Annotated in this window: 59 protein-coding genes and 1 pseudogene (2 of these 60 only partly in view); 31 read left to right on the plus strand and 29 right to left on the minus strand. The window is 38.9% G+C overall.

Annotated features, from left to right (window positions below):
• Positions 1-175, minus strand: partial view of a nucleotide triphosphate diphosphatase NUDT15 gene (locus EC846_RS05415; protein WP_123774460.1) — the beginning only. 299 nt of this gene lie to the left of the window's left edge; 175 of the gene's 474 nt are visible here — the first part of the coding sequence; the start codon lies at positions 173-175; its stop codon lies off the left edge, out of view.
• Between the two features lie 215 nt (positions 176-390).
• Complete coding sequence (locus EC846_RS05420) at positions 391-1779, minus strand: amino acid permease (RefSeq protein ID WP_004771932.1); 1389 nt, start codon at positions 1777-1779, stop codon at positions 391-393.
• 353 nt (positions 1780-2132) lie between these two features.
• Here EC846_RS05420 and fahA point away from each other — a divergent pair, with 353 nt between their 5' ends.
• The 4 genes from fahA (at position 2133) to EC846_RS05440 (ending at position 5684) form a co-directional block, all read left to right on the plus strand.
• Positions 2133-3437 (plus strand): fumarylacetoacetase, encoded by a 1305-nt coding sequence (gene fahA, locus EC846_RS05425; protein WP_123774461.1) that lies wholly within the window; start codon positions 2133-2135, stop codon positions 3435-3437.
• Positions 3424-4056: a maleylacetoacetate isomerase gene (gene maiA, locus EC846_RS05430; RefSeq protein ID WP_123774462.1), complete on the plus strand. Its 633-nt coding sequence runs from the start codon at positions 3424-3426 to the stop codon at positions 4054-4056. The genes fahA and maiA overlap by 14 nt, the downstream gene beginning before the upstream one ends.
• A 19-nt stretch (positions 4057-4075) precedes the next feature.
• On the plus strand, positions 4076-4624 hold the full coding sequence (locus tag EC846_RS05435) for a VOC family protein (protein ID WP_123774463.1): 549 nt from the start codon (positions 4076-4078) through the stop codon (positions 4622-4624).
• 280 nt (positions 4625-4904) lie between these two features.
• Positions 4905-5684 (plus strand): IclR family transcriptional regulator, encoded by a 780-nt coding sequence (locus EC846_RS05440; protein ID WP_005257259.1) that lies wholly within the window; start codon positions 4905-4907, stop codon positions 5682-5684.
• A 67-nt stretch (positions 5685-5751) separates the two neighbouring features.
• Here EC846_RS05440 and hppD read toward each other — a convergent pair whose 3' ends face one another.
• From hppD to EC846_RS05455, 3 genes are all read right to left on the minus strand, one after another.
• Positions 5752-6807, minus strand: coding sequence for a 4-hydroxyphenylpyruvate dioxygenase (hppD, locus tag EC846_RS05445; protein WP_004771926.1), 1056 nt, complete (start codon positions 6805-6807; stop codon positions 5752-5754).
• A 536-nt stretch (positions 6808-7343) separates the two neighbouring features.
• Positions 7344-7988 carry a hypothetical protein gene (locus tag EC846_RS05450; protein ID WP_123774464.1) on the minus strand — a complete coding sequence of 215 codons (645 nt, stop codon included), beginning with the start codon at positions 7986-7988 and terminating at the stop codon, positions 7344-7346.
• 11 nt (positions 7989-7999) lie between these two features.
• Positions 8000-8965: a 5'/3'-nucleotidase SurE gene (locus tag EC846_RS05455; protein WP_123774465.1), complete on the minus strand. Its 966-nt coding sequence runs from the start codon at positions 8963-8965 to the stop codon at positions 8000-8002.
• 185 nt (positions 8966-9150) lie between these two features.
• Between EC846_RS05455 and EC846_RS18380 the strand changes: the two genes are divergently transcribed.
• Positions 9151-9384, plus strand: a complete 234-nt coding sequence (locus tag EC846_RS18380) for a hypothetical protein (RefSeq protein WP_047427037.1) — start codon at positions 9151-9153, stop codon at positions 9382-9384.
• Between the two features lie 46 nt (positions 9385-9430).
• Here the strand turns inward: EC846_RS18380 and EC846_RS05465 are convergent, their stop codons facing one another.
• The 5 genes from EC846_RS05465 to EC846_RS05485 form a co-directional block, all read right to left on the minus strand.
• Complete coding sequence (locus EC846_RS05465; protein WP_004771921.1) at positions 9431-9676, minus strand: hypothetical protein; 246 nt, start codon at positions 9674-9676, stop codon at positions 9431-9433.
• Positions 9677-9853: 177 nt separating this feature from the next.
• A complete protein-coding gene (ppk1, locus tag EC846_RS05470) occupies positions 9854-11929 on the minus strand; it encodes a polyphosphate kinase 1 (RefSeq protein ID WP_123774466.1) in 2076 nt (691 codons plus the stop codon).
• Between the two features lie 233 nt (positions 11930-12162).
• Complete coding sequence (locus EC846_RS05475; protein WP_123774467.1) at positions 12163-13533, minus strand: OmpP1/FadL family transporter; 1371 nt, start codon at positions 13531-13533, stop codon at positions 12163-12165.
• A gap of 72 nt (positions 13534-13605) precedes the next feature.
• Positions 13606-15558 carry an alkyl/aryl-sulfatase gene (locus EC846_RS05480; RefSeq protein WP_123774468.1) on the minus strand — a complete coding sequence of 651 codons (1953 nt, stop codon included), beginning with the start codon at positions 15556-15558 and terminating at the stop codon, positions 13606-13608.
• A gap of 170 nt (positions 15559-15728) precedes the next feature.
• Entirely contained in the window at positions 15729-17069 is a 1341-nt protein-coding gene (locus EC846_RS05485) for a sigma-54 interaction domain-containing protein (protein ID WP_416332310.1), read from the minus strand.
• 622 nt (positions 17070-17691) lie between these two features.
• Between EC846_RS05485 and EC846_RS05490 the strand changes: the two genes are divergently transcribed.
• On the plus strand, positions 17692-18906 hold the full coding sequence (locus EC846_RS05490) for an iron-containing alcohol dehydrogenase (protein ID WP_123774470.1): 1215 nt from the start codon (positions 17692-17694) through the stop codon (positions 18904-18906).
• 293 nt (positions 18907-19199) lie between these two features.
• Here EC846_RS05490 and EC846_RS05495 read toward each other — a convergent pair.
• Positions 19200-19592: pseudogene (locus tag EC846_RS05495) on the minus strand (KGG domain-containing protein); the annotation flags it as partial.
• A 380-nt stretch (positions 19593-19972) separates the two neighbouring features.
• Here EC846_RS05495 and EC846_RS05500 point away from each other — a divergent pair.
• The gene (locus EC846_RS05500) at positions 19973-20401 is read left to right on the plus strand and encodes a hypothetical protein (RefSeq protein WP_123774472.1); all 429 of its coding nucleotides are present in this window, start codon (positions 19973-19975) and stop codon (positions 20399-20401) included.
• A gap of 147 nt (positions 20402-20548) precedes the next feature.
• On the plus strand, positions 20549-21427 hold the full coding sequence (locus tag EC846_RS05505) for an SDR family oxidoreductase (protein WP_123774473.1): 879 nt from the start codon (positions 20549-20551) through the stop codon (positions 21425-21427).
• A 70-nt stretch (positions 21428-21497) separates the two neighbouring features.
• On the opposite strand, the gene katE is transcribed toward EC846_RS05505, so the two are convergent.
• Entirely contained in the window at positions 21498-23633 is a 2136-nt protein-coding gene (gene katE / locus EC846_RS05510; RefSeq protein ID WP_123774474.1) for a catalase HPII, read from the minus strand.
• A 63-nt stretch (positions 23634-23696) separates the two neighbouring features.
• Positions 23697-25106: an iron-containing redox enzyme family protein gene (locus tag EC846_RS05515; RefSeq protein WP_123774475.1), complete on the minus strand. Its 1410-nt coding sequence runs from the start codon at positions 25104-25106 to the stop codon at positions 23697-23699.
• A gap of 230 nt (positions 25107-25336) precedes the next feature.
• Here EC846_RS05515 and EC846_RS05520 point away from each other — a divergent pair, with 230 nt between their 5' ends.
• The 4 genes from EC846_RS05520 (at position 25337) to EC846_RS05535 (ending at position 27445) form a co-directional block, all read left to right on the plus strand.
• Positions 25337-25822, plus strand: a complete 486-nt coding sequence (locus tag EC846_RS05520) for a CinA family protein (RefSeq protein ID WP_123774476.1) — start codon at positions 25337-25339, stop codon at positions 25820-25822.
• Positions 25823-26054: 232 nt separating this feature from the next.
• Positions 26055-26252 carry a hypothetical protein gene (locus EC846_RS05525; RefSeq protein ID WP_123774477.1) on the plus strand — a complete coding sequence of 66 codons (198 nt, stop codon included), beginning with the start codon at positions 26055-26057 and terminating at the stop codon, positions 26250-26252.
• Positions 26253-26360: 108 nt separating this feature from the next.
• Positions 26361-26666: a hypothetical protein gene (locus EC846_RS05530; protein WP_227504685.1), complete on the plus strand. Its 306-nt coding sequence runs from the start codon at positions 26361-26363 to the stop codon at positions 26664-26666.
• A gap of 101 nt (positions 26667-26767) precedes the next feature.
• Positions 26768-27445, plus strand: a complete 678-nt coding sequence (locus tag EC846_RS05535; protein ID WP_123774478.1) for a DUF421 domain-containing protein — start codon at positions 26768-26770, stop codon at positions 27443-27445.
• Between the two features lie 70 nt (positions 27446-27515).
• Here the strand turns inward: EC846_RS05535 and EC846_RS05540 are convergent, their stop codons facing one another.
• The 5 genes from EC846_RS05540 to EC846_RS18270 all read right to left on the minus strand — a co-directional run bounded on the left by EC846_RS05540 (position 27516) and on the right by EC846_RS18270 (position 29276).
• Entirely contained in the window at positions 27516-27743 is a 228-nt protein-coding gene (locus EC846_RS05540) for a hypothetical protein (protein WP_004771901.1), read from the minus strand.
• Positions 27744-27801: 58 nt separating this feature from the next.
• Positions 27802-28230, minus strand: a complete 429-nt coding sequence (locus EC846_RS05545) for a hypothetical protein (RefSeq protein ID WP_062847923.1) — start codon at positions 28228-28230, stop codon at positions 27802-27804.
• A 273-nt stretch (positions 28231-28503) separates the two neighbouring features.
• Positions 28504-28770, minus strand: a complete 267-nt coding sequence (locus EC846_RS05550; protein WP_123774479.1) for a hypothetical protein — start codon at positions 28768-28770, stop codon at positions 28504-28506.
• Between the two features lie 57 nt (positions 28771-28827).
• The gene (locus EC846_RS05555) at positions 28828-29019 is read right to left on the minus strand and encodes a hypothetical protein (protein ID WP_123774480.1); all 192 of its coding nucleotides are present in this window, start codon (positions 29017-29019) and stop codon (positions 28828-28830) included.
• 95 nt (positions 29020-29114) lie between these two features.
• A complete protein-coding gene (locus tag EC846_RS18270; protein WP_171409979.1) occupies positions 29115-29276 on the minus strand; it encodes a hypothetical protein in 162 nt (53 codons plus the stop codon).
• Between the two features lie 323 nt (positions 29277-29599).
• Here EC846_RS18270 and EC846_RS05560 point away from each other — a divergent pair, with 323 nt between their 5' ends.
• Together EC846_RS05560 and EC846_RS05565 are read left to right on the plus strand one after the other, a co-directional pair.
• Positions 29600-29785: a sporulation protein Cse60 gene (locus EC846_RS05560; RefSeq protein WP_005257226.1), complete on the plus strand. Its 186-nt coding sequence runs from the start codon at positions 29600-29602 to the stop codon at positions 29783-29785.
• A 189-nt stretch (positions 29786-29974) separates the two neighbouring features.
• Entirely contained in the window at positions 29975-30442 is a 468-nt protein-coding gene (locus tag EC846_RS05565; RefSeq protein ID WP_123774481.1) for a hypothetical protein, read from the plus strand.
• A gap of 167 nt (positions 30443-30609) precedes the next feature.
• On the opposite strand, the gene EC846_RS05570 is transcribed toward EC846_RS05565, so the two are convergent.
• From EC846_RS05570 to EC846_RS05580, 3 genes are all read right to left on the minus strand, one after another.
• Positions 30610-31155, minus strand: a complete 546-nt coding sequence (locus EC846_RS05570; protein WP_005257222.1) for a glycine zipper domain-containing protein — start codon at positions 31153-31155, stop codon at positions 30610-30612.
• Positions 31156-31393: 238 nt separating this feature from the next.
• Positions 31394-31873: a hemerythrin domain-containing protein gene (locus EC846_RS05575; protein ID WP_123774482.1), complete on the minus strand. Its 480-nt coding sequence runs from the start codon at positions 31871-31873 to the stop codon at positions 31394-31396.
• Between the two features lie 153 nt (positions 31874-32026).
• Complete coding sequence (locus tag EC846_RS05580; RefSeq protein WP_005257220.1) at positions 32027-32479, minus strand: hypothetical protein; 453 nt, start codon at positions 32477-32479, stop codon at positions 32027-32029.
• 292 nt (positions 32480-32771) lie between these two features.
• Here EC846_RS05580 and EC846_RS05585 point away from each other — a divergent pair, with 292 nt between their 5' ends.
• The gene (locus EC846_RS05585; protein ID WP_004771888.1) at positions 32772-34442 is read left to right on the plus strand and encodes an FMN-binding glutamate synthase family protein; all 1671 of its coding nucleotides are present in this window, start codon (positions 32772-32774) and stop codon (positions 34440-34442) included.
• Positions 34443-34498: 56 nt separating this feature from the next.
• Here EC846_RS05585 and EC846_RS05590 read toward each other — a convergent pair whose 3' ends face one another.
• The 7 genes from EC846_RS05590 to EC846_RS05620 all read right to left on the minus strand — a co-directional run bounded on the left by EC846_RS05590 (position 34499) and on the right by EC846_RS05620 (position 40267).
• The gene (locus EC846_RS05590; RefSeq protein WP_228200662.1) at positions 34499-35113 is read right to left on the minus strand and encodes a hypothetical protein; all 615 of its coding nucleotides are present in this window, start codon (positions 35111-35113) and stop codon (positions 34499-34501) included.
• Positions 35114-35152: 39 nt separating this feature from the next.
• Entirely contained in the window at positions 35153-35881 is a 729-nt protein-coding gene (locus EC846_RS05595; RefSeq protein WP_123774484.1) for a hypothetical protein, read from the minus strand.
• A gap of 57 nt (positions 35882-35938) precedes the next feature.
• Positions 35939-36457: a DUF4124 domain-containing protein gene (locus tag EC846_RS05600; RefSeq protein WP_123774485.1), complete on the minus strand. Its 519-nt coding sequence runs from the start codon at positions 36455-36457 to the stop codon at positions 35939-35941.
• A gap of 82 nt (positions 36458-36539) precedes the next feature.
• Entirely contained in the window at positions 36540-37568 is a 1029-nt protein-coding gene (locus EC846_RS05605; protein WP_004771884.1) for an alpha/beta hydrolase, read from the minus strand.
• Entirely contained in the window at positions 37568-38701 is a 1134-nt protein-coding gene (locus EC846_RS05610; protein WP_123774486.1) for a YdcF family protein, read from the minus strand. The genes EC846_RS05605 and EC846_RS05610 overlap by 1 nt, the downstream gene beginning before the upstream one ends.
• Before the next feature lie 8 nt (positions 38702-38709).
• Positions 38710-39744, minus strand: coding sequence for a UDP-N-acetylmuramate dehydrogenase (gene murB / locus EC846_RS05615; RefSeq protein WP_123774487.1), 1035 nt, complete (start codon positions 39742-39744; stop codon positions 38710-38712).
• 13 nt (positions 39745-39757) lie between these two features.
• Complete coding sequence (locus tag EC846_RS05620) at positions 39758-40267, minus strand: low molecular weight protein-tyrosine-phosphatase (protein WP_123774488.1); 510 nt, start codon at positions 40265-40267, stop codon at positions 39758-39760.
• Between the two features lie 431 nt (positions 40268-40698).
• On the opposite strand from EC846_RS05620, the gene EC846_RS05625 reads away from it, so the two are divergent.
• The 6 genes from EC846_RS05625 (at position 40699) to EC846_RS05650 (ending at position 44899) form a co-directional block, all read left to right on the plus strand.
• A complete protein-coding gene (locus tag EC846_RS05625) occupies positions 40699-41247 on the plus strand; it encodes a PAAR domain-containing protein (RefSeq protein WP_123774489.1) in 549 nt (182 codons plus the stop codon).
• Between the two features lie 3 nt (positions 41248-41250).
• Positions 41251-41943, plus strand: coding sequence for a hypothetical protein (locus EC846_RS05630; RefSeq protein WP_123774490.1), 693 nt, complete (start codon positions 41251-41253; stop codon positions 41941-41943).
• A 70-nt stretch (positions 41944-42013) separates the two neighbouring features.
• The gene (locus EC846_RS05635) at positions 42014-42382 is read left to right on the plus strand and encodes a hypothetical protein (protein WP_123774491.1); all 369 of its coding nucleotides are present in this window, start codon (positions 42014-42016) and stop codon (positions 42380-42382) included.
• Positions 42383-42602: 220 nt separating this feature from the next.
• Positions 42603-42854, plus strand: coding sequence for a PAAR domain-containing protein (locus tag EC846_RS05640; RefSeq protein ID WP_004771876.1), 252 nt, complete (start codon positions 42603-42605; stop codon positions 42852-42854).
• Between the two features lie 444 nt (positions 42855-43298).
• Positions 43299-44459 carry an iron-containing alcohol dehydrogenase gene (locus EC846_RS05645; RefSeq protein WP_123774492.1) on the plus strand — a complete coding sequence of 387 codons (1161 nt, stop codon included), beginning with the start codon at positions 43299-43301 and terminating at the stop codon, positions 44457-44459.
• Positions 44456-44899, plus strand: a complete 444-nt coding sequence (locus tag EC846_RS05650; RefSeq protein WP_123774493.1) for an acyl-CoA thioesterase — start codon at positions 44456-44458, stop codon at positions 44897-44899. Before EC846_RS05645 ends, EC846_RS05650 begins: the two co-directional genes overlap by 4 nt.
• 50 nt (positions 44900-44949) lie before the next feature.
• Here EC846_RS05650 and dnaX read toward each other — a convergent pair whose 3' ends face one another.
• Complete coding sequence (gene dnaX / locus EC846_RS05655; RefSeq protein WP_123774494.1) at positions 44950-47082, minus strand: DNA polymerase III subunit gamma/tau; 2133 nt, start codon at positions 47080-47082, stop codon at positions 44950-44952.
• 202 nt (positions 47083-47284) lie between these two features.
• Here dnaX and EC846_RS05660 point away from each other — a divergent pair, with 202 nt between their 5' ends.
• The 10 genes from EC846_RS05660 to EC846_RS05705 form a co-directional block, all read left to right on the plus strand.
• Positions 47285-48445, plus strand: a complete 1161-nt coding sequence (locus EC846_RS05660; RefSeq protein ID WP_123774495.1) for a cupin domain-containing protein — start codon at positions 47285-47287, stop codon at positions 48443-48445.
• A gap of 209 nt (positions 48446-48654) precedes the next feature.
• Positions 48655-49710, plus strand: coding sequence for a linear amide C-N hydrolase (locus EC846_RS05665; protein WP_005257195.1), 1056 nt, complete (start codon positions 48655-48657; stop codon positions 49708-49710).
• A 32-nt stretch (positions 49711-49742) separates the two neighbouring features.
• Positions 49743-50258, plus strand: coding sequence for a hypothetical protein (locus tag EC846_RS05670; RefSeq protein ID WP_123774496.1), 516 nt, complete (start codon positions 49743-49745; stop codon positions 50256-50258).
• Between the two features lie 479 nt (positions 50259-50737).
• A complete protein-coding gene (locus tag EC846_RS05675; RefSeq protein WP_005257190.1) occupies positions 50738-51304 on the plus strand; it encodes a TetR/AcrR family transcriptional regulator in 567 nt (188 codons plus the stop codon).
• A 564-nt stretch (positions 51305-51868) separates the two neighbouring features.
• Positions 51869-52180: an ArsR/SmtB family transcription factor gene (locus tag EC846_RS05680; RefSeq protein WP_004771865.1), complete on the plus strand. Its 312-nt coding sequence runs from the start codon at positions 51869-51871 to the stop codon at positions 52178-52180.
• Between the two features lie 85 nt (positions 52181-52265).
• On the plus strand, positions 52266-53966 hold the full coding sequence (locus tag EC846_RS05685; protein ID WP_123774497.1) for a SulP family inorganic anion transporter: 1701 nt from the start codon (positions 52266-52268) through the stop codon (positions 53964-53966).
• Between the two features lie 196 nt (positions 53967-54162).
• Positions 54163-55365, plus strand: a complete 1203-nt coding sequence (gene sstT, locus EC846_RS05690) for a serine/threonine transporter SstT (RefSeq protein WP_123774498.1) — start codon at positions 54163-54165, stop codon at positions 55363-55365.
• A gap of 6 nt (positions 55366-55371) precedes the next feature.
• A complete protein-coding gene (locus tag EC846_RS05695) occupies positions 55372-56052 on the plus strand; it encodes a YoaK family protein (protein ID WP_047432848.1) in 681 nt (226 codons plus the stop codon).
• A gap of 3 nt (positions 56053-56055) precedes the next feature.
• Positions 56056-56595 carry a DUF2058 domain-containing protein gene (locus tag EC846_RS05700; protein ID WP_123774499.1) on the plus strand — a complete coding sequence of 180 codons (540 nt, stop codon included), beginning with the start codon at positions 56056-56058 and terminating at the stop codon, positions 56593-56595.
• A 117-nt stretch (positions 56596-56712) separates the two neighbouring features.
• Positions 56713-57671: the 5' portion of a mechanosensitive ion channel family protein gene (locus EC846_RS05705; RefSeq protein ID WP_005257183.1), read on the plus strand. 292 nt of this gene lie beyond the right edge of the window; the window shows 959 of its 1251 coding nt (coding positions 1-959); the start codon lies at positions 56713-56715; the stop codon falls past the right edge of the window.

The raw sequence follows: 57671 nt of genomic DNA on the forward strand, positions 1-57671 counted from the left end.
CCTCTCTAAAGGCTGCTTGCTCAAAAGTTTCCCCTGCCTCAATTTTCCCACCAGGAAAGCACCATGAAGGATCTTCATCTGATTTTATACGCAAGCCTAACAAAACCTGCTCAGCTTCATCTAATATCATCACTCCTACACCAAAAATAGGAGATAAATCTAAAGATTGGGTCATAATTCAGTTCCTTTCCATATTTTTATAAAAAATAAACGATTAAAGTGACTATTAAACAGTAGTCTACTCCCATAACGAGAACTTATTATTACAGTAATAATATGGCTCACATCAAATATCTCTAGATAATTACTAATCCCTAATTACCCTCCTAGTTCTAAAATAAAAAAGGGCTGAATAACTCAGCCCTTCTATTCACATCATTTATTCAAAACTTATGCATCTGTATTCAATGCCACACTATGTTGCGCATTTCTTAACTTTCGCTGTTTAAGAAAATAAGCCAGCATCAAACATAGAATCCACGCAGGAATCATCATCACGGCAATACGCATATCAGGTGTTAATGACATCACCACCAAGATTCCCAGCATAAAGATCATGCAAAGATAATTACTAAATGGATAAGCAATACTTGGGAATTTGGTTGTTACACCTTCTGCTTGCATGGCTTTACGGAACTTGAGATGTGTCCATGAAATCACCACCCAGTTAATAACAATCGCAGCAACCACCAGCATCATCAATAAGCCAAATGCTTTTTCAGGGAATGCATAATTCAACAACACACACAAAACCGTCACGAAAGCTGAAAGATATACCGCATTGGTTGGAATACCACGCTTATTGATATGCTTGAGGAATTTCGGTGCATTGCCTTGTTGAGCCAAACCTAACAACATACGGCTACTGCAATAACTTGTACCGTTATATACCGATACTGCCGCGGTCAAAATCACAAAGTTAAGTAAAGTCGCTACACCTTGACTGTCCAGTGAGGCAAATACCATCACGAACGGACTACCACCTGCTGCCATTTGATTCCAAGGGAATAATGCAAACAGAATGAAAAGTGTCGCAATATAGAAAATCAGAATACGGTAAATAATCTGGTTCACTGCTTTTGGTAGAGTTTTATCTGGCTCACGTGCTTCGGCTGCGGTAATACCAAATAACTCGATGCCACCAAATGCAAAGATGATCACCGCCATTGCCATGACTAAACCTTCAACACCAAATGGGAAAAATCCACCCAATGCCCAAAGGTTACTGATACTCGCCTGTGGCCCTGCTGTACCGGTTGCAAGTAAATAAGAACCAAAGGCAATCATGGCTAGAATAGCCAGAATCTTGACGATGGAAAACCAGAACTCCATTTCGCCAAAAAACTTTACATGTAACAGGTTGATACCGTTAATTAAAATAAAGAAAGCCAGTGCTGAAACCCATGTCGGTATTTCAGGCCACCAATACTGAATATAGAGACCAATTGCACTCAACTCTGCCATACACACCAGAACATTGAGTACCCAATAGTTCCAGCCCGACATAAAGCCTGCAAATGAGCCCCAGTATTTATAGGCAAAATGACTGAATGAACCACTCACTGGCTCTTGTACGACCATTTCACCTAACTGACGCATCATTAAAAATGCAATCAGTCCTGCAATCGCGTAACCCAATATGACCGAGGGGCCTGCCAACTTGATTGATTGGGAAATCCCGAGAAACAGACCTGTACCAATTGCACCACCTAGCGCGATAAGCTGGATGTGCCGATTGCTTAAACCATGTTTCAGGTTTCCTTGCTCCTGTTTTGACATATGATTATTCTCGTCCTTGTAGCGTAATTTTTTTGTCTAAAATTACGTATATCATAAATTAATCACCAATGCCTACCTCTAATCAAAAAATATTTGATTTACTTTTCAGATAACCGCGCATATAAACAGAAAATTCAATAAATAACAAATATTATGAATAATGTAATTAAATTATGTATTGCGTAATTAATTATTTTCAGTATGATAGAAATCATAAAGTCGATATTTCTTGCTTGAGCCAAGACAACTCAATGGATAAGACGAAAAATATGTATCGTTTTTTCAAAAGCTTGAACATAGCAAGATAAAAATTTAAACGTTTTTCACAGAATGAGAGACAAGGAAGGTACAACATGGTGCAACAATTAAACTCTTTTCTTGAGATTGATCCACAATCAGATTTCACAATTCATAATTTGCCTTACGGAATCTTTAGCGAAACAGCACAAGGTAATAAACGTGTAGGTGTTGCGATTGGCGACTGGGTACTCGATCTTGCAGCATTAGAAGCGCATGGCGTGTTACACAGCAACGTCCCAAACTGTTTTAATCAAACAACGTTAAATAAATTTATTGAAACAGGTAAGCAAAACTGGCAAGCCGTTCGTAAAACCTTACAAAGCTTACTGTCTGCTGAGAACCCTGCATTACGCGATAACGCAGACTTACGCCAGAAAGCATTATTGAAACAAGATGCCGTTACGCTACATTTACCAATACATGTACCGGGCTATACCGATTTCTACTCATCTAAAGAACATGCGACCAATGTTGGTACCATGTTCAGAGACCCGAAAAATGCCTTATTGCCAAACTGGAGTGAACTACCAGTGGGCTATAACGGCCGTGCCAGCTCTGTGATTGTCAGTGGCAAAGATATTGTCCGTCCTTCTGGTCAGATCAAATTACCAAATGAAGAACGTCCTGTTTTTTCAGCAACGCGTAAACTCGACTTTGAACTGGAAACTGCTTTTATTGTAGGTAAAGCCACTGAACTCGGTGAGCCGATTGCGATTGAAAATGCATGGGATCATATCTTTGGGATGGTGTTGCTAAATGACTGGTCTGCGCGTGATATCCAGCAATGGGAATATGTTCCGCTCGGCCCGTTCAATGCCAAAACTTTTGCCAGCGCAATTTCTCCATGGATCGTTACCATGGAAGCTTTGGAGCCATTTAAACTCAAAGGCCCAGAACAACAGCCACAACCACTCGGCTATTTACAGGAAAATGTTGCAAACAGCTATGACATTCATCTGAGTGTTGAAGTGCAAACACCTCAAGCACAACAAGCAGAAGTGATTTGCCAGACCAACTTTAAATATATGTACTGGTCGATGGCGCAACAACTCACCCACCATACCATTGCAGGCTGTAATGTTCAGGTTGGAGATCTCATGGGTTCTGGTACGATTTCTGGGCCAACTGAAAACTCTTACGGCAGTTTGCTTGAGCTGACATGGAATACCACCAAGCCACTTCACCTTTCAAACGGCGAAACACGCGGCTTCCTTGAAGACGGCGACCGTGTTGTCATGAAAGGTTATTGTGAAAAAGATGGTATTCGCGTGGGCTTTGGCGAAGTTGCCAACACCATTTTACCAGCACGTCACTTTAGTTTTAACGAACAAAAGGACGAGCGCTATGAAACTGTATAGTTATTTTCGTAGCTCGGCCGCATACCGTGTCCGTATTGCGCTGAACCTGAAAGAGATTGCCTATGAAACCCAGCCTGTTCATTTGGTCAAAAATGAACAGCAACAGGAACAATATGTTGCGCTGAATCCAAGCCAGCTTGTTCCTACACTGATTGATCAGGATCAGGCGCTTTCACAGTCACTCAGTATTCTGGAATATCTGGAAGAACAATATCCAGCAAGTCCATTGTTACCGAAAGATAGCATTGAACGCGCCAAAGTACGTGCCTTTGCTCAGGTCATCGCCTGTGATATTCACCCATTGGATAATCTGAGAGTGCTGAAATATCTCAAGAATGATCTTGCAGTCAGCGATGATCAAAAAAATCAATGGTATCAGCACTGGATTATTGAAGGTTTTAAAAGTCTAGAAAAACAGTTACAGCATTCCAACGGGCAATTCTGTTTTGGTACACAAGCCACGATTGCCGACTGTTGCCTGATTCCACAGGTTTATAACGCGAAGCGCTTCAAAATAGATTTAAGCGCTTTCCCAAAAATTGAATCGATTTATCAATATTGTTTAACCCTTCCAGCATTTTTACATGCTGCACCAGAACAACAACCAGATTGGGAATAGGGATAAAAGGAGTTTTATCATGAGCTTTGCAATTAAAAAAATTCACCACGTGGCCTATCGCTGTAAAGATGCTAAAGAGACTGTGGAATGGTATAAAAAAATGCTCAATATGGATTTCATTCTGGCATTTGCTGAAGACCATGTCCCTTCTACCAAAGCCTTTGATCCTTATATGCATCTATTTCTCGATGCTGGACAAGGCAATGTACTGGCATTTTTTGAATTACCGACTCAACCAGAAATGGGACGTGATGAGAATACCCCACAGTGGGTTCAACATATTGCCTTTGAAGTTGAAGATCAAAATGCATTATTAGCAGCAAAAGCACATCTTGAAGCCAATCATGTCAAAGTATTAGGCGTTACCAATCATGGTATTTTCCATTCAATTTACTTCTTCGATCCAAATGGTCATCGTCTGGAACTGACCTATAACGATGTTCACGCAAATGCCAAAATCTCACGCATTACAGAAGAAATGAAAATGGAAATGCTGGATGAATGGAGCCGTACCAAACGTGCTCCACACCATACTCACTTCTTGCATGAAGATGAGCTAGGAGCATAATTCAGGCTCAAACGCTCGGCATTGGGGTTCTATCGCTTCAATGCCGATTTTTATTGCCTGAATATAACGCATGTATACGCTTTTTATGGCTTATGCTTATGATACGAATATAGTGTAAGGTGATTAAAAACAATTGTATGCTTATACAATTCACCTATTTAAATCATTTAAAAAGATGATTTCTATTTTAGGTCATGCTCAGGCATTATGTGCTGCATGTAACACTAAATATTGACAGTAAACGCACACAGCTAAATGTATGCAGATTAAGGGTTATTGAATGATTGAAGAAAAGTTATCTGGTGGGGTTCAATCACTTGAGGTCGGTCTAGCCGTACTCAATGCCCTTTTGGAACACAATAAACCGATTATATTAAAAGAATTATCTAGCCGACTGGATATGCATCCTGCCAAAGTTCACCGCTATCTGGTCAGCCTGATCCGCATGAACTATGCAAAACAGCTTGAAGATGGCCAATATGCCTTAGGTGATCAGGCATGGCGTCTGGGTTTGAACTGCATTCAGCATACCGATGTATTACAACTGGTACAGCATCTTATTTACGAATTACAAAACAAGATCGGTTGCGGTATCCAGATTAGTAAATGGTCGCCTAGAGGCCCATTAGTGGTGCAATCAATTGAGTCAAATCACCCGATTTCGATTGTCACCAAAGTGGGATCGGTTATGCCGTTAATCAACTCCGCTGCGGGGCGCGTATTTGCTTCATATATGCCTGAGGCCATCATTAAGCCGCTTATGCTGGCTGAATGGGAAAAAGCGACACAAAACCACTACCCGATCAAACCGAGTAATTGGGATGAGTTCCTTGCGCTTAAACAAACTACGCTACAACACGGCATGGCGATTGCACAAGGCGACCTGCTGGTCGGAATCAATGCGGTGGGTTTACCAATTTTTAATGCCCATCACTCGATGGAGTTTTGTATTGTTGCACTGGACAGTGAAATGTTCTTCTCGGTACAGGAAGGCAGTGAAAAACTGGAACTATTTAAACGTGAAGTGGCTGCGATCAATCAGTATATTCAAACTCGTTAATTTTTATTCATTCATAAAAAAGCCAAGAAATAAACTTCTTGGCTTTTTCATTTCTTTCAGTTTTAGCTTATTTTGCTTCTAACACACCACGGCGAATCTGGTCACGTTCGATTGATTCGAATAATGCCTTAAAGTTGCCTTCACCAAAACCATCATCATCTTTGCGTTGAATAAATTCAAAGAAAACTGGCCCAAGCATGTTTTGAGAGAAAATCTGTAATAACAGTTTTTTCTGACCATCTTTGGTATTTCCATCCAGTAAGATACCGCGTTTTTGCAGTTCTTCAGTTGGCTCGCCATGATCCGGTAAACGGTCTTTCAACATTTCATAATAAGTTTCAGGTGGCGCGGTCATAAACTGCATACCCATACCTTTTAACTTATCCCATGTTGAAAGCAGATCATCGGTAATAAAGGCAATATGCTGAATGCCTTCACCATTAAAGTCCGCCAAAAACTCGGCAATTTGACCATTACCCTTGTCTGAGTCTTCATTTAATGGAATACGAATCATGCCATCGGGTGCAGTCAACGCTTTCGAAGTCAAACCTGTATATTCACCCTTAATGTCGAAGTAACGGATTTCCTGGAAATTAAAGATTTTTTCATAGAAGTTCGCCCAATATTCCATACGTCCTTTATAAACGTTGTGGGTTAAATGGTCGATTTCGTTTAAACCCGCACCTTTTGGATTACGCTCGACATCATCAAAGAAAACAAAGTCATTTTCATAAATATCACGATCTACGAGGAAAATTGGCATACCACCAATTCCTTTAATCGCAGGAATATTCAATTCCATTGGGCCAGCTTGCGAGTACATCGGCTCTGCGCCCAGTTCGATTGCATTTTTAAATGCCTTCGCTGCATCACGGGTTCTAAAGCCCATTGCACATGCGGACGGGCCATGTTCTTTAAAGAAGAATGAAGCATAAGATTCTGGCTGGTAATTCAAAATGATATTGATATTACCCTGACGCCATAAATAAACTTTTTTAGATTTATGCTTCGCCACCTTGGTAAAGCCAATTGTTTCAAAGATTTGGTCTAATCCATTTTCCGTCGAAACAAATTCAATAAAAGCAAAACCACATAGTTCTAATGGGTTATCTAAAATGTCCATCTAGTTTCCCTTATTTAGATAAATTCATCCGTTGTTAATGCAAAGTACAGTATTTTGTTTTGGCTCATCTCAGCTCACTCAACAAATCAGCACTTATATGCATTACTTTTAGAAAAGGTCACAGGTGTTTTTATAAGTATGTTAAAAGCATCCGTGTTGAAACCTTTCCTTCCATAAGTAAGCCAATGCAACCATAAAGTAGGAACTTTCTTTGCATAGGCCCTCAACCATAAATTCATGCTACAAGAAAGATTAAATTTATGCAATACATAATTAAATTATGTTATGTGTAATTTTATTGGTTTTTTCTTGTCATATATAACGTGTTTTAACTTAATTCGAAGCAGTACCTGCTAGGAGACAGAATTTAAAAAGAAAAATGCCTCGAACTAAATCAGACATTGGTCTCAAGCTCAAAAAGTCAGCACTTTAGAAGCAGAATATGATTCTGAATCAAAACAAAGGATGTATCGACATGAGGGAGATAGAAGATGAGAAGCATCCCGATAACAAGATATTATCGGGATGCTTTTATTTTAAGATGGAAATGCCCAAAGATCTTTGGAATCAACCGTATCCGATAACAATCTAAAAGCAGCAGGCTCCAGATCCTGATCGACTACGACATAACCTTTTTCATTATTTTTTAAGGCTGCACATTTATTTTCAGTGAATTGAAAACTTGCAGTATTTGCCAATGAACTCTCACTGATTTTTGCTGTGAAGCTACAGTTTTGATCAAGTGAAATCATTTGCCCTTGAGCTTTCACCTCAACAGGAATCGAACTGCCGTCAGCCAAAGATAAAGTATAGCTTCCCACCAGCTCATTCAAACTTAGCTTTTGATCAGCAATTTTTTCATAATGGGCAAATTCAAGCTTGAGATTTTTATCGCTTTGATTGCTGTGCCATGTTTTAGTTGCTACATCATAATGCATCACAATCTGAGCGCGATCTTGCTCATCATTCAAAACTACCAGCTTGGTGCCATCCGTACCTGAATAGTATTTACCCACTGTAGGCAATTCCTGATCGGTTTCGATACTAACCGAATAAGTACCCACTGCTAAAGCAGGAACTGGCTCTGACTTCTCGGCAGGCTGTTCTTGTCGATCATTGTTGTCATCATGACAAGCGCTCAAGGCTAAGCCAAGAAGTAATATCCATAAACAACGTTGCATTGGCCTTCCCCTTAATTGAACAGGTTTTTAAGACGGATCTTTAGCCATTCTTGCGCTGCAGGACGATGGTCGTAGGCCACTTGCATTGCAGTCACTGCAATTTTGCTTTGTACAACAGCACTTTCATCTGTTGCTTGTGCTGCTGTTGGTGCATTGGAATTAATGCCAAAACCTAAACCGTATTGATTGCCACCTTTATCATCTTTGCTGACTTTAAAATTAAAGTTATACAAGTCATAGCTACCAATTTTCGAGAACGCGAACGGCGTGCTGGTGCTTAAGTTCTTTGGAAAGTTGACATTCAAGGTAATGCCTTTAGGTAACAAAGCACCCTGACCTGCTTTATTTTGCAACTCTTTCAATAATACGACTGTCTGTTTTGCCACAATCACGGAATTGGCATTATTTAAAGTCTTATCATCAACCGTATTTGGATCTGCACTTAGGGCAATGGAAGGAATTCCTCGCGCTGCCGAAAACTGTACATTACCAATCGTGCCCGAATGAACTACAACCCGCCCAACATTCTGTCCTTCATTTGGCCCTGACAAGACAAGATCAGGTGCTTTGCCCCAGCGCTTATTCGCAACCACATCCAGACCATAAGCAGTTGCCATGACAGGTGTGCCATGTACATAACTCCAGTCCCCATTGGTATAACCTGCTTTGGTAAAAGCACCTGCTGCTGGTGCACCAATCGCTGCCGCCCCATTATGGCAACCATTTTCAGCCGCAATCTGCTTATCATTATCCGCAGAAATTACGCTAGCGCTGTACATCACAATCGCACCACCACGTCCGCTTTGTGGTGAACATGGTACAGATACAGCGACACTATGACCATTGGCTTTTAACTCATCATAAAGCGCTTTGACATTACTGGTTAAGCCATCATCATTGACAATTAAAATATTTAAAGCAAAAGTCTGCGTCGAACATGCAGCTAAAATTAATCCACCCCAAAAACTCTTTTTCATCGTCCTATCACTATTCAAAATATTCGCCAGAAACAATAGTGTTGAAATATGAAAAATTTATGACGTATTCACATAGAGACTTTTGCAAACTACCTGATTCAGATTCTATTCGCTGTCTTAAATTCTTAACAAAGTTCGATTAATTTAAATAAATAATTGATAAAGACCACAGCGATAATTTAACTATGAACGAGATATCAACCTTCGAAAAATTGACCCAACTTATTGATTCTTATAGCCATAAGCATGGCGCCAGACCACAAAAAATTTTAATCGGTTATAAAGCCTATTATCATCTTATGGGCAACTCGAACTTTGCCACAGAAGTGACAGATTCAGCATTAAATCCAAATAAAAGAAGGTATAAAAAGATAAAAATTAAGGTCACTAAAGATGATTATCAACTTGAGCTAGAATGATGTTCTAGCCAAAAAATACAGATCATTAGCTCTGCAATTTATACGTTTAAATCAGAATTTCATTTTCGTTATAATATTTTTCCAGTTCAGCAATCAGCTGTTCTTTGCCATCCATGCCATATAATTCAAAATTGATTTTTTCCAGATAATTGACAATAAAAATTAAGCGACTATTTTCATCATTCTGACGCTTCTTTTCTTGCAGAAACTTTTTATACGCGACAAAGAGTTGATAACTTTGACGCGTATTTCGTCTTCTATTTAAGCTTGTTGTATTGTCTTGCTCAACCATACTTTACATTTTACCCCTTATGAAATAAAAACCCACCGAAGTGGGTTCAGAAGCCATCAGAATGTTGTGTCAGAAAACATCAAAATTATTATTTTTATGCTCTAACCAACTGTTTCTTGTTCTTATAGAATTAGAATAATCTGATGTTATGACAATTCAATGACCAATAGAATTTGATTAAAATTCTCTATCCATCAGGTAACGCTGAGCGATATGCACAGCCTGATTTGGGTTAGGCTGACATTGCGTCCAGATCCCGTCCGCTTGAAGCTCCCAGGCACGACGATTGTCTTTGAGATAATTATTCAAGCCATCTTCGATAATCAATTTCTTGAGTTTCTTGTCTTCAATCGGGAAGCAGGTTTCGATGCGGGAAAACAGATTACGTCCCATCCAGTCCGCACTTGCGCAATACAGCTTAGCATCACCATCATTATAGAAATAGTAAACACGGGTATGTTCTAAATAGCGCCCCACGATCGATCGAACACGGATATTCTCCGAAAGTCCTTTCACTTGCGGTCTTAGACAGCAGATGGAACGAATGATCAGATCAACCTGCACTCCCGCCTGTGATGCTTTATAAAGTGCATGAATCAATTGTGCTTCGGTCAAGGCATTGACCTTAATCATGATATGCGCTTTCTTACCCGCTTTACTGTTTTCGATTTCTTGCTGAATCAGATCAATCAGTTGTGCATGTAAGGTAAAAGGTGCATGGAAAAGTTTCTTTAACTTGGCCATTTTCCCCATGCCCGTCAATTCCTGAAAGACTTTATGGACATCTTCGCAAATGTCATCGTCACCCGTAAGCAGCCCATAATCTGTATAAATTTTGGCATTGGTTGCGTGATAATTTCCCGTACCCAAATGCACATAACGTTTAATCTTGTCTTGCTCGCGACGCACCACCAGAATCATTTTTGCATGTGTTTTATAACCAACGATGCCATAGACAACAACCGCACCCGCCTCTTGCAATACATTCGCCACTTCAATATTTGATTCTTCGTCAAATCGCGCTCTCAGCTCAATGACAGCGGTGACTTCTTTACCATTTCTTGCAGCTTCCGCAAGGATTTTCACAATCTCGGAATCCGCTCCACTTCGGTAAAGCGTTTGCTTAATCGCAAGCACATTCGGATCATAAGCGGCATCCCGCAAAAGCTTGATCACAGGAGCAAAACTGTCAAATGGATGGTGTAACAGTACATCGCCTGCCTTGAGCACATCAAAGATTGGCTTCTTGCTATAAAGTGCTTTAGGAATTTTTTGTAGATAAGGCTTAAAGCGCAATTCCGGTAAATCGAAATTTGAGATAAAACGCGCCAGATTGACAGGGCCATCAACAAAATATAAATGTTCTTTTTCGAGTTCAAATTGCTCCAGTAAATAATCAGCAATATGATCTGGACAGTTTTTATTGACTTCAAGTCGGACAGCGCGCCCAAAACGTCTTGCAGACAGCTCACCTTTTAATGCAACCGCAAGATCTTCGACATCCTCAGATACGGTCAAATCCGCATTTCGGGTGACACGGAATTGATAACAACCTGTTGCCTTCATGCCGGGAAACAAGTCAGAGATATGTTCCTGAATAATCGCCGACAGTAAAATATAGTGTTCTGCACTGCCCGAGACATGATGAGGTAATTTTACCAGTCGAGGTAAAGATCTCGGTGCGGGTACAATCGCTAAATCAATTTCACGACCAAATGCATCCTTACCTTCCAAGGTAACAATAAAGTTCAGACTTTTATTGGCTAAGCGTGGAAATGGATGAGCCGGGTCCAGACTGATCGGTGTGACTACAGGCTGTACTTCACTGTAGAAATAATCTTTGATCCAAGCCTTATGCTTTTCCAGAATATCGGTATGTTGTATGTAATGTACGCCATGACCTTGTAGCTGAGGCAAAATGGTATAATTCAGGATCTTATATTGTTCTTCTACCGCCTCATGAACCACTTTAGAAATTTGCTGCAACACCTCTGTAAGCGGCATTCCATCTGGCCCTGTGACCTGAGTCGACATATTGATTTGTTGTAGCAGACTGGCAACGCGGATTTCAAAAAACTCGTCTAAATTGCGAGAAAAAATAATTAAAAAATTAAGTCGTTCCAGTAGCGGATGTTCAACATCTTTTGCCTGTGCAAGCACACGTTTATGAAACTCTAATAGCGACAACTCTCGATTTAGATATGTTTCTAAACTATGTTCTTGAGCATTTTTGAGTGCATGCAGTGAGGTCATTGATTACTCTTTTTTATATATAAATTACTTTACTATAAAGCAATTGGAAACGGATTTTTCAATCTCCTATTTTCTTAAAAATATATTGCAGATTAATGACATAAATAAATTGATTGCCAAAAAAAACAAACCATTTGATCTCGTTCAAGTTAAAACCATACGAGATCAAATGAAAGAGATGAATCAATCGGTTCAAAACCAAACGACGATTAAAACATCTCTATGTTTAAGCTTTAAAATTTATAGCCCAGTTTAAGCCCATATCCGATGGAGTGATTCTGACTAAACTCAGCCACGTAATAATCACTGCCAGCCTGTGCACCCAGTTGAGCTTTTGCATCACCCAGCCAGAAATATTTCACGCCGCCTGAAATAAAAGTTTGAGCTGTGGGACTATATTGTGCGCCAAGACCAACATTATAGTAGCCTTTCACAGGCCCACCACTTGACACTTTCTCCCCAGCCCCTGAATCCCACCCAACCGACATCGAGCCAAACCATTTCTGAGAAAGTTTTTGACCTAACCCAAGATTTGCTGACCATTGATCATCATAATAACGAACTAAATTAAAACCATCTGGTCGGCTTGGCGTAGACAAACTGCCCACAATCTTGGAAATTTCGCCAAAACGATAAGGCTGAAAAGAAAAGTCACTCCAGTTCACCCAGCGTACATTACCAAATAACAATGTTCCTGGGCGCAAGCCCGTTTGGAACTCAAGATTAACGGAATCCGGTGTCTTGAACTTGGTGGTTCCAGAGCTATTCGCATTGGGCAACTCAGCCACAATATGGTTGAGTGCTGCTTTTTTCTGCTCAGTCATTTGCCCAATCGAAACCATATAACTTAAATGCTGGTCGACCAGATCACGTCCTTGCTGGGTGCTTAACATATCAATCAACGGCGCATTTTCAGTTGCGTTGACTTTATGTTCTATTTCAGAACGATAGGTTAATGAGGCTTTCAGGCCTTTTTCTGGAATTTGATAGGCAAAACCAGCCAACCAGCCCCAGTCACCTACGGCTTTGCTGTGAAAATCATAGCCATTATAGAGACTGAACACCGCACCTCTAAGTTCAACCTGACTTTTAAAGTTTTCATAGGTCGGGCCGAGATAAAAATTCCAGTTTTTATTGGGCTGATAACCAAAAATGAAACTTAAATTCTGGATATCAAAGCTGGATTTGGTATTGCCTGTTGGCGCGTTATTGGAGGTTGCTTGGGCAATTCTCGTGGTCGTCATCCCTGGCAATAAAACAATATCATTTGAGGTGGCGACAAAGCTGTTATTACCTGAATACTCCGTATCTGACCCAAAAGGTTCATCATAAATAAAACCAAAAGAAAACTTTGGCGCGAGTTGTAGTTTTAATGCGGCTGAGGGCCAGTAACTTGAATTTGCAATATCAGAGATCGGCTGACGCGAAGCATTGATACCCGCTTCTTGCCCTTGTAGGGAGCTATCCGTGACTGATAAGCCTGCTTCAAAATAATTTCCTGGCTGTAAAAAGGCTGAAATGGATTGTCCATTTCGATCAAAAGCAGCGGCATTTACTTGTGTTGAAAAAACCGCTAATAGTAAACAATTGATTTTATGATTCATTTTACATTTCCTTGTAGAATGAAAGGGAGCTTTTTTATTGCTCTACTCCCTTCGATTTTCTTAAAATATTAATTAATAGTCTGGTCGAGTCAAAATTGGAAAATTAGGCGTTGGCTTTTTAAATAGCGCAAAGAATTGTCCAACTTTCATCGGATTGCCTTTTATCTCGCTGTCTTTAGATTGCAGCAGTTTGGCAGGATTGGTTTCACCACTGATCAGTCTCAAATACGAAAGCTTGGTGAGGCTTAATGTCGGACAGTCGGCTGGTAAACGATTACGCTCTATTTTTTCAAACAGCATGACTGAATTCTCGATCCGCAATGCAAAGTTTTCATTGCGATCGGTTAGGACCAGATTCAGACACTGATTTTCATTTTTTAAATTTTCGACATCTAGATTAGTGGCCATAGCCTCCAGAAATCTTTCAGTTGGCGTATGAATCAGTAAACCTAAACGACTCGAGGTATTTTTAACTGTAGGCTGACCTTGCAGTTCTTGCGCACCCATTAAATAGAAATTACGCCAGGTTGACGCTTCCGCAGTATATCCAAGTTGACGGTATGTTTTGGCGAGTAGCTGTCTCGCCTGAGCATTGTCAGGGTTATTAAAGACCAGATGTTTTAATACTTCTGCTGCCCATCGATACTCCGCTTGATCATAAGCTTTCTGGGCATTTTTTAGCGCGTTGGCCTCTCCTCCAGCAAGCTCAATATATTTCTTTGCCGCATCTCTAGGGGGCAATGGATCAAGATTGGAAGGATTCGCATCAAACCAGCCCATATAGTATTGATATACCGCTTTGGCGTTGTGCTTTAAAGTACCGTAATAACCATGTACATATAATTTCTGATCCAGCTCTGGTGGCAGTTTAATTTTTTCAGCGATTTCCGCACCATTTAGCCCTGAGTTCATATAACGAACCGTCTGATCATGGATAAATTTATAAACATCTCTTTGCGTTTTAATAAAATCCTGAATATTGGCATTGCCCCAAACTGGCCAGTGATGCTGGGCAACAAAGACTTCCGAATTTTTGGTTTGTTCTAGCGCCTGATTTAAATAACCCACCCACTTTAAGGTATCGCGGACTTTTGCCCCTCTCAAGGTATAAAGGTTATGCAAGGTATGCGACAGAATCTCCGCGCCATTGTAGAGTTTCAGCGAAGGAATGGAGAATGTTAGTTCTGATGGTGCTTCTGAGCTGGGTACATTATAAAAAACGAAATCCAGACCATCGATCTTAAGCTTCTGTTCTGGCTGTGTAATCAATTTATTCGGTTCTAAAATTCCCATTTGTCCGACAGCGACCGCCTTGCCCAGACCATTATCGACCAAGCCGTCGATACGTTTAGGCAAATATGTTCCATACATATAGCTAGCACGGCGCGTCATCGCAGGGCCCGCCATGATATTTTCACTGGTGGCCTCTTCCATAAAGCCTTCTGGTGCAACAATCGGTATCTTTCTTTGCTTCAACTCTTCAGCCGAAATCACGCCTAGCGCACCACCGAAGTGATCTACATGACTATGGGTAAAAATAATTGCCGAAATTTTTTGATCGCCTAGATATTGTCGAGCAAACTTGATCGCAGCATCAGCCGTTTCTTTTGCTGTTAAAGTATCAACAATAATCCAGCCTGTTTTCCCTTGAATAATGGTCATATTGGCCAGATCAAAACCACGAATCTGCCAGACACCATCTGTCACCTTAAATAAGCCCACATTGTTATTTAACTTGGCTTGGCGCCATAGACTTGGATTTACCGTATCAGGGGCAGCACCATTAATAAAATTAAAGGCATCGAAGTCCCAGATCACATCGCCTTGTTCATTTTTGATCTGACCGCTCGGCTTGGCAACAAGCCCTCTTTCTGCATTTTTAAACTCTTGTTCATCTTGTAAATTATATTTATTTTGATAGAGCGCATGAGATTCAATCACTGCCTTTTCTACATTGACATCCGCTGCGCCAACATAAAACGGTAAAACACATAATAATGACGCTGTAACGACTTTAATCTTCATATTACTTCCTTATAACTTCTCTTATCCCGTTCACTGTTATATTTCAATGTGTCTTAGGATGCTCAAAACCGTAGGTAAAACCAGATATATACTTAAAACTTATGTTTAAATAACAATGTATTAACCGCTTCTATTCTCCTTTTTATGATGCCAGAAAGATCTAAATCCTTTTATAAATTCTCCATATAACGTTGTCTCTTTTTGACCAAAGTAGATTGATCAATTCCTAAAGCTTGGGCTGCTTTTTGCGTGGTTTTAAACTCTGTCAGTGCTTTGGCAATAATGCCGTATTCAAATGCCTCAACCTGTCTTTTTAAATTTTTCTCTGTCGGTTGTGAGGCAGATACATCAATGAAAGATTGAGGTTCATCAAAAATATTGGTTGGAATATCGGCAGGCTGAATCTGATCGGCCTGACTCATCACCACGGTCTGTTCGATAAAGTTAGTCAATTCCCGAATATTTCCAGGCCATGAATACTGCTTCATCATCTGAATGACCGTTTTGGAATAAGTTCTATTGAGCTGATATTTATGATTAAAAAACTTAAGATAATGGTTGGTTAAAGGTTCGATTTCACTAATACGATCTTTTAAATCATCTAAATGTAACTTAGCCACACACAGTCGATAATAGAGGTCATTTCGGAATGTTCCCTTCTTCATTAGTTCCTGTAAATTATGATGTGTCGCGGAAATAATCCTTACATCGGTATAAATATAATCACTGCCGCCTACAGGAATAAACCGATTATCTTCAATCACTTTTAATATTTTTGCCTGCAAGGCCAGTGGTAAATCCCCCACTTCATCCAGAAATAAAGTGCCGCCATTCACCGCTTCAAATAAGCCTTTTTTGCCTTTCTGCAATGCGCCTGTGAATGCACCAGGCACATAGCCAAACAGTTCGGATTCTAATAAACCGTCAGGCATGGTGGCACAATTGATTTCCAGAAAAGGCTTATCTTTCCTTTTGCTACGATTATGGATATGGCGTGCTAACATGGTCTTGCCCGTGCCAGTGCTGCCTTGAATCAGCACTTTAATATCAGATGCTGCAAGCCGATCTGCCAGTTGATAGATCTGGTTGGTTGAATCACTCAAATGTTCAAACAAATCTGCAAATGGCTTGGAATGAGAGTATTTTTCCTGAGTATTTTTAATATCTTCCAGCTCACGCTGAGCATTTTGGGCACGTAATAACGCCGTAATATCACGTACAGAAGTAATCACTGCAATCAAGCTATTGGTGGTTTCATGAAAAACAGGATGACCTGTAACCAGTAATTCTTTGCCATTTTTTAGTGACTGCAAGATCGTGGTTTTTTTACAGCTTTTAATGACTTCCAGTGAAACGGAGCGCGAAAATACACCTGCATTGACCAGCTCCTGAATGGAATGATCAATCAGATCATTACGTTCCAGACCCGTCAGCATCAAATAGGCATCATTTGCAAATAAGATCTGTCCTATCCCATCTGTAATAAATACACCATCATCAATTGCGTCCATAATTGAAATGAACATTTTTTTTGAAATTCTCACGTCCCTTGAGTTTTCCTTATCAAAGAAATTTATCCAGTCCATTGTCTTATCTCTAAATACCGTTCTAAGTGATGATTTAGAACATTGCTAAGTTTTACAGCATCTCATCTGTATGCCTTCAAAAACATATTGGTATTTAATTATTTATCTTTCAACTGATAAATCTGATTAAGCAAGTATGATGCCAAAATATATTATTTATAATTATCAGATAGATATAAAAATAAGGACTTTTGAGTTAATGAAAAAAAGCATTATTTATGATTTTTTTCATCATAAAAATACTGAACAAATACAGGAGGCTTTTTTGGAAAACGATTTTTATTGTTGAGAAATAAGTTTGATTGATGATGTTCTATGAATAGCAATGAAGTTTATACATCATCGCTTCTACAGAAATACAATTTAGGCCAGAGGCTAGATGCAATCATGGCATCAGAAATAGAACGCGAGTGCATATGCTTGGTTTTGAGGAAAAGTCCACGCCCTTTTTTGTTTGACTTGCATAGGGGTAAAATATATACATAAATAATGATACAAGCTGTATCAGGATATAAAAATACAAGAATCAAGAATAGGATGAATAACAATGTCTCATCAAATTAATCTGCCAAGGATTATGGAAATTGGCAAAAATGCACGAAGCAAGCTTCCCCTGATTCTGAATAGTTTAGGTGCAAAAAAACCACTGATCATTACCGATAAAATGATGGTTTCACTGGGATACATCGCACAAATTCAAGAAATATTAAAAGCTGAACATATCGACAGTGATTACTTTGATAAAACCATTCCCGAACCTACCTCTAGCTCGATTGAAGCAGGTGTTGATCATGTCAAAAACCATGATTACGATGCCATTATCGCGATTGGTGGCGGCAGCCCGATAGATAGTGCGAAAGCGATCAGCATTTTAAGCAAGCACGGTGGTGTCATTGCGGATTATAAATTTCCCCGACAAGTCAATGAAATAGGTCTTCCGATTATTGCCATCCCGACCACAGCGGGGACAGGATCTGAATGTACACGTTTCACCATCATCACCAATGACCTGACCAGCGAAAAGATGCTCTGTGCGGGTTTAGGCTTTTTACCTGTTGCAGCAATTATCGATTATGAACTGACCATGTCACTGCCGGCCCGAACCACAGCAGATACAGGAATTGATGCACTTACCCATGCAATAGAAGCTTATGTGAGTAAAAAAGCGAGTCCATATAGTGATGCGCAGGCAATCGCGGCAATGAGATTGATCGGACCAAATTTGCAAACAGCGTATCACCAACCCAGCAACGAATCCGCTCGTGAAAAAATGATGCTTGGCTCAACTTTGGCTGGCATTGCCTTTTCCAATGCCTCCGTTGCGTTGGTGCATGGCATGAGCCGACCGATTGGTGCCTTTTTCCACGTGCCTCATGGTTTATCGAATGCAATGCTATTACCTACAATCACTGCTTTTTCAATTCAAGCCGCCCCTGAACGCTATGCAGAATGTGCCAAAGCAATCGGCTGTGCAAATCATGATGATTCGGATGACGTCGCCAATCAGAAGCTCATTGATACGCTGATTGAGATTAATCGAGATTTAGCAGTACCCAGCTTAGCTGAGTTTGGTGTCAGTAAAAGTGATTTTGATCAGGTCGTACATACGATGGCTGAACAAGCATTGGCTTCAGGTTCACCATTAAATAATCCAGTCGTACCAACGATTGAACAGATCATCACGCTTTACCAACAACTTTGGCAAGAGCAAAAACCAGCACTTATTGACGAGAATAAACTTACTGAGGAAAGCTACACATAGAACTGATCTAAAAGGTTGCTCGGGAACGCTTATCTGCCAATCAAATATGCAATCAACGATGAATACTTAATCTAGGAATACCGAGTTCAATCGAAATTTTTAGCGGGCGATCCATTTTACCGAAAGAGTATCTTTTTAGATTTACAGCAGTTGAAATAGCCATTAAAAAAGGATATTGAATAAAACATTTATTCAATATCCTTAGCTTTTATTAAACAATAGCTTAGGCAGAGAAAGCCTATACATTATTTAATGCAACAATACGGCTTAATTTAGCTGGTAAAACGTCCGTATTCATCACGTTTTTGATTACCGCGACCGCGGGTACTACGATCATCATAATCATCGTCATCATCACGGCGGCTACGACCGCGACCACCACGATCGTCATAATCGTCGTCGTCATCGCGGCTGCTAGAACGACGGCCATTTTTATGACTTAAAGAACCGGCTTCACGCGCTTCTTCTGAAGTAAATTCATGTGCATTTCCCCGTGAATGAGCCATACGTCCAGCCTCACGGGCTTCTTCGGTAGTAAATTCATGCGCATTTCCGCTTGCATGGGCTGCGCGTCCGCCCTTACTCGCTATTTCCCGTAAGCGATCTGGATCCATGCTGGCGAATCCACGGTTTGAGGTACCTGAATTATTATCTTGATCATCTTGTCTAGAATCTTGATTAGCCATGATTATCTCTTCCTCTATTAAAATTATAGATGCACCGTTATATAGCGGCTATATTCACCATAAGAGATAAAATGCTTTTGCTCTAACCCTGCTATGTTTCAATACTTTTAAATGTTGCCAATTTATTTTTTTATAAAACTGATATCATCATGTTATATGAGCAATTTTTAAGTATTATATTTTAAACTCCCTATATATTTTTTACGCTTTAAATAACACAGAGAAGAAAGCATTAATAAAGACAACAAATAAACATTCTTTTACAACCCCAATCAAAATCATTAAAGTAGATATAAAAAAATACAAAGCACACATTTAAAGAAACAATAGAATTTTAGACATTAAAAGATGCGATTTAATAAATTTTCAGGAGATTTAAAATGAGTAAAAAAATGGAAGTAAGTTCAGATTTGGAACTACAACCTAGCTTTATGACGTTACTTAGTCCTGAAATTTTGCTGGCTCATTTAGATACAGATAACCACGACTGGCTGGCATATGATTCGGACTGGTTTTACAAAGTAGAAAAAAAAGACATTACATTACCATTTCAGCGCATCCTAAATATTACTAACAATATGAAAAATATTGAAATTTATAGCAACAAGTACGAACATCCTAAGGCGCTAGAATCTCAAAGATCCTCAATCAGTGGCAAACAATTACTGGAAGCCGAGAAAATAATTAGACTAATCCTCAATCTAGAACAATCCACAGCCATTGAAAATTGGACCCAAGATACTGAAAATAGAACACTTGTCGAAGATATTATAGCCAGTCAACATATTAAGATTTTATCTCTCGTCTAGCAGTCATTTGATAATGGATAGAATTTATATTTTTTTACTAGCGTCTACGGAATAAATACAATTCCAACTAATCAAAACATTGTCCTTACCGAAAATAACATCTTTTTCAAAGATGATAAAAAATAATCGAATCAAAGGACTTTAGAGATGAGCAACAATCCGAATCAATATCCAACTTCTGCGCCTGCCCAAGAACAACCCCATCAACCAGGAAAGCAACAAGTGATGCATCCAGAACCTGAAATCATCAAGTCGACGCATCAAGGCAGCAATAAACTCAAAGATAAAGTTGCACTGATTAGTGGTGGTGATAGCGGTATAGGCCGTTCTATTGCGGTATTATTTGCTCGTGAAGGTGCAGATATCGCAATTATTTATCTTGAAGAACAAGAAGATGCTGAAAAAACCAAACAACTGGTTGAGCAAGAAGGTCGACAATGTTTACTGTTTAAAGAAGATATAACTGATCCTGACGTCTCGGAAAAGTGTGTTGAGGAGACAGTAAAGGCTTTTGGTAAAATAAATATCTTGGTTAACAATGCTGGCGTTCAGTTTCAGCAAAAAGATTTAATCAATATTAGTAATGAACAATTAGAGAGAACTTTTAAAACCAATATTTTCTCGATGTTTTATTTAACTAAAGCGGTACTGCCTCATTTAAAAGAAGGAGACAGTATTATGAATACCACCAGTATTACCAGTTATCACGGACACGATGAATTAATGGACTATGCCAGCACCAAAGGTGCGATTACAACATTTACCCGCAGTTTATCGACGAATCTCATGAAGCAGAAAAAAGGCATCCGTGTGAATGGTGTTGCCCCTGGCCCGATCTGGACTCCATTGATTCCAAGTAGTTTTGATGCAGAAACGGTAGAGAAATTTGGTCAGGATACGCCTATGGGACGAATGGGCCAACCGAGTGAGGTAGCGCCTGCATACTTATTCTTGGCTTCCGATGATGCCAGTTATATTACAGGACAGGTTATCCATGTGAACGGCGGTGAAATTATCAATGGCTAAGCCAGTAAAAAACCTCCTTTGGGAGGTTTTTTTAAGCTATAAAAAAGCTCCATGACGGAGCTTTTTAGCATTAGGCGGGTATGGCTTTTGCCACTCCTTCCCTCGCCCAAACACGATGATGACGGAGCAACTGTTTCAGCTTCTCGGCCACATGACGGAAATCATCTTGCAATAGCGTGCCTTCATCTGGCACTAAATCAAGTTGATCCAGTAATTCAGCTTTATCACCCAAGAATACAATTGGTTTTAAATGCTTATAGGCTTCAAGTAAATAATGCTTGGTCACACCATCCGCCAAAACAGCATCTAAATTATCGCCATCTGCAATCACCACAGCATCATAGATAATAGAAGGTTCCGCTTTCTGCATGCCATCCGAGGTAATCACTTCATCGCGTGACCCTTTTACTGGTGCTAGCATTGGCGTTAATAAATGCACAATCGCATTTTCCTGAATCGACCAGTTAATAATCGTGCGTAAGGTCTCCGCATGAACTTTGTCATGAATCAGTACGGCAATTTTACGTCCCTGAATATCCTCAGGAATAAACGCTTGCATAGAAAGTTTTTCAGATTTTTCAATACTGGCCTGCTTAAAGTTTTCTTTTAAGTCTGGTACCTCGATTCCAAGATTTTGTCCAACTTGTTTCGCGAGATCAGTATCAATATTGGCCAGCACTTCCTGAACTTCACGCTCACGGATATGCGGTCGCTGTACCTTGCTTAATTCAAAGGTATAGGCATCGACCACATGTTTTTGCTCATGCGGTGCCAAGCTTTGATAATACAAACGCGCTTGTGAAAAATGATCCGAGAAAGATTCACTACGCTGACGAATTTTATGTCCGTCAATGCGCTCCTGATAACTTTCAAAGCCGCCATTTTGCGCAGCAGCAGGAATCTCAATCGGCCAGTTATTATCAATCGAATTCGGCTGATATGAGGCCTGACCTTTATGAATTTGATGCTGATGAATGCCATCACGCTGATTATTGTGGAATGGACATACAGGCTTATTGATTGGGATCTGATGGAAATTCGGGCCACCCAAACGACTTAACTGAGTATCGGTATAGGAAAATAAACGAGCCTGCAATAGCGGATCATTAGTAAAATCAAGTCCTGGTACGATATGCCCTGGGCAGAATGCAATTTGTTCGGTTTCTGCAAAGAAATTATCCACATTACGATTCAACACAAACTTGCCAATTGGCGTAATTGGAACCAGTTCTTCAGGAATAATTTTGGTCGGATCGAGCAGATCAAAATCGAAGCTCATCTCATCTTCTTCTTCAACAATCTGCACACCCAGTTCCCACTCAGGATACAGACCCTGCTCAATGGCTTCATACAGGTCTCGACGATGAAAATCAGGATCTTTACCTGCCAGCTTCTGTGCTTCATCCCAAACCAGTGCACTTAAACCCTGTTTCGGTGTCCAGTGAAATTTCACAAAACGAGCTTTTTCATGCGCATCTACAAAACGGAAAGTATGCACACCAAAGCCTTGAATCGAGCGTAAATTACGTGGAATCGCACGATCAGACATCGCCCACATCACCGCATGCGCGGACTCAGGCACCAGTGAAACAAAATCCCAGAAAGTATCATGCGCAGTCGCACCAGTCGGAATTTCTCTATGGGGTTCAGGTTTTACCGCATGTACGAAATCTGGAAATTTAATCCCATCCTGAACAAAAAATACGGGAGCATTATTGCCGACCAGATCAAAATTGCCTTCTTGGGTATAGAACTTAATGGCAAAACCACGAATATCACGTACTGTATCTGCCGAACCACGTGGCCCCTGAACTGTCGAAAAACGCACAAAAATAGGCGTTTGTATGCTTGGATCAGTCAGAAAGCCCGCTTTGGTAAAACGTTCATTGCCTTCATAAGCCTGAAAATAACCATGTGCACCGACACCACGCGCATGCACAATCCGTTCTGGAATACGTTCATGGTCAAAGTGCGTAATTTTCTCACGCAAAATAAAATCTTCGAGTAAAGTTGAGCCTCGTACACCTGCTTTTAAGCTGTTCTGGTTATCTGCAATTTTTACCCCTTGATTGGTCGTTAATGCTTCGTCGGTGGCATCACTTCTTACCTGATCAAGCTGTCTGGTCTTTTCAGTCTGATTACTTTTGTCTGGTGTATTCCCAGCTAAAGCACTTTTAGTATTGTTATCTTTAAGATCGTCATTCATTGGGCTACCCTGTTTTATTGTTGGCTAAATAAAATGATTAAATGGTGTTATGGTTTTCCTGACTTAACTCGGTGAAGCGGTTAAATAAGGAAATAACAATTCTGCATACTTCTGAGTACTCCATAGACCTATGCTTTTGTGATGAGATTCGGGGGCAAGAAAAGGCGTCAATTTACAAAGCTTGAGTGCAAAATTGTCTGTCTGGCTAACTCTGGTTTGTAAGTGTTCCAGTTCGCCATCCGAGATATAACTGAATAGATAATCATGCAATGGTTGTTCTTTACTTAGGCTATTCTTATAAGGCAAGACATGGGTTGAATATTGATCGCCAGCAATCCAGTCATGAATAATCTGTCTTTCTGCGGGTGTAAACACACCATACATCTTCCCATCTTCATGGCTAATCATGCGCCAGAATGGGCTCTCTTCAGGATCACAATTAAATCTAATCCAGCGCTTTTCGACCAGTTGATTGATAAAACTCCCAATCTGTTGTGGATTGGCTAGCCACTGATTAATGGATTTGCATCCAACAAATTGTTTTTCGTTATGAACCAGTTGCCCAATTAAGGCTTTGCGTTTTAAGATTTTATGAACAAAATTTTCAAGATTCAGGTTTTTAATAATTTGTAGTGAGGACATACCCTGCTGATTTAAGGCATAGCCTCGTTTTACCTTCGCCATAAAAGCTTCTTTATCTTTATATTTTTTATAAACATTTTCAAAAGCTTTTAAAGACTTATGCGCGTGGCCATTGTCCAGATTATCGATGGTAATATGCAAATTGAAGTATTTGGCTTCGATTCCCAGCTCTTTAAGTTCATAGTTGGTAATTAAAAGGTGTAAAGGAAGCTGCTCATAGCCGAGATTAAAACCAATAATTTCAGGAATAAACTCTGGTGGTGCATAAGCCAAAGCCAGTTGGACTGCTGAGTGATGGTAATACTCGTCGTCTAGGAAAAGTTCAAAATCATCCAGCCCCAATACACGCAATAAATCATCGTAGATACAGACATGGTTAGACTTCGCCTGCCCCAGACCAAGCTCTTCTAAATAGATTAAAATGAGGTCATGAAAAACAGGATCATTCCAATAATTTACGAGGCTATATAGCCAAGAACCATCTACTTTTTTTACTGGGGCAACTTTTAATAAAAATTCAAATGCCTGCCCGATGTTTTTAAAATATTCTCGCTCGCTCCCTGCTTGGCGCTGGCTTAAATACTCTTGATAGCTGAGACATACTTTACGATTTTCATTGTTATACCAATTACGGATTTCCTCAATCTCATTGGGCAAAGAAGTCTTATTCGGCTTCATCGTATCAAATTCTTGTGCTAAGAAATTAACTGCTTTTTTCTCTTTTTCAAAGTTAGATATATCCCCATCAAGGAAGAAAGAAACTAACTCGTAATAATTTTTATGATCGTCCTGCAACAAATCAAGTAATCTTTTTTTTACGACAACAGACATTTCCATTCTCCGAATCGAAAATATAAATTTACCTTACGTTGCTCATCCTTTATTCCTACCAACATTTTGTTAAAACAAGTTAAGATTGAAACAAATAAAAATCAAAAACCTTTTATATCAACAAAATAGGAAAATCACTTTTTTACATTTCAATATTTTGAATTATTTAATCAGAAAATAGATTAAAAAATAATTAATAATTTAAGTAATAAATTTGGTGAGAAAAACCTATGTTTAAAAAATCATGCGAATTACTGGCTCAAAAGAAGCTTTCTATTTTCTTTCTTGAAAGTGCTTCCGCAGGTTATTTATCTTATCAGTTTTCTTTGAGTCCATTTTCTGGAGATATTCTTATAGGAAGTTTGGTTTGTTATGACTTAAAAGTAAAAGAAAAGGTGCTAAAAATTTCTCCAAAACTCATTAAGAAATATAGTGCTGAATCCATTCAAGTCACAGAAGAGATGATTAAAAAGGGAAAGAAAATCTTTAAATCAGATATTTATATTTCCTGTACAGGATTGCTCAAGAAAGGAGGCTCTGAAAGCAAACAGAAACCTGTAGGAACATTTTTTTATTGTATAGACTATAAAAATAAAACCTATATATTCAAAAAGATATATAAAGGCAGACCTGAAGCAAAGCTAAAAATCCTACTCAAGGATATATGCCGTAATATTGTTAAGATTATCAATAAAAAAGATATCCCAAACAAATGACCTTATTCTTTGTTGCAGTTTGTTACTTTAGTATAAACTTATATTAAGACTGTTCGCTTCAAAAACAAATACAAATACTTAACTTGTTAAAAAATCATTATTTCCATAAAAAAACTGCATTACATTTAAATATAGTGAAACAGGCTCACCCTATGATTAAAATAAAAATATGTTTTAATTAAATCATCTGATTTACTCAGATATTATCAAAAACCAAATGAGGTGTACGATCATGAGTAATACAAATAACCAAAGCAATCAAGAACGCAATAATCAACAGCAGCAACAACAAAATCAGCAAAACCAGCAGAACCAAAACAATGACAACCGTCAGCAGCAACAGCAGCAAAACGACAACCGTCAACAACAAGGTTCGAATCAAAAAAATTCTAACCAACAAGGATCAAACCCAAATAATCAACAGAAATAAGATTTGATTATTTTGAGATCCGTAAATATTTAGGAGAATAAATTAATATTCTCCTAAATTTTATATAAGTTAAAAATTTGCTGGAGAACGATAATGACAAATCAGAATATTACTGATCAAAATAATCAAGCTTCACGTGTAAGTATTGATCCAAATGATCATTGGCGTGAAAGTTATGTAACTCGCCCTTATTATCAAGAAGCTTCACTGGATACACCAGATCTGGATTATGATCGGGATTTTTCCAAAGCATATGAGCTAGGTAGTCGCGCACGTTCTGAGCACGACCGCAACACTCAGTTCGAAGATGTGGAAGGTAATCTCAAAGAATCTTGGGAAGAGCTAAAAGCTGAATCAAGATTAAAATGGGAACAGGCCAAGCAAGCCATCAAAGACGCGTGGGATAAAGTCTAACTTTCCCCTTCCTATACAAAAATGAGCTTATTTAAAACATAAGCTCATTTTTATTGCATAGAATATAATCACTTACAAACTATAAGAAAGAGTATATAAAAATGGATCTTATCGGTGTTTTCATTTACGATACGACTTGGGAATTGGTCGTAGAAATCATCATTCGTTGCTGTGTCATGTTTCTACTCATCCTGATTTTCTTGAAACTCTCAGGAAAACGCGGCATCAGACAACTTTCGATATTTGAAGTCGCCATTATTCTTAGCTTAGGTAGTGCGGCTGGCGATCCGATGTTTATAGATGATGCGCCGATTGCCCAAGCTTTTGTGGTGATGTGTACCATTATTATTTTATACCGGCTTGTAACTTGGGCCATGATGAAAAGCAAAAAAGTTGAAACGCTTCTAGAAGGAAAACCACTTTGTATTGTCGAAAATGGGTTGATGGTCATTCAGGATATGAGAAAAGAAAAATATTCGCATGATGAGTTTTTTGCCGAAATGCGCCAGCAAAGTGTTGAGCATCTTGGACAGGTAAAAGTCGCGTTACTTGAGACTGACGGCTGCTTAAGTATTTTGTTTTATGCTAAAGATGAAACAAAATGGGGACTGCCTCTATTTCCAAATCACTATAAAAAAACAGATTATTTAAACCCAACGCTTTTTTATTCTTGTATGTATTGTGGAAGGACTCAGCACTTAAAACATCTTGAGGAAGAATGCCCGCGATGCAAGGGAAAAGATTGGGCAGAATCTTTAAATACATTGCATATCAACTAACGCTTTCTTATGCTTAACAATCACTTATAAACTTGGCGCCGAGTTTTTAAGTGCTGTAAAGCGAATCGTCTTAGCTGCTAAGGCGAAAAACTTTTCCCGTCCGTGGGTGAGTAAAGGTTAGGTCATCATTGAGTTCGATCACTTTATCCGTGATCACAACTTTAAACAAAGGCGACCAGGAAAAATCATTGATATTCACATCCATTGTGGGCATCTTCTCATAAATTTGCTCCACAATAATCTTGTCACCCGCCTCACTACTCGCATCAACTTCTTTTAACATATATTGTTTCGACATCTCAAAAACTCCTGTTTCAAAATAATCGTGGCAAAATACGAGTGATTATTTTATTTCATTAAATTGGTTCTTTATGCTTAAAGTATGAAACAATCTCTTCACCACTATTTTTAGACTTATCGACTATATTTCCTAATTCATCGTAATAATAGCTTGGTATTACCACTTTATTTTTTAATTTTGCTTCTGTTTTTTTTGTAGAAACAATCAACTTTTCCACAAAGCCAGATAACCATAGTATGTATTCACCTTTATTTTTACTTTTAGGTAAAATACTCACATCCAGATTAATAGATAATGCTTTTGACTTCATTAATAAATCTTCAAAATTAATGTAATTGTAAAGCATTTTAAAATTTGATTTTTTAACTACAGACCTTAACTCAATCATTAAATTATTAAGGTCTTCTACATGATCATCTGTGAACCCATGTTTAGATTGAACCTGCTCATAAATTTGTTCTGCTATTTTTAAATATTGATGCATGACATTATTCCTTTATATTCTATTTAGGAATTTTGCAGTATTTACAGTAATCAATTGTTAATAATGTTGTGCTTTATGAAATAGCTCTTAAATTTCATATACATAAACACCACACAATAAGTGATTAGAACTACACTAATAAAAATTAGCGTGATTAACATCACAATAAAATGTATTGTTTATACTTCAACTTATTCTAATTCGCTATAAACACTAAAAATGACTAAAGTAAGGTCAGGATACTTTAGTCATTTTCCCATCATGCTTCTTTAATTAAGATGCTGGGGATTGACCTGAGTTGGAAGTCACATTGCCCGTATGAACCTCTGATGAGCCATGCTCTTCCATCATCGCTGGCGCTGATGTATGTTGCGTATCATCATGAATTTCATTATTCGGACTTACAGGTGCTGCTTCCATCGAATGAGGTGTCGTTGTTTCACCTCGTGTCATCGGATCATCAGCAGTCCGGTTCTTTTCACAGCCTGCAAACACGAAAACACAACTTAATGCTAAACTTTTCACCAATAAATTCTTCATTTTCATTACCTCTCGCTTGGTTTTATGAGTCCCTAAGATTTTTCTAAACGATCCACTCTATTCATCCATCAACCACAAACATTTCTTTTTCCGTTCATGCGCCAATCTGCATTTTCGACGCTCAGATAAAGACTTATGATGTCTAGCTGAGTCTCGTTCCCACTCATCTAGATCCATCATACGATCCGGAATATATTGAGAACTGGAATGAAAATTAGAACCGATCAATTGATTATCTTTAGCACTCATATTTTATTTCCTTATATTTATACCCAATTTTATATTTACCTAAATTTAGGCTTTATATAAAAAGAAGCTTGATCACAAGCTCCTTTTTTTTTAGATTATTTTAAGAACTTACTCAGCACTTTCTTGCCTTTCACATCATCACCCAGATTGAGATCATCATCTTTTTTCTCATCAGATAGTTTAGTTTTATCTTTATGAGATTTATAATAACAACCTAAAGCAACACCTGTTCCTAAAGTCAGAATTGTTTTTAACATGTGGCACCTCTTAATGTATTTAATCAACCTCTATACTGAACATATTTTATGTAAACTTCTCTGTTAGTTTTTTTACTTTTCTTAAGAAATGAAATCTTATGTAATCATATAAAACATAAACATTTAGTCAAAAAACTATAAGTTATTAAAAATAATAAATTTATCTATACATTAAATTATGTATATTTCTTTCGACATATATCTCGAAACAAGTTAATAGAAAAGTATAAAAACTTTCAAAATCAAAACAAATGATATAAAAAAATTGATTCTTCTAGACTTACCCTAAATAGATACATATTTTTCACAAAGGAGAAATAATAATGGCTAAAATAAAAGCCTTTGAATCTACATCTATTCAAGACTTAGAAAATAATATTAATGAGTGGCTTAGAAATGAGTTAACGAAATATAATCATCAGGTCAATATCAAACAAATCAGCCATAGTTATGCGAATGAAAATACCCTCTTCAAATTTACTGCCCTACTTGTTTATGAATATAACTAAAAGATAGGGATGCCTGATTAAGCGGGAAATCTGGCTTAATCAGCTCTCCTACAATGATTTCGTCATTATTTTTTCTTTACGTTGTTTCTAAACACTCCTACTACTCACAATAACAGGGTTAACGGACACAATAAGAAACTCAAAACGCTTCATAATCACAAAATGACCAGCGTTTAGGGAGAACTTGATATGCCACAATATTTGCGGATAGCTGAAAAAATTTACCAAGAACTTAAGGAAAATAAAGAATTTAGCAATGATCCGTTAGAAAATTTAAATAAACTGATGATTGAGCTTCGTAAAGAGATAAAAGATTCTAAATTAAAATTACTTTATAACTTTATTGATTTTGAAGAGTGTCTCAATAAGCCCAATGCTGAATGTAAAATTCAGCTGGATATTAGCCTTATACCGACCTTAAAGAATGAAGGTGAATTTATCTTATGGTTGGCAGGTTTTATCCAGCGAATTACCACAGATGGGAAGAAAAAGCTGCCACCTATTCGCAAAGAGATACCACCAGAATTCAAATATACCCAGCCTAAAGAAGTCAAGAAAGTCGTGCTAGCGCAGCCCGAATACTCTAAAAGTGGAGAATTGATCAACTCTTACTTTAAGTCAGATGAATTTATAGAAGCATTCAATAAAAGTCACTAATTCACAGAAATAGAAGTGGGCTCTTGACCGTTCACACTTCTATTGATTTGCTGAAATCATTCAGCAGCCGCCTTTTAAGGGCGGTTTTCTTTTGCCTAGACATATTCCAATGTATAAAAAAACCCTATTCACAAAGAATAGGGTTTCGAGACTTTAATGAAAACTTTCTATTTGCTCAGATCTGTGGTGCGATTCCATGCATCACGTGAAGCATGTCGTGCCTCTTCCCAAGACAAACGTGAGTCCGCTTTGCCTTCTTGGTCCCAATGTGTTCTTAACTCAGGTTCGACTTCTTCGAAAGCCACATCAGGATCATATCCATAACGTTTTTCATAACCTACGCGATATGCACCTCGGTAATCCCGATCATAGTCCAGATCAGGATATTTGGCTTTTGCCTCATTATAATAAGGCTGGTTAAGATAGTTTTCGCGCCAGTAAGCATCTTCTACCGTAGGATCAATGGCTTCACCGACTGCATTACCAGCTAATCCACCAACAAAAGCACCAACGGCGCCACCAACTAATGTTCCTACAGGCCCACCAGCACTACCAATGGTAGCACCTGCAACTGCGCCACCTGCTGCCCCAACGCCCGTGCCGACTGGATGTGAACCAGGTTCACCGGTAATTGGATCTGCATTTAATTCTTTTTTCACTTCGTCAGATGAATTTTTAATACGTTCACGATCATATTGGTCATTATTTGTCATGGTTATTCTCCTTAGATATATTTACTTGAAACCTTCTGATGAGATAGAGGTTTCAATCAATGAACTATTTACAGTTTCAGACTAAATAAGTTCTTTGTTAAAAACAGTTATAAGAATTTTTTTTAAGTTAATGGCGATGACTTCAAGTAAAGAAAGAAATATATTGAAATAGATATAGAAACTTATTGAAATAAAAACCCTCATAAAGAGGGTATAAATATTTTAAGATTTATTATATTCAGGTCAAACTATCTTTTTCTTTATTCAAATATTTTGTATATTCTGCCTGATATTTCTGAGCAAGCTCCTTTTTTTGATCGTCTGCTAAAATTTTACCTGCTTGCTGGAAGAAACTATGCTCCTCCTCTTGTAAATGATGATGCACCACTTCAGATAATTTCTTGGCAATCGCGAGCCAACCAGAGTTACTAAATTCAGTCTCTGTGAGTTTTTCCAGTAATTCATCCATTTCATGGTGCTCAGATAAAGCATGTCTGGTGATGTTCAAGCCTGCATCAGACATCATCAATGGAATATATAGAAAGCGATCCTCAGCTACTGCATGCGCAAATAGCTCATTTTTTAACAATTCAAATAGCTCTCGTCTTTCTGGTGTATCTCCAGAGGTTTGGATGAGCTTTTCAGAAAATGCTCTTTGCTTTTCATGACTTTCTCGCAAAGCTTCAAATATCGTCAATTCTTTTTCACGTTTTGGCATGTTTTATCTCTTTAGGCTATAGTGAAAAATTTATATTAAAAATCAGTTTGATAAACTATTTTTAAGAACACTTTATTTTAATATCTTACTGCTTCTACTCATTTAAGGAGTATTGCTGCTGGATCAACACTCCTCCATGATGGCAATTTTTGGCTAATGTCGATTGAAACTATTGATAAAATCTCCATGCTTAAAATAGGAAATTATCTGTTCTGCATTTTTATCATTGCTCATGAATCCGATCTGCTTAAGGTCGCTATGCACTGTAAATTCGGGTGGGATATTTTCTACAATCGGCGGAATTCTCTTTTTCCCGCCAACTGTAATTTTCTCAATGAATCCCGCCAACCACAGCACAAACTCATCTTGATATTTATAATTTGGAATTAAACTGACATCTATATTTAAGTAACCATCTATAATCTGGTTTTTAAAACCAGAATTAAACTCAATAAAATTATAAATAAGCTTCATATCCGTCCCTTTCAGCTCTTTACGAATTTGCTTGAGTAAATAATTGATATATTCGGCTGGGGCTTGCGTAAACTTATTTTCGTCTTTAAGGTTTTTATAAACTTTTTCAGCAATACGCAAATATTGTGGCATTTCGAAGGTCCTCCACTTTTTTTGTATTCTTCCTTATTATCTAAAATTCATTTTTTCAATTTGTAATCATTTTTACTTTTATTGTGTCCTGTATTGTCTTTATGATAATAGATTCATATTTAGTAATAATTATAGAATACTTAGCTCCAAATCTAATTTTTTGTATCCATGTAAGCCATAAAAACTCAATTCATAAGAGAATAATTCTCATATCTAACAATTCGTTACTTGTGGTTCAGTCTAGTTCTTGGCATCGTTTGTCCATTGCTTTATTTTTAGGAATCTCCTGGCTATGGCTAGTCCAGCACAAGCTATAAGACATAAATTACTTAACACTTTCTTTTCAAGACATTCTGTTTGGTTTCTTTGTATTTTCATTGCCTTAAGTATTACGTGGTTCAAAACAATTTATACGCCTCATAGTATTTATTATTTTATTTCAGATACCTTGCTGAATGGTCTGTGGTTAGTCACCAGTTTACTCAGTTTGGTAGGTCTCCATGATTTATTGCAAAAGAAACATGCCATTTTAAGAAACTACCCGATTCTGGGGCATTTCCGTTTTATTTTTGAAGATGTTCGTCCAGAAATCCGTCAGTATTTCATTGAATCAGATCAGGATGCATTACCCTTTTCACGCATGCAACGTAGTCTGGTTTATCAACGTGCCAAGAATGAAAATGCAGATAAACCGTTTGGGTCAATTATTGATGTTTATGATCCGAATTACCGTTTTATTGTCCATTCAATTGCACCTTGCCCGCCATCTGACCCAGCTTCATTTCGTGTACAGATTGGTAATGCACAATGTAGCCAGCCTTACAGCGCATCGATTATGAATATCTCTGCAATGAGTTTTGGCAGTTTGAGTGCAAATGCGATTCGTGCACTCAATAAAGGTGCAGCATTAGGTAACTTTTATCATGACACAGGTGAAGGTAGCTTAAGTCCTTACCATTTAGAAAATGGTGGTGACATTGTCTGGCAAATTGCCAGTGGCTATTTCGGTTGCCGTACGCCACAAGGTCTGTTTTCACCAGAAAAATTTGCTGAACAGGCAAAAAACCCAAAGATCAAAATGATTGAGGTGAAACTTTCTCAAGGTGCAAAACCGGGTCATGGCGGTATTTTGCCAAAGCATAAGATTACAGAAGAGATTGCCGCTATCCGTGGTATTTCCCGTGATCATGACTGTATTTCACCGTCTAAACACCCAAGCTTTAATACCCCGATTGAAATGATGCACTTTATCCAGCAGCTCCGTGAACTTTCTGGAGGAAAACCGGTTGGCTTTAAATTATGTATCGGTCAGCCTTGGCAGTTTATGAGCATTGTGAAAGCCATGCTGGAAACTAAAATTGTGCCTGATTTTGTGGTGGTAGATGGCTCAGAAGGTGGTACAGGCGCAGCGCCAATCGAGTTCAGTGACTATATTGGTACCCCTTTAAGAGAAGGTTTACGCTTTGTACATAATACGCTGGTCGGTGCTGGGCTACGAGACCAAATCAAAATTGGTGCCAGTGGTAAAATGATCAGCGCCTTCGATATTGCCAGTACTTTTGCATTGGGCGCAGACTGGGTCAATTCAGCGCGCGGCTTCATGTTTGCCGTAGGCTGTATTCAGGCACAAAGCTGTCATACCAACCAATGTCCAGTAGGTGTTGCGACACAAGATAAAGACCGTCAAAAAGCGATTGATGTACCAAGTAAAGCAGAACGTGTCTTTAACTTCCATAAGAACACCCTGCATGCGCTTTCTGAAATGATCGCAGCGGCTGGCCTCAATCATCCTTCAGAGATTAAAGCGCATCATTTAGCTCAACGTATGAATGATCGTGAAATTAAAAACTATGCACAGATCCATTTCTTCTTAAAGGAAAATGAGTTGTTGCTTGGTGACTTAAAAGATGAAGACAATTTCTACTATCGGATGTGGAAACTTGCCGACCCAAATCATTTCTAGTTTTTGTAAAAAAAGCCACTCTTGAGTGGCTTTTTTATGGCTTGTATAAAAATCAATTAGCGGCTAATTAAGCGATAAATGGCAAAAATTGCAATCATCAGAATCAACAAGAATTTCAGATAAGATGTCCAATTGTACTGTGAGCCCTTACCCTGCCAGATTTGTACTTCTACAGACTGAAATTGAATATTTGTGGCTTCCATCAATTCAGCATGAACGGCATAATTTATCCCATTATTCGACTCACTCACTGAAAATGGATCTGAACTAATCACCAGCAAGATGGGTTCATTTGCCTCATAATCATGCCGATCATTGCTCTGAAATACTTCAGGATGATAGCCATTCGAGGTCTCAGTTTGAACACCTCCCATCCACTTCAACTCGGTTTCACCAGACTGTAGGGTTACACCTTTCACAACAAGCACAAAACGATAAGGATTTTTTGTTGCATCCGCCTGAAAGCTAATTCCCACATTTGGTCGTTGAAAAGTGTCCTTCGGTTTATCAATGACGGCCTTATTTAAAGCCTGAATCTCACTCGAAGTTAACAGGATCGAATTCACCAGATTTTCGCCATATTCTCCAGCTTTGGGCTCATGTTTCACCTGACCGCATGCAATTAAAATGATACTTACACCCACCATGAATACAGCTCGAAACCAATTCATTCTGACTTTGAGATGAGAATTTTTACTAAATCCTTTCATTTAAAAAACACTCACTGCAATATGATGATCTAGCATCCAGCGAATCACAGGACCTTGCTGTTCCACAGGCAAAGATAAAATGTATTCAAAAGTTCGTATAACGACTTCACACTGTTTATTTTTGTCCTGCGCAGTTTCACCCGCATTGATCAAGTCCGCATCAGCCTCATAATCCTGTCTTAACTTTTCTGCAATCTGAATCCACGCTGGCGGAGCTTGCATGCGGTCTACCACTGAATGCGTACCTTGATGAGTTAAAATATAATCAAGCGCAGCAGCGGTCTGTTGTTGCGTGGCGACACTCAGCAAATTTCTTCGTTCATCTATCGTTGTTTTAGCATAGAGAGGAAATGCGATCGGGAAACAATTGCCTTTGCGTTTGGCATCATAAAGTTGCTGTAAATAGGCTTTTGCCCATAAACGTTGTCCTTCGTCATCTGCTTGCTTCTCAACAATCTCTCGAAGCTTCCACCACAAAGTACTGCTGACGGCAGCAAGCATTTCTTCGGGTTGAACTACAGCATTGGCCGTTTGCTGAATGCTTTCGTAGTCTTTAAAAGCATGTTGCTTCAGCGGTTGTAGCAAAATAATCTGATCCAGAAGGTTCTGACGTTGTTCAACTGGATTGTTCTGTACAGCTTGCCCAGAAGTTAACTCGTGCTCTGAGCAACGATTTAACAAAAAGAAAACTGTGAAAATAGCCCCAATTACAATAAATGCTGCTCTCATTGCGCATTTCCTTGTTATTTTAATATTTGAAAATGAATAACTTAAGATAACCCATGTTTAACGTTTAAATGAACAGGTGGAACTGGTCTGGGTCACCAAAGTATTGGTAGATGCATTGCAACTTAAATAAATACCACCATCTTCAGTGCAGACTCTTGCTGCATAAAGCTGACTATTATTTTCTAGCAATTGCGCTGGACGATCTGTATAACGGGCGAATCTCTGCAAAGCCTGAATGCGCTGTTTACATTGGCTGAACTCAAGTATGGTTTTTTGAAATTCAGATCTAGAAGTCACAGTTCTCGTTTTGTTGCTTGCCAAATCCTGTGTATAAGCATTTTTCTCATGCATAATGGCTTGCTGCCGTTGTTGCTCCATCTTACGGCAATCACCCGTAAAACCATCAGCAACCGAACCTGTACAAGCCGTTTTTTGGCTGGATTGAATCGCACATGGCCGACTTTGATAGGTTGTACCCTGATTGGTTACACATTTATATAGCTCTTCTGCACAAACTGGAAAAGCAGTACAGAGCAGAATAAAGACACAAAAACCCCTTAATGTACCTTTTTTCATTATTTCCCCGAATATCTAATGCATTGATATTTTTTATAATATTCGGGATTCTATCACTTAAGTAATGGCTAAAAAAGTAAAATCAGTAGTAATAATGGTTAGGTTTCGCATGTAAAAATGCTGGAATCAGACCAGTCAGCGCCGCACGAATATCCGCACGCTCATTAATCAATTGGTGTGAGCCTTCTTCTAACATCAGCAAAGTCTGTAATCGAAACTTCCGACGAATATATTCAATGTTATAACGCCAATCCACAGTTTGATCGAGTGCGCCCTGCGCTAACCAGACTGGAATACGGCAAGCTGGGCGTTGTTCCATTTCAAGCATCCACTTCGACATCGCCAGAATCCAGTCCATCCCCATCATCCGAGGCTGCAAAGGATCGGTTAAGCGGATAAAACGCAGAAACTCGGGATTATGATTATTACGACGGAAATGTCGCGGTACTTGACTCTTAATACGGCGGATAATGCCCAGCCCGACCGAGTTATGCCACCATGCCGTTTTTGCCGGTCGAATCAACGGTGAGAGCAATAAGACCCGATCCACAATCGGATCTTCGCGGCGTTCAGCAAATTCGAGTAAATGATGCATCCAGATGGCACCACCCGTACTTTGCCCAATTCCCAACCACGGTTTTGGTAATTGCTTGGCACCACGAACTGCATCATAAACAGCATGTAAGACTTGCTGATAATGATCAAAATTCTGAATACTCGCAGGTGAGCCATTACTGAGACCATGTCCAGGAAGATCATAGGTCACAATACTAAATCCCTGATCCAGAATTTCCTTGATAATGGGTTGATAAATACCACTATGTTCTAGATAACCATGTAATAAGCACACGGTACCCTGAATCTTTTGCTGTTTCGGCTGGAAGACCTGCACATGCAAACGGAACAAAGGCATTTCGACATAACCTTGCCAATGCTCACAATCCAGCAAATTTAAACCATAGAGTTTGCGATAGGCCTGTAACGGTTTTGATGGTTCGACTATCGCTGATAGATCCAACGGTTCCAGTACCTGTGGTGTAGTTTCACGATTTGGAACAGGTAAATCCAGTTGTTTTAGAATTGTCGGATTTAAAAAAGGAATATTGGACATTATGGTATCTCTCGACAATCACTTGAACCAATCAACATATCACGAATTGTTGCCAGCATTTCGTAGTTTGCACGGCGACTGTGGTCATAGTTTTGTTCGCTAGGACGCCAGTCTGTCAAAGTGGTTGGCATAGGTGCAATGACAGGAACCGTTTCAATACCGCTTAAGGCAAATAAACGGCGGGTACGAGGCATGTGATATTCATCGGTAATGAGGATCACCGTTGGCGCCCCACCTTTCTTTTGTAGCAATAAAGAGCTGAATCTGGTGTTTTCACAGGTATTCATACTTCTATTTTCAAGGAGTTTTGCCTCTATGCCACGCTCTTTTAACCACGCCTGCATATAAGGCGCTTCAACACCACTCAACACGATAGGCAAAGCATATTTTTTCTCGACCTGAAGCGTTTTTTCCAAACGCAAACGGGTATAATTGTTTACCACGATATCTTTACCATTTGCACCCAGCGTTAAACCGCCGCCCAGCACAACAATGGCATTTGGCTGAGAAATATTTTGTGGCTCAGGTGCGCCATCTTTATTCTTTTTCAGCTCAATCAGATCTTTATTGGTCTCGTCTTTATCATCTTCATTGACAGGTAAGTCGATTGGATAAGTTTCTAAAAAAGCAATATATTTACCCATCAAAGCCTGATTATCTGGTGTATTCCACTGCAGAAAATCTAATGGCGTTGTAATGGTAACTGCTGAACTTGCCTGATCCTGATCAGCTCGCTCACCCATCAACGGAATATTCGGTTGCTTCTTTTCTTCGGCACTTTCTTTTTCCTGCTCTTCAACAATCAGCTCTTGCAGTAATTTATAACGTGCCTGAATCAGTCTTAAATCTTCAGATTTCTCTGACTGAAAGGATCTTTCCATCAGCTTGAGATAAGCCTGTCGTGCAATCCACAGATTCGAACCGGGTTCTAAAGTCTCGTGCTCACTCAAAGCTGCGGGTTTTTGGCTTTGTGCTGCGACTTCATTCACATCTACAGGCACAAAGCGGTTGAGCCCTTTAACCACCAGTTGTGAATAAAAAGGTGAATATAAAAAAAGTACAAAACAGCCCAATAGCACAAATAATATGGTAATTATTCGTACTAAACTGACCATCCAATGCACTTTAGCCATAAATCTCCTCATCCACTATGCGCTTGAATCAAACCGTGTTCACTATATAACACAGGTTCAGGTTCGAGCTGAATACTAAACTTTTGTTTTACATCACTTTGTACAGCCTGATAGGTATTTTTTACATCCGTCAGTGCTGCATCGGCATAATTGACCAAAACCAAAGCCTGCTTGTGAAACATGCCAACTGGCCCTAATTGCTTACCTTTCCAGCCCGTTTGGTCAATCAACCAGCCTGCTGCCACTTTAACATTGCTATTCGGCTGTGGATAATGCGGTATGTTAGGAAATTGTTGAGTAATTTTGTCAAATTCAGCTTGAGACAAGATCGGGTTCTTGAAAAAACTTCCAACATTCGGGAATTCTTTCGGATCTGGTAACTTGCTTTGACGAATACGGATGACCTGATTTTGCAAATTTTCTGCGTTAAGCTCATCGCCCACTGCTTGCTTTAAGTCACCATAATTCAATCTGAGATCCGCTTTTTTCAGCAGTTTAAAAGTGACACTCACGATGATGTAACGATCTGGATCATCTTTGAAAATACTGTGACGATAAGCAAAATGACAAGCTTGAGCTGGAATGGAGTCAAACTGTTTCAATTTACGGTCGTAAACCTGAACAGAATCAATAAACTCTCCTGCTTCGACACCATAAGCACCAATATTTTGTACTGGAGAAGCACCCACCAAACCTGGGATCAAAGCCAGATTTTGTAAACCGAACCACTGCTGCTGGGTGCTGTATAAAACAAAGTCGTGCCAGACTTGACCTGCACCGACCTTAACAGTCACCGTATCCGCATCCTGAGTAACAACATCAATGCCCTGAATATTTAAATGAACAATCAAAGCCTGTATTTGCTGAGGCAATAACACATTACTACCGCCAGACAATACCAATACATTGAGTTGATGCTGTTCAGCAAAATCCAGCACTGCAATCACATCATTTGGCTGATTGATCTGAACATAATGTGAAGCAATAGCATTAAGATTTAATGTATTTAAACGTTTAAGCGAAACCTGCTCTTGTACTTGCATGTTAAATTAAATCCTATGACCCTGCTGTTATCTGCTTTTTAAAAATATCGACCCATGCTTTACTGCTTGATTCACACTGATCCAGCACACGATCAAAACCATCTGCGCCACCATAATAAGGATCTGGAACAGCTTGCTGCTTGAATTGAAGATCATGCTCACTCATCAAGGCGATTTTTGCCCGAATCTGCGCTGCACCAAATTGCTGAGACGCTTTTTGCATGAGTGCCTGAATATCATCTAAGTTTTCATGATCCATTGCCAAAATCAGGTCGAACTCAACAAAATCATTCAGGTTAATTTGTCTTGCACGCAATGCAGACAAATCATAACCACGCTGCGTCGCATGTTGCTGACTGCGTGCATCAGGCGCCTTGTTGGGATGATAGTTACTGGTTCCAGCTGAATCGACAAGCACGTCCAAGCCATGTGCATCACAATAATGTCTGAGAATTGCCTCTGCGGTTGGAGATCGGCAAATATTGCCTAAACAGACACATAACACTTTATATTGTGTTTTCATTACAAAAAAATTCCAACCATTTAAATGTTGAGGAGATAAAAATATTGCCTGCAAAATTCCAGCAAACAAAGGCACCGTACGTAAAACTCATTATGCATGAATTGACCATTGTGACATCCCGTATTTTGTCAAAAATTGCTTTGATTTGAAAGGAAATCGTGTTGATCATTATTGAAAATTCTTTATGAATATGTACTTTTTTGGAATTAAGGATGGTCGCTGTTACCCTTACACCTCGAAGTCCTACCTAACGACTAAATTTAGATAAGTCTACATTCGCGAACCTGCTAAGCACATAGTTAAGGCAATAAACTTTTATTTAACATGTCTTGCTAATATTTAATTATTTTTTAAAAAAACTAAACAGTCTAGTCTGTATATGTACTGTTATTATCCCCTCACAATAATTAAACAGAGGGTAAAAACTAACGATGGCGACACCTTATATTGTAGTCGGCTGCCCCACAACTGGCGGCGGGCAAGTTATATCAGGCAACAGCATGTTCCTCATCGAAGGCATTCCAATCGCTTGTGTTGGTGATAAAGCTACATGTCCGAAGCATAAAACGGTTGCAACGATTATCTCTGGCGATCCGTGCATGCAAATCTTTGGTAAAGCCGCTGCAAGAGTCAATGACTCACTTTCATGTGGCTGTAAGTTACTACCAAAACAGAGCCTTGTTGTACAAGATAACGGCTCCTCAGCAGGCGCAAGCCAAGCTAAATCTAGTGCTGTAGTAGTGCAGAATAATCTTGTTGCCCAGAGTGATGATTACGGCGTGAAGTTTCTTTTACTAGATGAGCAAACAGGCGCACCACTAATCGAGCAGTACTTCAAGTTGGTTACATCTGATGGAAAACTACTTGAAGGATTTACCAATGAAACTGGACATACAGAGATGGTAGAAACAGGCAAAGAGGCTAAAGAAGTGGACTTAACCACTTTTGACCTATCCCAACCATTACCTGAATGGAAATAAGTAATGACTACACCACATGATAGAAATGTTTACCCAGATTCAATGGCAGATTTCCCTGCAGAACAAAAAGTTTGTGTCATTACAGAGCCGTTGTGTAATCAATACATAAAAGAGCGTAATTATTATTTAGCGCGACCTTATAACTTTATGCTTGGATTAGAGCACTGGGAAGAAGTTGCACAAAACAGCATAGAAATGTTGATGGCCGTTCGTTTTGGAATGGAATATGATGTTAATACGTTCCCAAATGGTTTTATGTTAGATACCGCATTTCATACTCAAATGTACATCAAATTTCATAACTACGTACTCAAACACTCATTAAAAGAGATTCCCAAAATTGTTGGTGAATTTCAACAAACCGCTTTCAAAGTAAGATTTTTAAGCACATTTGCTGTTAATGATTTACGTGAATTAAGAAATTTAGGCCCATTTGCACAAGGTAAAGGTGCTGTAAAAGCACTAAATGATCTAAAGAAAACTGTCAGTAAATTGAATGTGGCAAATGCTACTGTTGATTTAGAGGAATTAACTAAAAACGGTGGACCACTTCATATCAATAGAAATATGTTTAAACGTATATTTAAAAAAGATTTTAACTCAGGAATGGTGCAGATTTTACGTAATGAAGGCATATACAGAGGTGACCCAACTAATGTTCAGTACTCAGAATTTGATAAAAAATTTAATCGTTAGTTTTCTAAGCATAAGCATCCTTACAGCTTGTTCTAGCTCTTTAACAAACCAAGAAACCAGGGAAGCACTAATGATTAGTAACTCAGGTGCAATAAAAATGCTTTTAGTAGATTCTGACGTTTATCAAAAGGCTACAGATAGAGAGTTAGATGCTGTCACTTGGGAACTATTAAAATCAACAAAAATGAAATTGGATATTTTACGTGGTCTTGAAGAAACAATTGGAGGTTCATATAAAATTGAAGATAATTTATCCGCCGGTAAAATGAATCAACTCTGCGTAATTAATAACTTCATGCTTAAACATAGGAAAGAATTTCCTTCTACGATAGATACATCAGGTATTTATAGTTGGATAGATCAAAAGCAGATCGTCTATAAAAAAGCGTTAACTGCATCTTTAGGCGATAAAAGAATGAAAAATGATTGTAGATCCTAATTCTACTTAAGTGTAATAAAATGCCAATCCTCAAAATTGGCATTTTTAAATTTATAAATTTTTATCAATTTAAATTGTACAACCTAAGTTATTTACCCACTTGTCAAAGGATTGATTAGAAGAAATATTAAATAAATATTTTAGACTGACTGGTCAATAGACAGAACTGTCTTTATTTAATAAAATAGCACGGTAAATCGCTGCCGTGAGTAAATTTTATATGCCAACTCGATATATCGTTGTAGGGTGTCCCACAACTGGTGGTGGTAAAGTCATAACAGGCAATCGTAATTTTTTAGTCAACGGTCAAGCAATTGCATGTATCGGAGATGAAGCAACCTGTCCGAAGCATACTGGTGTTTCGATCATCATCACAGGTGACTCTACAACTCAGCTTGGCGGCAGATCAGTGGCACGTATTCATGACTCACTTTCTTGTGGATGTAAGTTACTTCAGCCAGAAGAAGCCTAAGCTGCGTCCTAAGTCTTTGATCAATATCCTCCATTTTATGGTTAAAGGATATAAAGCTATCTATCACTTTAAGAATATTCACTCATCAATAATCTTCCAGCGGCGGGCTTCCCTTTTACCTGCTTAGAACTGCAATATTTTCCAATAATAAAAATAACTGGCGACTCAAACGATGTATTCGAAGTATTTAAGGCTCGGGATATGTTCAGAGTAAAATTTACATGGAACATCAAAAAGTTTTAAGCACAAGAAAAAACAAGATTCATTATTATTTTCAATAATTTAAACAACAAACCACCTAAATGCTTATACATTACTGGGAATGGTATTAACAGCTCAAAATTACACTTTTCAAGCGCATCTTATGTTAATTTATTTGAGCAATGACCTATAGTCACACGATAAGAAATATAGTATTTATGATGAAAAAATAAGGATGTATGTATGAACCCGTTTCAATTTCAAACCGTTCCCAACATCATTGCGGGTCTAGGTTCTATACAAGAACTTAAAAATATTTTAACTCAACATAATTATCATAAAGTCCTGATCGTGACCGATGCAGGCATGATTCAGCATCAGTTGCATCAGCCGATTCTTGATATTTTACAAGAGATTGATTTGGCACATATCATCTATTCAGATATTCAGGCTGATCCGCCCGAACATATCGTTTTAGAAGCCGTAGATTTTGCCAAGCAAGAAAAGATTGATGTCATCCTAGGCTTTGGCGGCGGCAGTTCAATGGATGTTGCCAAAATCATTGCTTTGCTTGCACACCCAGAGCAGCAACAGCAGCTCAGTGAAATCTATGGTATCAATCAAGCCAAAGCACCACGTTTACCACTTATCTTGATACCAACCACCGCAGGTACAGGCTCTGAAGTTACCCCGATCTCGATTGTCACCACAGGTGCAACCACCAAAATGGGCGTGGTCTCTCCGATCCTCTATGCTGATGTCGCCATTTTAGATGCAACTTTTACACAGGGACTTCCTGCACATATCACGGCGGCCACAGGTATAGATGCAATGGTTCATGCCATTGAAGCTTATACCTCGAATATTAAAAAGAACTTTTATGCCGATATGCTGGCGAAAAATGCGCTGAAATTACTGAATCATAATCTGGCTAAAGTTCTCAAGAATGGTGCTGATCTGGAAGCGCGCCAGAATATGTTAGTTGGTTCAATGTTGGCAGGTCAGGCGTTTGCCAATGCACCAGTAGGTGCTGTACATGCACTCGCCTATCCACTTGGTGGACATTTCCATCTATCACACGGACATACCAATGCATTGGTACTGGTCGAGGTATTAAAATTTAATGCACCCAAAGCCAAACAGCATTATGCAGAATTAATGCAACTCTTAGATCCACGAAGTACAGGCTGTACAGATGGCTTATGTGATTTGTTTATTGATCATATGCAGAATCATCTGGATCAAAGTGGCCTGACTCTAAAATTAAAAGATCTGGATGTTCCAGAGGCCAAGCTTGCTCAACTGGCTAAAGATGCCATGCTGCAAACCCGACTCTTGCAAAACAATCCAAGAGAAATGACTGAACAAGAAGCTTTACAGATTTATCAGGCGATTTATGCATGAGTAAACCCATTTTAAAAACACGAGCACAATTTAAATTCTTTTTTCCGATCCAGACCCGTTGGGCTGATAATGATATCTATGGTCATGTCAACAATGTGACCTACTATAGTTATTTCGATACAGCCGCCAATTCATTGTTGATTCAAAAAACTGGTTTTGACATTCACAACAGTGAAGTTATAGGTCTGGTGGTCGATTCAGCATGTAGCTTTCTACAGGAACTTTCATTCCCCGAAATGGTTGAGGTTGGTGTAGCGATAGGAAAAATTGGCAACTCATCGCTTAGATATGAGCTGGCAATTTTTAAACAAGGTCAGACCCAAGCAGCGGCACAAGGGCATTTTGTGCATGTATTTGTTGATCGTGAACATCGAAAAAGTACTGCTATTCCTCCAGCAATGCGGGAAGTTCTTGAACAGTATTTGCTGCCGAGTGAATAAAGTTAATATAAAAAAGGCAAAGCCATTAAGCTTTGCCTTTTTATTAACACTTAAGGTTTCAATTGAATATTATGCAATTCTGCATCGAAGGTTTCGACCAAGCTCTTGATGGTCGGTTCCTGATGTAGCAATTCGACGGCACGATTAAATGCTTTTTGCTTACGTTGATTCTGCATCAACAACGGCGTGTTTGAATCCACCGCACCATATTGCACATTAAAATGCGTTTGAGGCCATTGCGCTTTTAAAGCATCTTCCAAACCATGTTGTAACTGTGACAGCATGCCTTCATATTCCTGAGGAATCAGGAAGATAGATGCGCCATTGATCTGGCCTTGCATAATGCCATGTTGTGCCAACTCTTGCACCGCAGGCGAAAGCTGGCTGGTTCTAAACCAGTATTCCCATTTTTCCAGATTCCATTCACCTTCCAAGCTCTGCTCACGCAACTTAAGAATATCTTGCGGCATTAAATTGCCCAAATCTTCTTGAGTAGAAGCAACCGCATTGGCTGGTAACTCAACAGCGATTTCCGCCACTGGTTCATCGATAACAGTAACAGCTTGTTCTGTCGCCATCACAGGCTGTGACTCTAGAGACAACTCATCTACTGGCGACGCTGTTTCAGTATTCTCTTCAACTGGGAAAATCAGAACGTCTTCCGAATCTGTAATACTCGATTGAACAATGTCTGTCTGTGCTGAAGTTTCCAGTCCGATCAACTGACCTGCTTCTGCATCAAACACCATCAAATTGCTATCTGAATTTTGCGCAACAGGTTCAGGTTCAGGTTCAGGTTCAGGTTCAGGTTCAGGTTCAGGTTCAGGTTCAGGTTCAGGTTCAGGTTCAGGTTCAGGTTCAGGTTCAGGTTCAGGTTCAGGTTCAGGTTCAGGTTCAGGTTCAGGTTCAGGTTCAGGTTCAGGTTCAGGTTCAGGTTCAGGTTCAGGTTCAGGTTCAGGTTCAGGTTCAGGTTCAACACTAACTGCTTCTTGCTGAACCGCAAGCTGATTTTCTGTATTTAAATTTTGTACTGGTTGCTGAACTGCTGGTGCTGCAATCTGGGTAACTGGCGTTGCACTTACAGTGACTTCATTTAAGCTCATCGGTCTAAACGCAAGCAAGCGTAATACCGTCATTTCAAAGCCTTGCTCTTGCGTCACCGCAAGTTGTAGCTCAGCACGCCCTTTGCAGGCAATTTGATAATAAAGCTGTAAGTCCTGAGCAGAAATTGACTTCGAAAGTTGCAAAATTTTCTGATTAATTTCTTCACTATATTTCAGTGCAAGATCTGGTAAATATTGCAATAAAGCCAGCTCATGTAAGGTTGAAACTAGTTGATCCAGAACCAGAGACACATCGAGAGCTTGCTGTCTAAATTGCAACAATAACTGACTCACGCGTGCTTGCTGATTTTGATGAATTGCCAAAATCAGGTCATAAATAATAGTTCGGTCAATCAGGCCCAACATATCTTTGACATCTTGATGATGTACGGCGCCCTGACCATAGGCAATCGCCTGATCTGTTAATGACAATGCATCACGTAAAGAGCCTTGTGCAGACTCGGCAATCTGCCAAATCGCATCCTGATCCGCTTCAATATGTTCTTTATTTAAAATCGCGGTTAAATGTTCCGTGATTTCATCGACGGCCAAAGGACGCAAGGTAAATTGCAAGCAGCGCGAGATGACGGTAATCGGTAATTTTTGTGGGTCTGTGGTCGCAAACAGGAATTTGACATGTTCAGGCGGCTCTTCCAAAGTCTTTAACAAAGCATTGAATGAATGCGTTGAAAGCATGTGTACTTCATCGATCAGGTAGACTTTGAAACGACCTTGAGTTGGTGCATAAGGAACATTGTCGAGTAACTCACGGGTATCTTCTACTTTGGTCCGTGATGCCGCATCGATTTCGATCAAGTCGATAAAGCGGCCTTCATTCACCGCCTTACATGTAGTACATACTTCACACGGCGTCGACGTTACACCTGTTTCACAGTTTAAGCATTTGGCTAAAATACGGGCAATTGTAGTTTTACCAACGCCACGCGTACCCGTAAACAAGTATGCATGGTGCAAACGGCCGCGTTCCAGTGCGCTGGTTAAAGCACGAGAAACATGGTTTTGCCCCACTAACTCATTGAAATTACGTGGACGGTATTTTCTTGCCAGTACTTGATACATGTATGCTCCTTTTCGCCTGTTAAGCATACTGTTTTTTTGAAAGACTGTGAACGAATACGCGTCCAATTGATCAAGATTAAGTACATTCTTTAATTTTTAAGGCTGTTTTCTAGCGTTTCTCTTGGTTTTATACAAGACTTGCACCAACATTCAACTCAAGGGACAATACACACCAATTTAAATGTTGTTGGTTTCATTTCCCATGTCTCAATCTTTAGCGGTACTCGGCGGCATTACCGCAGAACAATTTCTTAATGAATATTGGCAAAAAAAACCTTTACTGGTTCGTAATGCCATGCCTGAAATTATTGGCCTCTTAGAGCCAGCAGATGTACAAGAGCTTGCATTGGAAGAACACGTCACTGCCCGCCTGATTCGTCAAAAAAATAAAAATCCAAATGAGTGGCATGTTAAATCAGCGCCACTGACCAAAGGTGACTTCCAGAAATTACCGAATCTATGGACACTGTTAGTTCAGGCAGTTGATCATTACTCATTCGATATTGCTGAGTTATGGAAAAAATTTCCGTTTATCCCGCAATGGCGTCGCGATGACATCATGGTGTCTTATGCACCAAAAGGCGGTTCGGTTGGAAAACACTTCGATTTTTATGATGTGTTCTTGGTACAAGGTCATGGCCATCGTCGTTGGCAATTAGGTCAAATGTGTGACGAATCAACCCAGTTTATTCCAGATCAACCATTAAAGCTTTTAGCTGAAATGGATGTGCAGTTTGATGAAGTACTCGCACCAGGCGACTTACTCTATGTACCACCTGGCTTATCGCATTACGGCGTTGCAGAAGATGACTGCTTAACCTTCTCATTTGGTTTCCGTATGCCAAATCTTTCAGAGATGATTGATCAGGTCAGTGATAAATTCGCAGAAAATACCTCACTCAAGAATCCATTGGCAGATATCGCACGTCAACAGACTGCACATCTGGGTGAAATTAATAGCACTGAGTTTGCCTATTTAAAAACTCAACTATTAGACTACCTCACCCAAGCACCTGAATTTGATTCTGCGATCATGGCCTACATGAGTGAAGCAAGCTATCCAAATAACATTCCTGAACCTGAAGAAGTGGATGCGAATGATGTAGCTGAAGTGATTGGTGTGGATTACCAGATTATTTTAGAGCCTGCTTCAAGATTGCTTTACAGAAAACAGGGCGATTCTTTTGAATTCTGGGCAAATGGCGATACAGTTTGTATATCGGCAGCATTCATGCCTTATTTAAAACAAATTGCAGATGGCGAAAGCCTATTACTGGATGAACGTTTTAATGAAGCGGAAATTCTGGAAGATATCGCACTCTTGCTCAACAATGCGATTGTGATGTTATTACCTCCGAATTAAACCCTATCCTCTCCAACATCTGGCCCGATAGAGAAGATTTTTCCCTATCGGGCTACCTCTATGAGAATCAAGAAAAATAAATCCCTACTTTTTATATTGATTACATTTTATTGCTTGAATAAGATAATTTTTTTAATAGACTAAATTTAATTCATTACAAAAAACATTGAATAGAAATCATGCTTATATAACAGCAAGGAGTACCACTTGTGTTTAAAAAAATATTAGGTTTTTCTTTTCTCGCGACCTCTCTGATTCTTCAGACGAGCCATGCCTGTACTCGTGCAGTTTATCTAGGAAATAACAACCATATCATTACTGCCCGATCAATGGACTGGAAAGTAGATGTTGGTACTAACCTCTGGATTCTACCCAGCAATGTCATAAGAGACAGCAATGCAGGCCCCAAATCACTGAAATGGAAAGCCAAGTATGGCAGTGTGATCGCCACAGGTTATGACATTTCAACAACAGATGGCATGAATGAAGCAGGCTTGGTCGCAAATGTGCTATGGCTAGTCGAATCTCAATATCCAGACACCAAGCATTCGAATAAACCTCAACTCAGCATTTCTGCTTGGGCTCAATATGTACTGGATAATTATGCGACTGTTGCCGAGGCGGTCAGCGCGTTAGAAAAAGAACCTTTTGACCTGATTACTGACAGTGTACCTGGTGAACAACGTCTTACGACCTTACATTTATCGATTTCAGATAAAACTGGAGACAGTGCAATTATTGAGTATATTGGCGGTAAACAAGTGATTCACCATGATAAAAAATATCAGGTTATGACCAACTCACCGACCTTTGACCAGCAACTTGCGCTCAATACGTATTGGCAACAAATTGGTGGAACTGTGATGCTACCGGGCACCAATCGCGCGTCTGACCGTTTCGCCCGTGCCTCTTTCTATATCAATGCCATTCCTAAAAATGACGATCCTAAAGATGCCCTTGCCTCGGTCTTTAGTGTGATTCGTAATGCATCCGTGCCATATGGTTTAAATACAGCAGAAGAACCGAATATTTCCTCAACACGCTGGAGAACAGTTGCCGATCATAAACAGCAACTCTATTTCTTTGAGTCAGCAGTTTCGCCAAACGTGTTCTGGGTAGATTTAAAGAAAATTAACTTTAAAGATGGGTTAACCCGCAAACTTGATCTTGGAAAAGATCAGCAGAATACTTTTGCCGGTGATGCAACCCAACAATTCAAGGTCACCAAACCGTTTGCATTTCTTGGACCGCAACTCCATCGTTAATCATGAAAGATTCATACACGAGAGAATGAAAAATGAATAAAACTTTATGCCTGCTTAGCCTGTGTATCGCTATGAGCGGTTGTTCAACTCTACCAGACTCTTCAACTCCAGCCACATTAGATAATCTTGCAACAGCAGGTTCGCTGAACTGTAAAGCCAATGAACTGTGTCCCAACGTTTTTGTTGAATGGGATAAACAACAAAAACAGCAATTAAGAGTCGAAACTGTGCTCAACAGCAGTTATGACTACTACGATATCAAAAGCATCACCTTCCTGATTGATGGGCGATCTTTCGCCTACCAACCTGTGGGCCCAACTGAGCAGAAAAATATTAACCGCTTAATCCCAAGACGCTCTTCCAATAGCTTTATTGTTCCAAGCTCGTTTCTCTATGAGTTAAGAAAAGCACAGAATGTTGAGCTTTCGATAGAAACTGACAAAGGTAACATTAAGCGCTCTGTCTACACGCCAAATCAACAGTCCACGCTTTACCAGAACTTTGTCAAGCTGATTGCAGGCTTACCAACTGAAGCCTCAAAATCATAAAAAAGAAAATTATACGATTAAAGTCAGTTATTTATTTTAACTAAAATAACTGACTTTTAAATATTACAGTTTTATTAAAAACCCGTTCCAGAATCAATTTTTCAAAAATATTTTCTCTGATAAATAAATAAACCATAGCAAACAACAATTAGACGCTGATCATTATTTTCCAAACGTTAAAGATTATTTGAATAAAACCACATATCTTGTAAAAACAATTAGATGAATTATCATCCATTTATTTTGATCAATAATTCTATTCAAAAGTTCAATTGAATAAACGTATTTCTGATTATTTCCTCAATATTCATATCGTTAATTTTTATACTCCCCTTGAAAAGAAAGCTCAAAGGATCAATTAAATAAATATTATTATTTTTCCCTATGATCTTTCTAAAATACCATGTAGAATCCCAGCGAAAATTGCATGATGAAATGCAACATGGTGCTCTTGGTGATGGGCTAACTTGAGGCGTTGTATGTCAAAAAAAGAAGATATTATTAACACAGCATTAAGACTTTTTAATTCGCACAGTTATAACTCGATTGGTGTCGATCGTATTATTAGTGAATCTGGCGTTGCAAAGATGACCTTTTATAAATATTTCCCTTCAAAGGAAAAACTTATTGAAGAGTGCCTGATCCAACGCAATATTAACCTTCAGACTTCTCTTAATGCAACTTTGGCAGAGTGTGACCAAACGGATCACCTAAGCCAGCTTAAAGCAATTTTTCAATGGTACTCGGCTTGGTTTAATAGCGAAGACTTCAATGGATGTATGTTCCAGAAAGCTTTAGAAGAAGTGATCAAGATTTATCCATCGACTTTACAACCAGCAACGCAGTACAAAATCTGGTTAACTGCGCTCGTTCAAAACTTACTTGCCAATCTCGAAATTCGTAATCCGACGCATCTCGCTACTTTGATTGTCAGTATTTTAGACGGTATGACGATTCAAGCACACGTCAACAAACATTCCGTTGAAATGGATGAATACTGGAAGCGCGTTGAACATCTGATCAATTTTGAAAAAGAATTTGCATAAGTCATGTTATCCCTTTATGACTAGAGGGATAATAATTAGACAAATTTAAGCAAGATTTGAATAAAGAATTGAAAAAAATAAAGCGTGATTTATAATTATTATTGTGGCTCACGCTTGCGTCTGAGTGTAAAAAGAATAATAAATATTATTACCCTCTGGCGGTCGTACTTTCGCACTCCCGATCCTTCTTATGCAGACAGATCGTTCTGTCTTGTTTTTCATTATATATACTTTTTACCAAAGCACAATCTTTTTTTCGAGTTTTTTATATTTGTTAAATATATTAAGCACTTAATTTTATTTTTCAGTTTAACTAAACAATAAAATAGCCCAAAAAGATGGTTAATTCGACATAAAAGAGATATAAAGCACAATAAATAGATATAAAATTAACCAATTCACACTTTAAATAAAAATTAAGATTTAATCAGCATTTTTTAATCATTTTATCAGTTTTGCTTATATATATTTTCATTAAAAACCATTGCAAATAAGCAGTTTTACTACAACTTTTTCTTGCACTGACTTTATACTAGCCACGGCTGTAACGTAATGAGTATAAGTATGCAAAAGGATTTTGAGATCGACGCAATGAGAGAATCTGCGGGTACAATTGTCACTGTACTTAAATCTCTGGCTAATACCGATCGGTTAATTATTTTGTGCCATTTAGCTAAACAAGAGTTAAATGTTTCACAGATTGAAGAAATCACGCAAATCTTCCAACCTACCCTGTCTCAACAGCTCATGATGCTAAGAAAAAGCAATGCGGTATCTACCCGCCGTGATGGTAAACAAATTTTTTATTCAATTCTTGACCCAAAACTCAAAGCAATTTTAAACACTTTATATGAGCACTATTGTCCTCAAACATAATTGTTGAAGAAATTAAGATCATCATAGCTTTCTTTAGCATTTTTTCTGCATAATATATATGAATTTATGATTTAGACTATGATGCATGAAATTGTTCAACCGAAATGTTTCCAGACTATTTCCTGCACGAAAATGGTTAAGCGAGTATCAACTTTCAAGCTTTAAGTCAGACCTGATTGCTGCACTTATTGTACTGGCAATGCTGGTGCCACAAGGTATGGCTTATGCCATGCTGGCTGGACTACCACCAATTATGGGGATATACGCCAGTATATTACCCATGATTATTTATGCATTTACTGGAAGTAGCACAACCCTATCTATTGGCCCTGTCGCCATTATTTCGATGATGGTATTTGCAGCATTAAATCCATTATTCCCCGTGGGCTCTACAGCCTATATCGAAGCGGCATGTCTACTGGCGCTTTTGGTGGGTATCATTTCGATGGTTCTGGGGCTATTGCGTTTCGGATTTTTGATCCAGTTGATTAGTCATCCCGTTATTCAAAGTTTTATTATTGCTTCAGCATTGTTAATCGCATTGGGACAGTTCAAGTTTCTACTCGATATTCCCTTACAAGCCAGTAATATTCCAGAATTTCTGATCAGCCTATCTCAGAACTTTCACCTTATTACATTTACAGGGATGAGCTTTGGTCTGATCTCGGTTTTATTACTTTTTTTGCTGCCGAAATTTATCCGCTCTGGTTTTTTAAATAAAATCCTTCCGCTGGTGCTGGTATTGTCTTCTATTATTTTGCTGAGCTTGATGAACGAGAATACTCTGGGCATTAAAACCGTGGGTATCATTCCGACAGGTTTACCGAGCTTACATTTTCCAACATGGAATCTAGGCTTGGTTCAGCAGCTTCTACCGAGTGCCTTTATGATTGCCATGATCAGCTTTGTGGAATCACTCGCGATTGCACAGGCAACAGCATTGCAAAAGCGCGATGATTTAAACAGTAATCAAGAACTGATTGCTTTAGGTCTGGCAAATATTGCTGCAGGGATAAATTCAGGTTTTGCTGTTTCTGGAAGTTTATCCCGTACCGTTGTCAATGCGGATGCAGGTGCAAAGACTCCAATCTCAGGGGTACTGTCTTCATTATTTATGATTGCAGTCAGTTTATATTTTACTGGCTTTTTTCAAAATCTGCCTTTAGCCGTGTTGGCTGCGACAATTTTTGTCTCTATCTGGAAACTGGTTACCCTTTCACCCTTTATTGAAACATGGAAGTACTCAAAAGCAGATGGCCTTGCCATGTGGGCAACATTTTTTGGTGTAACCTGTATTGATATCTCGACAGGATTGATGATTGGTATTATTTTAACGTTTGTTCTATTGCTGTGGAAAATTAGTCGTCCACATATTGCAGTGATTGGTCTGATCGAAGGGACTCAACATTTTAGAAATGTATCACGTTATGATGTCATCACGACACCAACCGTAGTTGCCTTTCGCGTTGATGAAAACCTGACTTTTTTAAATGGGCATGTATTAAAAGGTCATGTAATTACGGAAGTCAGCCAAAATGCAGAACTGCAACATGTTGTGATTAATTGCTCAAGTATTAGCAATATTGATCTGAGTGCTTTAGAAATGCTGGAAGATCTTAACCGTGAATTATCGCAGTTAAACATCCAGTTGCATTTGTCGGAAGTGAAAAGTTTTGTGATGGATAAATTGATTAAATCAGAACTGACCAAGGAACTTACGGGTCAAATATTTTTATCACATTATCAAGCAATACAAACACTTTCGCCCGATATGCTCGCAGAATGACCAATTTTAGTGGATTATTTTTATACAAAAGGATGTGTCATGTTTTCCTAATTTTTTTTTAAAAACATTGTCTTAATTTTTTCGATATTTTTAAAGTAATTGAATTGCAAAAAAAATTTTATTATTCACGGTTCTTAGGTATAGAATACCGCCCTTGTTTAACCTTAAACCGTGCATAGGTTTATAAGGCCTTTATATGTTTAATGTATTGTCTCGCTTGAGCTTAGTTAGCAAAATTATTATCGCTATTTTTCTAGGGATTGGAGTAGCTCTGCTCTTTCCTAACTTTACACCCTACTTAAGTTTATTGGGTGAATTATTCATTAAAGCATTAAAGTCTGTTGCACCGATTTTAGTTTTTGTTTTAGTTCTTGCTTCAATTGCAAATTTCCAGATCGGTCAAAGCTCGAATATCAGACCTGTTTTGGTTTTGTATATCGTGGGGATGCTGCTGGCTGCATTTAGTGCAGTTGCTGCGAGTGTGATGTTTCCAAGTCAGTTATTCTTACACTTACCACCTGAAAGTGGACTTCAAGCACCTGGCAGTCTTGCAGAAATCTTAAAGAATTTACTTTTAAGCTTTATCGCAAACCCTGTGCAAGCGATTGGCGAAGCTAATTTCATTGGTATTCTGGCATGGGCCATCGGTTTAGGTCTGGCTTTACGTCATAGCTCAGATACAACGAAACAGGTCTTAACAGATATTGCAGATGCAGTGAATAAAATCATTCATACTGTGATTGGCTTTGCGCCAATCGGTATTTTTGGTCTGGTTGCAGTAACCTTTGCCGACGCTGGTTTGGCAACATTAAAAAGCTATGCACATCTTTTATTTGTGTTAATTGGTACCATGCTGTTTGTTGCGCTTGTGATCAACCCGCTTCTGGTTGCCATTACAATGAAAGCAAATCCATATCCATTGGTATTTACATGCTTAAAAGAAAGTGGTATCACTGCATTCTTTACCCGTAGTTCAGCGGCCAATATTCCTGTCAATATGGATTTGGCTCACCGTCTAGGTGTAAATGAAGCAACTGCAAGTGTGTCTATTCCACTTGGTGCGACCATTAATATGGCGGGTGCGGCAGTGACAATTACGGTACTCACCCTTGCTGCTGTACATACCTTAAACATCCCAGTAGACCTAAGCACCATGATTATTTTATCAGTCGTTGCAGCTGTATCGGCATGTGGTGCTTCTGGTGTTGCAGGTGGATCTTTGCTCTTGATCCCTGTTGCTTGTAGTTTGTTTGGTATATCATCTGATATTGCAATGCAGATTGTTGCAATTGGTATGATTATCAGTGTATTGCAAGACTCAACAGAAACAGCTTTAAACTCATCTACCGATGTTCTCTTTACTGCTGCCGTTGATTTCAGAGACCGTCCAAATTCATAGGTTGATATGCCACTTCAACGTTTACCCAACTGGATTCAACTTGGTGCCTTCTTACTTGCACTGAATGCAGGGATGGTAAACGTTTTAGGCTTATTTACGGTCTTACATCAATCTGTTTCTCATATGACAGGCAATGTCAGTATTTTGGCAATGAGTTTGCTGGACTGGCAGCCTGAACATTTCATTTATCTCACCTTAGTCGTCATTTGTTTTGTCACAGGCTCATTCTATAGCGGCCTAATTCTAGGTAATGGCAATGTCGCATTTGGACGACGTTATGGGCTTCCTCTGAGCCTAGTTGCCATTTTTCTGTTGCTGACCTGGTTATTGCTCCCCTATTTCCCTCGCTATGGCTTGCTCTGGGCCTGTGTCGCGATGGGTGTACAGAATGCGATGGTGAGCCATTACAAAGGCGCAATTATTCGAACCACCCACCTTTCTGGCGTGCTCACGGATATTGGTTTAGCTTTAGGGTATAAAGCCCGTGGCCTAAATGTAGAAAAACGTCGGATTTTTCTACATCTACTCATTTTTATCGGTTTTTTATTGGGTGGACTCATTGCGAGCGCTCTTTATCCTTATTTAAAATTAAATAGCTTTCTTATTCCAGCGGGCTTAAGTCTGGGAATGAGTATGGCATACTGGATTTTCTATTTTCGCTCTTCATCAAACTCACATTTGGATTGAATTATGGTTAAAAATGCATTGCAGGCCCAATTATTAAAAGCTGGGTTGGTGGATAATAAAAAAGCGAAAAAACTGACCAAACAGGTTCAGCACGAACAACGTACTGGACAAAATGACGATGCAGTCCTCAAGGCTGAAATTGATCGTGCCAAGCAAGAAAAATTAGCCAAAGATCAGGCACTAAATCTGGAAAAACAAAAGATTCTGGAAGAAAAAGCGCTAAAAGCTTCGATCATTCAGATGATTAAACAGCACAAAGTGAAAGATATTAACGGCGATGTGACCTATCAGTTTATTGATGAAGGGAAAATCAAGAAAGTCTATCTTTCACAACAGGTTTATAACGCGCTTGTTTCAGGATCGCTGGTCATTGCCAAAGATCAGGACAATTATGCATACCTGCCGAAAGCGCTGGCTGACAAGATTGACCAGAAAATGCAAGGTTTTATCTTGGTCAATAACAATACCGGGAACAATGACCAGACCACAGATGAGGAAGATCCATACGCAGCTTATGTCATTCCTGATGATTTAATGTGGTAAAACACCACTGCGTTATGTAAAAACGCCTTACAGAACGTATATAAACTGTGATCAGATTATTATAAATATCAAATACACCTTACAATTCTCTCTTAAAGAATTTTAAGGTGTATTAGTTTGGATTATTTAGGTTTTATCCGTGATATTCGGGTTGAATTAAGTCATTATCCTTGGCTTGAGATGGTATTGGCCTTAATTGTTTTAATTTTATTTGCAGCGCTTGCAAACTTTATTGCGAAAAGAATTATTGTTCGTGGGATTCGCCATTTAATTACAAAATTTAAGTCTCCTAACCAGTCTATATTTGCCCAACATAGTGTTACCCGCCGTTTTGCAAATATTGTCCCAGCTATCGTGATTATGAATGGTATTAGCACCGTTCCTCACTTACCAGAGAAAGTCATTAGCTTGGTTCAAATGGGTGCACAGGCATTTATCTTCCTCACACTTGCATTGACCGTGAGTGAAGCTTTAAATATCTTTAACCTGATCTACCAGCGCAATCCAAAATCAAGAAATAAGCCCATTAAAGGCTATTTACAGCTGGTTAAGCTGATCTTGTTTGTTGTTTGTGGCTTAATGATTTTAGGTACCTTCCTCAAGAAAGATGTATTCACATTGCTTGCTGGCTTTGGTGCGATGGCCGCAGTCCTGATGTTGGTATTCCAAAATACAATCCTTTCACTGGTTGCCAGCGTACAGATTGCGTCTTATGACATGGTGCGTATCGGGGACTGGATTGAAATGCCATCGTTAAATGCGGATGGCGATGTAATTGATATGTCATTACATACGGTGACCGTACAAAACTTTGACAAGACATTTACAACGATTCCAACCAATAAACTGGTTACTGATACCTTTAGAAACTGGCGTGGTATGAGTGAATCGGGCTGCCGTCGTATTAAGCGCTCGCTTTTTCTAGATCAAAGTAGCGTTCACTTTATGAGTGATGATGAGCAACAAAAGTTAAAAGACTTTTTATTACTCGACCAATATCTGGATGCAAAAAAATCTGAAATTGAAGAGTTCAATAATCATCTAAGCAACCAGTCGCGTTATAACCAGCGTCGTTT

The organism is Acinetobacter sp. BIGb0102, from assembly GCF_003815055.1.
In the GTDB taxonomy this organism is placed as follows: Bacteria; Pseudomonadota; Gammaproteobacteria; order Pseudomonadales; family Moraxellaceae; genus Acinetobacter; species Acinetobacter vivianii.

What these genes read in the sequence shown, in the direction of transcription:
- EC846_RS05650 (WP_123774493.1), top strand. Translation starts at nt 44,456, where the DNA reads ATGAGTAAACCCATTTTAAAAACACGAGCACAATTTAAATTCTTTTTT.
- EC846_RS05570 (WP_005257222.1), bottom strand. Translation starts at nt 31,155, where the DNA reads ATGACAAATAATGACCAATATGATCGTGAACGTATTAAAAATTCATCT.
- dnaX (WP_123774494.1), bottom strand. Translation starts at nt 47,082, where the DNA reads ATGTATCAAGTACTGGCAAGAAAATACCGTCCACGTAATTTCAATGAG.
- EC846_RS05630 (WP_123774490.1), top strand. Translation starts at nt 41,251, where the DNA reads ATGACTACACCACATGATAGAAATGTTTACCCAGATTCAATGGCAGAT.
- EC846_RS05640 (WP_004771876.1), top strand. Translation starts at nt 42,603, where the DNA reads ATGCCAACTCGATATATCGTTGTAGGGTGTCCCACAACTGGTGGTGGT.
- EC846_RS05575 (WP_123774482.1), bottom strand. Translation starts at nt 31,873, where the DNA reads ATGCCAAAACGTGAAAAAGAATTGACGATATTTGAAGCTTTGCGAGAA.
- EC846_RS18270 (WP_171409979.1), bottom strand. Translation starts at nt 29,276, where the DNA reads ATGTTAAAAACAATTCTGACTTTAGGAACAGGTGTTGCTTTAGGTTGT.
- EC846_RS05555 (WP_123774480.1), bottom strand. Translation starts at nt 29,019, where the DNA reads ATGAGTGCTAAAGATAATCAATTGATCGGTTCTAATTTTCATTCCAGT.
- EC846_RS05605 (WP_004771884.1), bottom strand. Translation starts at nt 37,568, where the DNA reads ATGTCCAATATTCCTTTTTTAAATCCGACAATTCTAAAACAACTGGAT.
- EC846_RS05700 (WP_123774499.1), top strand. Translation starts at nt 56,056, where the DNA reads ATGGTTAAAAATGCATTGCAGGCCCAATTATTAAAAGCTGGGTTGGTG.
- EC846_RS05500 (WP_123774472.1), top strand. Translation starts at nt 19,973, where the DNA reads ATGAGTAAAAAAATGGAAGTAAGTTCAGATTTGGAACTACAACCTAGC.
- EC846_RS05550 (WP_123774479.1), bottom strand. Translation starts at nt 28,770, where the DNA reads ATGAAGAATTTATTGGTGAAAAGTTTAGCATTAAGTTGTGTTTTCGTG.
- EC846_RS05675 (WP_005257190.1), top strand. Translation starts at nt 50,738, where the DNA reads ATGTCAAAAAAAGAAGATATTATTAACACAGCATTAAGACTTTTTAAT.
- maiA (WP_123774462.1), top strand. Translation starts at nt 3,424, where the DNA reads ATGAAACTGTATAGTTATTTTCGTAGCTCGGCCGCATACCGTGTCCGT.
- hppD (WP_004771926.1), bottom strand. Translation starts at nt 6,807, where the DNA reads ATGGACATTTTAGATAACCCATTAGAACTATGTGGTTTTGCTTTTATT.
- EC846_RS05625 (WP_123774489.1), top strand. Translation starts at nt 40,699, where the DNA reads ATGGCGACACCTTATATTGTAGTCGGCTGCCCCACAACTGGCGGCGGG.
- EC846_RS05540 (WP_004771901.1), bottom strand. Translation starts at nt 27,743, where the DNA reads ATGTCGAAACAATATATGTTAAAAGAAGTTGATGCGAGTAGTGAGGCG.
- EC846_RS05545 (WP_062847923.1), bottom strand. Translation starts at nt 28,230, where the DNA reads ATGCATCAATATTTAAAAATAGCAGAACAAATTTATGAGCAGGTTCAA.
- EC846_RS05485 (WP_416332310.1), bottom strand. Translation starts at nt 17,069, where the DNA reads ATGGACGCAATTGATGATGGTGTATTTATTACAGATGGGATAGGACAG.
- EC846_RS05585 (WP_004771888.1), top strand. Translation starts at nt 32,772, where the DNA reads ATGGCTAGTCCAGCACAAGCTATAAGACATAAATTACTTAACACTTTC.
- EC846_RS05600 (WP_123774485.1), bottom strand. Translation starts at nt 36,457, where the DNA reads ATGAAAAAAGGTACATTAAGGGGTTTTTGTGTCTTTATTCTGCTCTGT.
- EC846_RS05475 (WP_123774467.1), bottom strand. Translation starts at nt 13,533, where the DNA reads ATGAATCATAAAATCAATTGTTTACTATTAGCGGTTTTTTCAACACAA.
- EC846_RS05660 (WP_123774495.1), top strand. Translation starts at nt 47,285, where the DNA reads ATGTCTCAATCTTTAGCGGTACTCGGCGGCATTACCGCAGAACAATTT.
- EC846_RS05620 (WP_123774488.1), bottom strand. Translation starts at nt 40,267, where the DNA reads ATGAAAACACAATATAAAGTGTTATGTGTCTGTTTAGGCAATATTTGC.
- EC846_RS05560 (WP_005257226.1), top strand. Translation starts at nt 29,600, where the DNA reads ATGGCTAAAATAAAAGCCTTTGAATCTACATCTATTCAAGACTTAGAA.
- EC846_RS05595 (WP_123774484.1), bottom strand. Translation starts at nt 35,881, where the DNA reads ATGAGAGCAGCATTTATTGTAATTGGGGCTATTTTCACAGTTTTCTTT.
- EC846_RS05520 (WP_123774476.1), top strand. Translation starts at nt 25,337, where the DNA reads ATGTTTAAAAAATCATGCGAATTACTGGCTCAAAAGAAGCTTTCTATT.
- EC846_RS05440 (WP_005257259.1), top strand. Translation starts at nt 4,905, where the DNA reads ATGATTGAAGAAAAGTTATCTGGTGGGGTTCAATCACTTGAGGTCGGT.
- EC846_RS05565 (WP_123774481.1), top strand. Translation starts at nt 29,975, where the DNA reads ATGCCACAATATTTGCGGATAGCTGAAAAAATTTACCAAGAACTTAAG.
- katE (WP_123774474.1), bottom strand. Translation starts at nt 23,633, where the DNA reads ATGAATGACGATCTTAAAGATAACAATACTAAAAGTGCTTTAGCTGGG.
- EC846_RS05465 (WP_004771921.1), bottom strand. Translation starts at nt 9,676, where the DNA reads ATGGTTGAGCAAGACAATACAACAAGCTTAAATAGAAGACGAAATACG.
- EC846_RS05685 (WP_123774497.1), top strand. Translation starts at nt 52,266, where the DNA reads ATGAAATTGTTCAACCGAAATGTTTCCAGACTATTTCCTGCACGAAAA.
- EC846_RS05635 (WP_123774491.1), top strand. Translation starts at nt 42,014, where the DNA reads ATGATTAGTAACTCAGGTGCAATAAAAATGCTTTTAGTAGATTCTGAC.
- EC846_RS05505 (WP_123774473.1), top strand. Translation starts at nt 20,549, where the DNA reads ATGAGCAACAATCCGAATCAATATCCAACTTCTGCGCCTGCCCAAGAA.
- sstT (WP_123774498.1), top strand. Translation starts at nt 54,163, where the DNA reads ATGTTTAATGTATTGTCTCGCTTGAGCTTAGTTAGCAAAATTATTATC.
- EC846_RS05450 (WP_123774464.1), bottom strand. Translation starts at nt 7,988, where the DNA reads ATGCAACGTTGTTTATGGATATTACTTCTTGGCTTAGCCTTGAGCGCT.
- EC846_RS05455 (WP_123774465.1), bottom strand. Translation starts at nt 8,965, where the DNA reads ATGAAAAAGAGTTTTTGGGGTGGATTAATTTTAGCTGCATGTTCGACG.
- EC846_RS05645 (WP_123774492.1), top strand. Translation starts at nt 43,299, where the DNA reads ATGAACCCGTTTCAATTTCAAACCGTTCCCAACATCATTGCGGGTCTA.
- EC846_RS05580 (WP_005257220.1), bottom strand. Translation starts at nt 32,479, where the DNA reads ATGCCACAATATTTGCGTATTGCTGAAAAAGTTTATAAAAACCTTAAA.
- EC846_RS05420 (WP_004771932.1), bottom strand. Translation starts at nt 1,779, where the DNA reads ATGTCAAAACAGGAGCAAGGAAACCTGAAACATGGTTTAAGCAATCGG.
- EC846_RS05480 (WP_123774468.1), bottom strand. Translation starts at nt 15,558, where the DNA reads ATGAAGATTAAAGTCGTTACAGCGTCATTATTATGTGTTTTACCGTTT.
- EC846_RS05515 (WP_123774475.1), bottom strand. Translation starts at nt 25,106, where the DNA reads ATGTCTGTTGTCGTAAAAAAAAGATTACTTGATTTGTTGCAGGACGAT.
- EC846_RS05670 (WP_123774496.1), top strand. Translation starts at nt 49,743, where the DNA reads ATGAATAAAACTTTATGCCTGCTTAGCCTGTGTATCGCTATGAGCGGT.
- EC846_RS05610 (WP_123774486.1), bottom strand. Translation starts at nt 38,701, where the DNA reads ATGGCTAAAGTGCATTGGATGGTCAGTTTAGTACGAATAATTACCATA.
- murB (WP_123774487.1), bottom strand. Translation starts at nt 39,744, where the DNA reads ATGCAAGTACAAGAGCAGGTTTCGCTTAAACGTTTAAATACATTAAAT.
- EC846_RS05680 (WP_004771865.1), top strand. Translation starts at nt 51,869, where the DNA reads ATGCAAAAGGATTTTGAGATCGACGCAATGAGAGAATCTGCGGGTACA.
- EC846_RS18380 (WP_047427037.1), top strand. Translation starts at nt 9,151, where the DNA reads ATGAACGAGATATCAACCTTCGAAAAATTGACCCAACTTATTGATTCT.
- EC846_RS05590 (WP_228200662.1), bottom strand. Translation starts at nt 35,113, where the DNA reads ATGAATTGGTTTCGAGCTGTATTCATGGTGGGTGTAAGTATCATTTTA.
- fahA (WP_123774461.1), top strand. Translation starts at nt 2,133, where the DNA reads ATGGTGCAACAATTAAACTCTTTTCTTGAGATTGATCCACAATCAGAT.
- EC846_RS05490 (WP_123774470.1), top strand. Translation starts at nt 17,692, where the DNA reads ATGTCTCATCAAATTAATCTGCCAAGGATTATGGAAATTGGCAAAAAT.
- EC846_RS05525 (WP_123774477.1), top strand. Translation starts at nt 26,055, where the DNA reads ATGAGTAATACAAATAACCAAAGCAATCAAGAACGCAATAATCAACAG.
- EC846_RS05535 (WP_123774478.1), top strand. Translation starts at nt 26,768, where the DNA reads ATGGATCTTATCGGTGTTTTCATTTACGATACGACTTGGGAATTGGTC.
- EC846_RS05695 (WP_047432848.1), top strand. Translation starts at nt 55,372, where the DNA reads ATGCCACTTCAACGTTTACCCAACTGGATTCAACTTGGTGCCTTCTTA.
- ppk1 (WP_123774466.1), bottom strand. Translation starts at nt 11,929, where the DNA reads ATGACCTCACTGCATGCACTCAAAAATGCTCAAGAACATAGTTTAGAA.
- EC846_RS05435 (WP_123774463.1), top strand. Translation starts at nt 4,076, where the DNA reads ATGAGCTTTGCAATTAAAAAAATTCACCACGTGGCCTATCGCTGTAAA.